The organism is Alteraurantiacibacter aquimixticola (genome assembly GCF_004965515.1).
In the GTDB taxonomy this organism is placed as follows: domain Bacteria; phylum Pseudomonadota; class Alphaproteobacteria; order Sphingomonadales; family Sphingomonadaceae; genus Alteraurantiacibacter; species Alteraurantiacibacter aquimixticola.
The window spans coordinates 115,344-172,267 of sequence record NZ_SSHH01000001.1 but is presented as its reverse complement, the minus strand read 5'-3'; the positions used below and the strand labels follow the sequence as shown (position 1 = coordinate 172,267).

Below are 56,924 nucleotides of genomic sequence, written 5' to 3'. Positions count from 1 at the left end.
GTCATTGAAACGGATCGAGATACGTGCCTTCGCCTTGCCCGGGATCACGTTATGCGCACGATTGGGCACATCGAACTCGGTGATCTCGAGATTGCTCGGCTGGAACCAGTCTGTCCCCTCGTCAAGCACCAGCGCATCAAGCTCGGCGAGGATGGCGACCATCTTGGGCATCGGATTGTCCGCCAGATGCGGATAGGCGACGTGCCCCTGCGTCCCCGCGACCTCCAGCCAGATATTGACCGAACCGCGCCGGCCGATCTTCATCATGTCGCCCAGCCGGTTCACGCTGGTAGGCTCGCCCACGAGGATCAGATCGGGAATCTCATTCCGCTCACGCATCAGGTCGATCAGCGCGCGCGTGCCGTGAAGCGCCGGGCCTTCCTCGTCACCGGTGATGATGAGGCTGACCGTGCCCGCCTCGGCCGGAATCGCCGCCAGCGCGGCAATGAAACAGGCCACCGCCCCCTTCATGTCCACCGCGCCGCGGCCATACAGCAACTCGCCGCGCACTTCGGGACCAAACGGTTCGCTCGCCCAGCCCTCGCCCGGCGGCACGACGTCGACATGGCCGGCAAAGGCGAAATGCTTCGATCCTTCGGGGCCACGGCGGATGGCGAACATGTTCTCCACCGCCTCCTCGTCGCTGCCTTCCGGGCCGTCGCCGCGCGCAAAGCGCTGGCAATCGAAGCCCAGCGGTTCGAGCATGGCGGCAAGGCAATCGAAGACCTCGCCCCTTGCGGGCGTCACGCTTTCGCAGGCGATCAGGCGTTTGGTCAGATCGACCGGGTCAGACATGTGCAATCCTTTGTTCCGGGAAGCGGGCATATGGACTATGCGCACAGGTGACAAGCAGGAGCCCGACGCCATGCCCAAGCTCGATCTCGACGCCATCGATGCAGTCAATCGCACAGGCTATCCGCCGCCGCACGACAAGGCGGTGGAAGGACGCTGGCAGCGCCGCTTCGCCACCGCGAGCGGATTGACGAGACTGGGCGCCAATCACGTCGTGCTGAAGCCGGGGGCATGGACCTCGCAGCGCCACTGGCACGATCACGCCGATGAGCTGGTAGTGATGCTGGAAGGCGAGGCCGTGCTGGTCGAGGATGAGGGCGAAACCGTGCTGGGACCGGGCGATATCGCGGTGTTTCCCGGCGGCGTGCCCAATGGCCACGTGATCCAGAACCGTTCGGATAGCGACTGCGTGCTACTGGCCGTCAGCGCCGGTCACGAGGAGGATAGCGGGGAATATTCCGATATCGACATGCGCTTCGGCCCGGAGGGTTTCACGCATAAGGACGGCACGCCTTACTGACGGTGGTGCGGCTCACCCGGCCGTGGCCACCTCGAATTGCGAGATGGTCCATTCCTCGGCCTCGGCCGCCTCGACCCATTCCTGGATCCAGGCATGTTCCCACAGGGCCTGCATATAGGTCTCCGCAAAGCCCGGCACGCCGATGCCATAGGTGATGAAGCGGCTGACGATGGGCGCATAGAAGATGTCCGCCGCGCCGAATGTACCGAACAGATAAGGCCCCCCCTTGCCGAAACGCGCGCGCGCTTCGGCCCACAGGCCGAGAATGCGCACGATATCGCCCTTCGTCTCTTCCGACAGCTCGACCCCGATGCGCGCGCGGATATTCATCGGGCACTCGCGCCTAAGCGACAGGTAGGAGCTGTGCATTTCGGCGACCATGGAGCGGGCCATCGCCCGGGCACCGTCACCCTTCGGCCAGAAACGGTCGCGGCCGACCTTGTCCGCCAGATATTCCATGATGGCGAGACTGTCCCACACCACCACGTCGCCGTCCCATAGTACCGGGACCTTGCCGGCGGAGGGCTGGAAATGGCCCTCGTCCCGCCGTTTCGCCTCCCAGTCCTCGCCATAGAGCGGAACGGTAAGTTCCTCGAATTGCAGGCCGGATTGCCTGGCCGCCAGCCAGCCGCGCAGCGACCAGCTGGAATAGTTCTTGTTACCGATGATCAGCTTCATGGAAGGTCCCTGTATCCTCCCTCGCGCCCCTAACCATTCATGCTCGCACTGTCGAGGCTGAACAATATGACGCCACGAGGAACCTCACTGTCCCAAAACGGGGTTAAGAGGTTTCTTACGAAATCGCCGCTGTCAGGGGTTTGTTTACCATCGTGTGTCTAGAGTTTGGACAGATGGCCCGTGCTGGGCTGGAAAAAAGGTGAACGGGTCAACTGATGTCGGCGACCAAGGAACGGATCAGCGCGATGGAGCGCATCCGTCACGCCAGCTGGGCGGGGCTGATCGCGCTCGTCCTGACGTTCCTGACCATCATCGAACCGATCGACCAGATGACCTGGGTGACGCAGTCGCGCCTCGCCAGCTTCCCGGCTTCCGGAGACATCGTCTATGTCGGTTCGGCCGAGGACCTGACCGATCCGGATTCTCCCGAACGCCGCGAGCGACTGGCCACAACGCTGGACAGGCTGCGCGCATCCGGCACCGAACGTGTTTATCTCGACATGGTGTTCGACCGCCCGTCCACTCCGGATGCCGACAGCGCACTCAACACCGCCCTGCGCGCCTATGACGGCCAAGCCTACCTCGTGCAGAGCATTACTACCGGCCTCAACGGCGTGGACGAAATGGAACGCAGCTTTCCCACTGTGGGAGAGCGGGTCGAAGTCGTCGGCAGCAAGCGCTGGCGGAACTTTCTCGGTTATACCTGGACGTCTCCATATGTGGTGAGCTTCCGCGACCAGGCGCTGCCTAGCCTGCCTGCATCGATTGCCGGGCAATCCGCCAAACCAGGTGAAGAATTCCGCATCAATTACGGCTTCGACCTCGCATCGATCCCGACTCATCGGTACCAGGACCTGCAGCCGGTCTCCGGCCCTCTGGGCACGGTCCAGCAGCCGGATGCCGATGTTGATGGCAAGGTGGTGGTGATCGGCAACCTCAAACGCGCCGACACCAACGCCTCCAATATCCCCGGCCATATCGAAGTGCCCGCATCGATGGTCGACATCTATGCGGCCGAGACTCTGAAGGCCGGCCTTACCGATACTATCGGGTCCTACACCGTGCTGCTGACGGTGCTCTTCGCGCTCTACCTCCTCAGCCAGTCGAACCGCCGCATGCTGCGCCGGGCGTGTTATGCTGGCATCGCAATCGGCCTTTGCGTGGCGGTCTATGTCACGGCCCTGATGGGCGTGAAGATCGAGATTGCGGGCGCCCTGTTCCTGCTGCTGATCTATGCCGCGATGCGGGTGCGCGCCAACTGGCGCACCAGCTATCGCCTGGAAGATCCCGACACCGGCCTGCCGACATTCGCCGCACTGGAGAACAGCAAGGACGTGGCCGAGACGGTACCGGCGATCATCGTGGCGAAGATTCACCGCTTCGAAGAAGTCCGCAAGACGCTCCCCTCCGACCTGCACAGCGAATATATGCTGAGGATCATCGGACGTCTGCGAGCGGCGAAGGAAGATGCGAGAATCTTCCTGGGGCCGGGCCACCTGATCGCCTGGACCTTACCGGAAAAAGAGCCGGCAATCATTCGCGAACACCTGGAGGGCCTGCGGGCCCTGTTCTCGTCTCCGCTGCTGGTGGACGACAACCAGGTCGATGTCGGCATCACTTTCGGCGTCGACATCACGCCCAGCCCCAATGTGGTACGCCGGCTGGCAGGCGCGGTGGAAGCGGCGGAGGGGACAACCGAAACCTATGAGCCGATCGAGATTGCCGAACTGGCGAGCGACGAGGACCTGATCTGGAACATCTCGCTGCAGGCGCGCATCGACGCGGCGCTTTCCAATGGCGAGATCTACCTGATCTACCAGCCCAAGATCCTGGTCGCGACAGGAGAGATGGTGGGAGTGGAGGCGCTTGTGCGCTGGCGCGACCCGATAAAGGGGCTGATCCCGCCCGACCACTTCATCCGCCAGTGCGAAAATGCCGGCCGCATGAGCCAGTTGACGCGGCACGTATTGCGCGATGCCTGCCAGGCCGGAATTGCCTTCGAGGAAGAGGGGCTTCCGCTGTCTGTAGCAGTCAATGTGTCGGCAACGCTGGTGCATGAACGCGATATCGTGAACATGGTGCGCGAGGTCCTGCAGGACACGGGCTTCGACCCGCACCGGCTCACGCTGGAGATTACCGAAACCTACCGCATCTCCAATTACGAACGCGCGGCCGAAATCCTCAACGACCTTGCCGCGCTGGGCCCCAAGATATCGATGGACGATTTTGGCGTTGGGGCGGCCAGCCTTGAAGCCTTGCAGCGCCTGCCCTTCACCGAACTGAAGATCGACCGCGCGTTTACTTCCGCGATCAAGGACAATCCCAAGTCGGCGGCGATCGTTCGCAATGTGCTCAACCTTGGAAAAGACTTGCGAGTCATCGTGGTGGCCGAAGGGGTCGAGGACGAGGCAACATTAACCATCTTGCGCGATTCGGGCTGCCTCGTAGCGCAGGGATTCGCCATTTCGCGCCCTATTCCCTTCAAAGAAATCTTGGTATTTCAATCAGTTGACAAAAAACAATCCCTAACCAACATGGTTTAAACTTTACAAACAAAAATGGTTAATGCAGTTTGCGTGTGTCCAAACAAGGAGACACACAATGCGTCGCACAATTTGGGATTGGCTCTTCGGCGGTCGTCACGGCTGAGAGTCTCAAGAAACGAGATAGAGAAAGGGCGCCCTCACGGCGCCCTTTTTTCTTTCAGGCTTCGGAATGCGTGACCGCGAGGAATTCTCGCGAATCTACAAACACTTAACTGCGAATATCGGCCAGAACGGCGGCGCGCAGTTCGGCGATCCCCATGCCCTTTTCCGATGAGGTGACGTGAAGCTGCGGATGTGCGGCGGGATGCTTGCGCGCTTCCTCAGCCACCTTGGCCTTTACCTTCTCCAGCTCGCTCGCCTTGACCTTGTCCGCCTTGGTCAGCACCAGGCGATAGCCGACTGCCGCCTCGTCGAGCATGGTCATCATCTCGCGGTCGACTTCCTTCAGGCCATGGCGGCTATCGATCAGGACCAGCGTGCGCTTGAGCGGCACGCGCCCGCGCAGATAGGTGCGCACCAGCTTCTTCCAGTTGTCGACCACTTTCAGCGGCGCCTTGGCAAAACCGTAGCCTGGCATGTCGACAAAGCGGAACTGCGTGGGATCGCCCACCTCGAAGAAGTTCAGTTCCTGCGTACGCCCCGGTGTCACCGATGTGCGCGCGATCGACTTGCGGCCCGTCAGCGCATTGATCAGCGAGCTCTTGCCGACATTCGAGCGGCCGGCGAAGGCCACTTCGGGATAATCGCCATCGGGCAGGAATTTGAGCTGCGGCGCGGAGAGGAGGAACTCCACCCGGCCGGAGAACAGGCGCGATGCCTCTTCGGCCAGCTGTTCCTCTTCTTCGGTCACATTCGCCTCCGGTCTATGCCTTGTCCCGCTCAGCCGCGCGCGCCTTGTCGGCGGCATCCTTCTCCGCCTGCGCTTTAAGCTGCGGATGGCGGGAGTAGAGATATTTCTGCTGCGCCAGCGTGAGCAGGTTGGAGGTGATCCAGTAGAGCAGCAGGCCTGCGGCAAAAGGTGCCATCACGAACATCAGCACCCAGGGCATGATCATGAAGATCTGCTGCTGCATCGGATCCATTGCTGCAGGGTTCAGCTTGAACTGCAGCCACATGGTGAAGCCCAGCAGAACCGCCAGGATGCCGATGCCGAGGAAGCCCGGCGGATCGAAAGGCAGCAAGCCGAACAGGTTGAGGATCTTCGCCGGATCGGGCGCCGAAAGGTCATGGATCCAGCCATAGAAGGGCTGGTGGCGCATCTCGATCGCCAGCAGCAGCGTCTTGTAGAGGGCGAAGAAGATCGGGATCTGCAGGAAGATCGGCAGGCAGCCCGCCAGCGGATTGACCTTCTCCTCCTTGTAGAGCTTGGCCATTTCCTGCTGCAGCTGCGCCTTGTCGTCCTTGTAGCGTTCCTGCAGCGCCTTCATCTTCGGCTGCACCGCGCGCATCTGCGCCATGGAAGCGAACTGCTTCTGCGCGATGGGGAACATCAGCAGGCGGATGATCACGGTCAGGCAGATGATGGCGAGGCCGAAATTGCCGACCAGGTCGAACAGGAAGATCAGCACCTGCCACATCGGCCATGCTATGAAGCGGAACCAGCCCCAGTCGATGGCGAGGCCGAACTGTTCGATACCGGCATCCTGGTAGGAATCCAGCACCGCGCTTTCCTTGGCACCTGCGAAAAGCTGCGTCGTGCGTTCGAGCGTCTGGCCGGAGCCGACGGTGGCGGTGTCGTAGAGCAGGACGGCGGCATATTTGTCGGCGCCGGCTTCGGTGAAGGAGGCCTGCGTTTCGGCGCCCGCATCAGGGATCAGCGCGCTCATCCAGTAGATGTCGGTAAAACCCACCCAGCCCGGACGACCGGTTAGACGCACCTGGCCGTTCGGTTCCTCGGCCACTTCATCGTAGTCCCAGTCGAAATTCACCGAGCCGTCGATCGAGGCGATCGGCCCCGAATGGACGTTCCAGGTCGAGCGGTCGGCCGTCTCGCTGGTGCGGTTGATCAGCGCACGCGGGCGCACGGCAATCGTGCCTTCGCCATTATTGGTCACCGCCTGGCGGACGGTCAGCATGTAATGCTCGTCCACCGCATAGGTGAGCGCGAAGACCTGCCCCTCGCCATTGTCCCAGCTGAGCGTGACGGGGGTATCCTGCGTCAGCATCTCTCCATCGGCAGTCCAGACGGTCTGCGCCGTGGGCGTGGTCACGCCCTCGCCCAGCCAGTCGAAGCGGGCGAAGTGCTGCAAATCGGTGCCGAGCGGGGCCATGAACTGCACCGGGCCGCTGTCGGGCGCGATCGTCTCGCGATGGGTCTTGAACTCAATGTCATCGACACGCGCACCGAGGAGATTGATCGAGCCCTCGATTTCCGGCGCATCGATGCGGACGCGATCGGCGCTCGCCAGCTCAGTCGCCAGGTCGCGCTCGATCTCCACGGCCTGCGTCGGGCTGTCGGCGGCGATCTGCTCGGGCGTGGCATTCTCGCTCGTCACCACCGCCTCGGGCTGCGGGAAGAAGCGCGACATGACGAGGTCCCAGCCCAGGAGCAGGGCCAGGCTCAGCACGACGGCGAGGATGAGGTTACGCTGGTTGTCCAAGATAATTTCCCGTCCGGTAATTCCTGCCCGATGCGCCTCTACGGCACCGGGTCATATCCGTGTCCCCCCCAAGGGTGGCAGCGCAATAGCCGCTTCAATGCCAGCCATCCACCCTTGATTGCACCATGTTTATTCAGCGCATCGATAGCATATTCGCTGCAGCTGGGCTGGTAGCGGCAGGTGGGCGGCAGGATACGGCTGGGGCCGAGCTGCCATCCGCGCGCGATGAGGATCAGGACGCGCTTCACTTGCGCGGCTTTCGTTGCGGGCGGGGCCGGTCGCCCTTGCCTTCGGATGCCGCCTTGAGCGCATGGGAGAGCTCGCCCCGCATGCGGTGATAATCGCGCGTGATCCCGCCGGAGCGGCCGATCAGCACGTGATCGGTATCGGCCATGCCTTCTTCGGGCAAAGCATCGCGCAGCAGCTCGCGAAAACGGCGCTTCATGCGATTCCTGACCACGGCATTGCCGACCTTCTTGGTCACCGTGATCCCGAAGCGCTTGCCCTGTCCGCGGTTCGGCCGCGTCAGCAGCACGAAACCGGGCCGCGCATTGCGCAATCCCTTGTTGGCGGCGAGGAAATCGGCCCGCTTGGTGAGGACGGTGATTGTCACGAGGGGGTAGATAGGAAGCGAATCGCCAGCCGCCGAATCTTTTGTTTTCCGCACGCCAATCCGGGCGCGCGTCCTCGGTGCAATTCCCTTCCCCTTCGCCAAGCTCAGGGTACGGGGCACCTGCGGGCGGGCGTTCGCCCTTGCGGTCCTGCGGACCGAACCAGCGCCTACCTGCGATGCGGGACACGAAAACGGGCTGCTAAAGCAGCCCGCAAGCGCGAACGCGCGTCGGCCGGTTAGGCCGGAAGCCAAGCGCGCGGATGCGCGCGCCCGGCGTTTGAAGGTCTACAAATTACGCGCAGAGGTTCTTGCGGCCGCGACGACGGCGGGAACGCAGGACCTTGCGGCCACCGGGGGTCGCCTTGCGGGCGAAGAAGCCGTGGCGGCGGGCACGCACAAGGTTGCTCGGCTGGAAAGTGCGCTTCATGGGTCTGTCCTCGAATTCATAAACAAATAGGGCCGCCAGCACGGGCGGCCGTCACATGGGCGCGCAACTAGTTGAGCGTTTCGACGAAGTCAAGATAGGCAAGGCGCGGTTTGTCGCCCCCGCCATCCGTATTTGCGCCTTTTTCGGCCGGTGTATCGATCCAGCCGCGCATTTCGGCACCCGTCAGCCATAGCGCCGATTCGAACGGCACCGAATTGGTCATGGCATAGAAGCGCGCGGCGTCCTCTGCGCTCATACCCATTTCGCGGTAATAGTCGAGGTACTTCCGGTGCTCCGGCGAGGATGCGGCGTAATCCCATGCGCCCATACCGCGTTCATCGAGCCAGGCATGGACGGCGAACTCCGCCCCATCGTCGATCCGGCGCGTCTCGCCGGCCAGGAACAGCTCGACCGCCCCCGAACGCACCGAGCCGCCTTCCGGCACCACTGTCGCCAGCCCGCGTTCGCGGATCATCCGGCCCAGGCGCAAATTCGCGCGGTCGTCATGCGTGCCCGGGCATTCGATAAAGGCGATGGTGGCGATGGCCGGATAATCGGCCAGCATCAGGTCGAATTCGGCGGGCGTGTAGCTGGTGGTGATCCCCACGAGCGCGGCACGGGTCGCATCCATAACGCGGAAGGGGCCGTAGGCGGCGATCGCCTGCTGTTCGGCCTCGGCCATTTGCGGGGAGACGAAACGCGAGGCGGAGGTCTCCACCCATTCGACGACCACTTCCTCATAGACATAGGTCTCAGCCGCGGCGGGCGCAGCAAGGCCCGCGGCAAGAACGGCGGTGAGGATGGCGGCGATGCGCATACCGCCAGCACTGCGCGGCGGCTCCTGACTGATCGTTAAAAAATTCGGTTTTCGAGCAATTTACCACGTGTTCGCTCGACACGGGCCACATGCGCGTTATCACGTAGGCAAAAGGGAAATCTCACTTGGTCGCATTGGTTCAAACGGTCGCGTATCTGGGGCTCGAGGCACGTCCCGTGGAAGTGCAGTGCCAGGTCGCCCCCGGCCTCCCGCGTTTCGGTATCGTCGGCCTTGCTGACAAGGCGGTGGGCGAAAGCAAGGAGCGGGTGCAATCCGCGCTCGCCAGCATGGGCCTTGCGCTGCCGCCCAAGCGGATCACCATCAATCTCTCGCCCGCGGACTTGCCCAAGGAAGGCTCGCACTACGACCTGCCGATCGCGCTGGCGCTGCTCGCCGCCATGGGCGTGACCGATGCCGAACAGCTTGCCGACTTCGTGGCAGTGGGAGAGCTGGCGCTCGACGGCCGAATCGTCCCCTCGCCCGGCGTGCTGCTGGCGGCGCTGCATGCGAGCGAGGAGGAGAAGGGCCTCATTTGCCCCGCCGTGCAGGGGAGCGAGGCGCGCTGGGCATCGGATGTGCCACTGATTGCCGCGCCCGACCTCGTCAGCCTGCTCAATCACCTGAAAGGCACCAGTCGCCTGCCCGATCCGCAGCCGGGCGAAGTGGACGAGCCCGACCACGGCCCCGACCTGAAGCAAGTGAAGGGGCAGGAGACCGCCAAGCGTGCGCTTGAGATCGCCGCCGCCGGCGGCCACAATTTGCTGATGATCGGCCCGCCGGGCGCGGGCAAGAGCCTGCTGGCGAGCTGCCTGCCCGGCATCCTGCCGCCATTGAGCCCGTCCGAAGCGCTCGAATCCTCCATGGTCGCAAGCGTTGCAGGCTTGCTCGAGGGCGGGAAGATCAACCGCACGCGCCCGTTCCGCGCGCCGCATCATTCGGCCAGCATGGCGGCGCTTACCGGCGGCGGGCTGCGCGTGAAGCCTGGCGAGGTGAGCCTGGCACATCTCGGCGTCCTGTTCCTCGACGAACTGCCCGAATTCCAGCGCGCCGTGCTCGATTCGCTGCGCCAGCCGCTGGAGACGGGCAAGGTCGATGTCGCGCGCGCCAATGCGCATGTCGCCTACCCGGCAAATGTCCAGTTGGTGGCGGCGATGAACCCGTGCCGCTGCGGGCACCTGGGCGATGCGGCGCTCGCCTGCAGCCGCGCGCCGCGTTGTGCTGCCGATTACCAGTCCAAGGTTTCCGGCCCGCTGCTCGACCGGATCGACCTGCATGTGGAGGTCGACCCCGTCTCCGCTGCCGACATGGCCCTGCCCCCGCCCGCCGAGGGCAGCGCGGAAGTCTCCGCCCGCGTGGCCGAGGCGCGCGCCAAGCAGACCGCGCGCGGCATCCGCTCCAATGCGGAGCTGGAAGGTGACGCGCTGGAGGAATACGCCATGCCAGACGATGCCGGGCGGCAGCTGCTGATGCAGGCGGCAGAGGCGATGCGCCTGTCCGCCCGCAGCTATACACGCATCCTGCGCGTCGCGCGGACCATTGCAGATCTGGCCGACGCACCCGATGTAGGGCGTATCCATGTCGCAGAAGCACTCAGCTACCGAAGACAGGCCCCGCGTGCCTGACGATCAGCCGATGAGGACGGTGTCCGTCCCGCGTGCCGGGCAACGCATGGGCCTGCCGCGCAGCGTGCACCTGGCGGGCGGGTTGCTGGTGGCAATCTGCTGGATCGCATGGCTGCTCGCCCCGGGTGGAGACATGCGCGAATGGGGCATTTCCGCCGCCGCGCTGTCGGAAGGTCGCTACGATACGATCTTCCTCCACATGTTTGCCCATGCCGGCCTGTTCCATATCGGCATGAACAGCCTGGTGCTGCTCGCCTTTGCCGGGCCGATCGTCTGGGTGATGGGGCGCGGGCAGATCCTTGGCGGGTCGCTGCGCTTCCTGCTGTTCTATTTCCTCTCCGGCTTGGCCGGCGCGCTGCTTTACGTAGCGATCAATCCGAATGGCGTGATCCCGGCCGTGGGTGCATCGGGCGCGATCTCGGGTATGATCGGCTTCGTCTCGCGCATGCGGCCGGGCGGCCGCCTGCTCCCCGTCTTCAGCCGCGAGCTAGGCGCGCGCGTATGGAGCTTCGTGAAGGCGAACCTGATCCTGATTGCCCTCTTCGCGATCCCCTTCTTCCTCGGCGGCACGGGCATATTGATAGCCTGGGAGGGGCATCTGGGCGGCTTCCTGTTCGGCCTTTTCGCCGCCGGAGCCTTCATGCCGCGCAGCCATGGCTAAGCTTGTCTTCCGCCGCGCGCAGCGGCCCGGCGACGATGATGCGCTGTGGGCGATTCTCGAGCCGGTGGTGCGTGAAGGCACAACCTATCCGGTCGATCCTGGTGCCAGCCGCGAAGAGGTTTTCTTCTACTGGTTCGCGCCGGACAAACGGGTGTGGGTGGCCGAGGATGCGGACGGAATCATCGGCACCTATTACCTGAAACCCAATTCCACCGGCCCTGCCGCGCATGTCGCCAATGCCGGATACATGGTGCTGCCCGCCGCGCGCGGGCGCGGGATTGCGCGGGCGATGGCAGAGCACAGCTTCGCGCAGGCCAAGCTGGAAGGATTCCGGGCGATGCAGTTCAACCTCGTGATCGCCACCAATGCGGCAGCGCTGCACCTGTGGCGTTCGGTCGGAATGGAGGAGATCGGCCGTTTGCCGCAGGCCTTCCGCCTGCCCTCCGGCGACTATGTCGATGCGCTGGTGATGTACCGCCTGCTCTAGCTCAGCAGCAGTCGGGCTTTCCCTTTTCGCCACGCTTCTTCCACGCGAGGTCATGCCAGCCTAGCTCGCGCCCGTCGGCGGCGCGGATGGCGATGGGGGCAATCGGCTCACCCTTCTCCGCATCGACGAGTTCCAGCTCCGGATTGACGTTCTGGCCGTATTTCTCTCCCCACTGGCGCAGCGCCAGCATCGCGGGGAGCAGGTCGTAACCTTTTTCGGTCAGGCGGTATTCCACCTTGCGCCGGTCATGTTCGCAGGGTTTGCGCTCCATCACGCCATTTTCGACGAGGCGGGCGAGCCGGTTGGAGAGTATGTTGCGGGCGATGCCGAGCTGGCTGGAGAAATCTTCGAAATGGACATAGCCGTTAAAGGCCGCGCGCAGGATCAGGAACGACCAGCGCTCTCCCATCACTTCCAGCGCCTGCGGCAGGCCGCAAGTTGCCGGATTGTCAAAAGTCTCTCTCAACTCACCCATGTGTCACATCCGTCATTGTGGCTGTCCTACAACCATTCGTCGCAAAGCCAAAAACATTCGCAGGAAACAGGTTGCAAATGACAACTTGTAAATCTAGGTAGCGATTCGCAACCAGTTTTTCAATGCAACTGATGAATGAGGAAGACCCATGACGTTGAGCAAGATTGCATTGCCGCTCACCGCCGCTGCCGCCGTATTTTCGCTGGGTGCGCCCGCAGCGCTGGCGCAGGGCGGTTCCGCCGGCTTCACTGCCGAACTGGCAGAACCTGCCGCCGATAACCGCGTGATCGCGGGCGGCGTGCTGTGGAGCTGCTCGGGCACCAGCTGCACCGCGCCGATAAACGGCAAGCGCCCGCTGCGCGTCTGCCATGATTTGAAGCGCGAAGTGGGCGCGATCACCAGTTTTGCCGTGGGAGGTGAGGCGCTCGACGCCGAGCGCCTTGAACGCTGCAACCGCTGACAAGACGGATTTCACCGCTCTCCAATCCCATCCGAGAGGTGAAAACTTGAGGCCCCGGCTCCCCCCGCCGGGGCCTTTTTCTATGCGGTGAGCAGTCCGTGGCGGATCAGATCGGCTTCCAGCCTTGCCGCATCGGTGAAGACATGACCGTGCCAGCCGCGTGCGGTGGCGGCGGCGATGTTTTCCGCCTTGTCGTCGATAAAGAACAGCTGATTCACAGGCAGGCCGAAGCGCTCCTCCGCAATCGCATAGATCGCCGGATCGGGCTTGGCGCATTTCTCATGGCCGGAGACGACGATATCGCGAAACCCGTCGAACACCGGCTGCGCGGCGCGGAATTCGTCCCAGAAATCGGCGCCGAAATTGGACAGTCCGAACAGCGGCACGTCCTGCCGCTTCAACCGCGCGACAAGGTCGTGCGTTCCGGAGACAGGACCGGGAATCGTATCGGCAAAGCGCGTGGCATAGGCATCGATCAGATGCGCATGGTCGGGAAACTCGCGCTTGCGCTCAGGCACCATCTCGGAGAGCGGCCGACCTTCATCCTGCTGGTGGTGCCAGCTTTCGGATACGACATGGGTGAGGAACCAGTCCAGCTCCTCCTGATCCTCGATCAGTTGGCCGAACAGGTGGCGCAAGTCCCATTGGATCAGGACGCGCCCAATATCGAAGACGACGGCTTTTGGCTGGAGCTCAGACATGCAAAAAGCCCCCGTGGTGGCGGGGGCTTTGCGAAAGACCTGCGCCCGGCATAGCCAGCGGCGCGGCCGGCATCATCAGCCCTGGCGGGCCTTGAAGCGACGGTTGGTCTTGTTGATCACATAGGTGCGCCCGCGGCGGCGAATCACGCGGCAATCGCGATGGCGGTTCTTCAGCGACTTGAGGCTGTTGCGGATCTTCATGGTTCTATTCCTGAAAAATATTCGGCACCGGAGAACGCCCCGATGCCGGAATTTCGAAGGCGCAGGTATGGGGGTGCGGCCCGAAAGTCAAGCGCCGGAGGGCTAACGCCCGCGCAATTCGGCCAGTTTCCGCTCCCAGGCAAGCGCATGGGCGACGATTTCGTCCAGATCGGCATGGTTCGGCTGCCAGGGCAGCGTCTTCTTGATGCGCGAAGGGTCCGAAATAAGCGAATCGGGATCGCCCGCCCGGCGCGGACCCATCACCCGCTCGATCTTCATGTTCGTCACCCGGTCCACCGCATCAAGAACCTCGAGCACGGAGAAGCCACGGCCATAGCCGCAATTCATCGTCATCGAGCGTTCGGGTTCCGCCACCAGTGCATCCAGTGCCAGCACATGAGCATCGGCGAGGTCGCTGACATGGATATAGTCGCGCACGCCGGTGCCATCGGGCGTGTCGTAATCGGTGCCGAAGACCGAGACATTGTCGCGCTTGCCCAGCGCCGCTTCTACCGCAACCTTGATGAGATGCGTTGCCCCGGCAGTCGACTGCCCGCTGCGGCATTGCGGATCGGCGCCCGCCACGTTGAAATAACGCAGCGCGCAATAGTTGAAGTCATGCGCGGCGGCGGTATCGGCCAGCATCTGCTCGGTCATCAGCTTCGACCAGCCATAGGGATTGATCGGCTGCTTCGGGCTGTCCTCCGCCACCGGCGAGACTTCGGGCACGCCATAGGTCGCCGCCGTGCTGGAAAAGATCATGTGGCGCACGCCCGCACCCACCAGTGCTTCCATCAGCGCGCGGCTCTTGGCGGTGTTGTTGTGGTAATATTTGAGCGGGTTCTCGACGCTTTCAGGGACGATGATCGAACCGGCGAAATGCATCACCGCGCCGATCCCCTGCTCTCCCACGATCCGCGCCACCAGTTCGGCATCGGCAATATCGCCCTCGTAGAAGGCAACGCCATCGGGTATGGCAAAGCGAAAGCCGGTGGTGAGATTGTCGATCACGGCCACAGGCGTACCGCGATCGCGCAGCGCGAGGACCGCATGGCTGCCAATATAGCCGGCGCCGCCGGTAACGAGGACGGGGAGGGACTGGCTCATGTCTTGGGCCGATAGCACATTATGATAAAACAGAAATCAACCTTCGTGCATGCCGAAGCGGCAACTTCCCGTCCTGTTATGCATTGGGACAGTATGAGAGGATTTCGTCATCTTGCCATCGCAGCGCTGGCCGTCACCGGCCTCGCCGCCTGCGCCACCCCTGCCTGGGTCTCTCCTGTGGAAGTGACGCGCTTTACTGGTGCCACTCCGGCAGAACTGGTACAGGGCACCATCGCCATCCAGCCTGCCACCGGCCTCGATCCGCAATCAATCGAATTCGGCCTTTACCGCACCGAGCTGGCAGAGGAGCTTACGGCGCTGGGCTATAGCGTAGTGGACGGCGCATCGCGCCAGCTCGCCGTGCTCGACATCACCGAAAGCGTCAGCCAGCCCGACCGGCGCGGCGGCCCCGTTAGCGTGGGTGGCGGGGCGAGCACGGGTAGCTATGGCTCGGGCGTGGGACTTGGCGTGGGCATCGACTTGTCGGGCCGCCCGGCAGAGGAGATTGCACGCACCGTCGCCGTCTATATCCGTCCGGCGGAAGGCGGCGGGAACCTGTGGGAAGGGCGCGCCAGCTTCACCGCCACCGCCAATAGCGACTATGCCGACCCGGCGCTCGCCGCCGCCCGCGCGATCGAGGCCCTGTTCACGGGCTTCCCCGGACGGTCCGGCGAGACTATCGAGGTGGAATGACCGACATCCAGATCAACGCCGCTTTCGACAGCGGCAATATCGCCGTCACCTCCATCGAGGGCACACGCGCAACGCTGACCATCCCCAAGGACAAGGACAGCGACTTCTACCAGTGGTTCCATTTCCGCGTCTCCGGCTGCGAGGGGCGTGAACTTGAACTGCGCATTACAGGCCTGGAGGCGAGCGCCTACCCTCAAGGCTGGCCGGGCTATCGCGCCTGCGTGTCCGAGGATCGCGCTTTCTGGGGCCGCGCCGATACCTCCTATGACAAGAGCGAGGATGGCGGCACGCTGACGATCCGCCATGCGCCGGTGGGCGATCTTTGCTGGTTCGCCTATTTCGCACCCTACAGCCATGAGCGGCATTGCGACCTGGTGGCGGAGGCTGCGCTGGCCGAGGGCGTCACGCACCGCACGCTCGGTCACTCACTCGATGGCAGGACGATCGACTGCCTGATCCTGGGCGATGGCGGCACGCATGTCTGGCTCTATGCCCGCCAGCATCCGGGCGAGAGCATGGCCGAATGGTGGATGGAAGGCGCGCTGGAAATGCTCTGCGACGAGGCCGATCCCATCGCGCGCAAGCTGCGCCAGCTATGCCGCTTCCACATCGTGCCCAATTGCAATCCGGACGGCAGTTTCCGCGGCCATTTGCGCACCAATGCGGCGGGGGTGAACCTCAACCGCGAATGGCACGAGCCGACCGCCGAGCGCTCACCCGAAGTGCTCGCCATCCGCAATGCGATGGATGAAAGCGGCGTCGACTTCGCGATGGACGTGCATGGGGACGAGGCGATCCCGGCCAATTTCCTCGCCGGCTTCGAAGGCATCCCCTCATGGAAGGACAAGCAGGGCGCGGGCTACAAGCGCTATCGTGACCTGTTGACGCGCCGTACGCCCGACTTCCAGACCTTGATGGGCTATCCGGAAGCAGGCGCGGGCAAGGCGAACCTTTCGATGAGCACCAACCAGGTGGCCGAGCGCTTCGCCGCGGTGGCGATGACGCTGGAAATGCCCTTCAAGGACCACGAGCCCATGCCCGATGCGGCACAGGGGTGGAGCCCCGAACGCTGCAAGCTGCTCGCGCGCGATTGCCTCGGTGCGCTGTTCGAATGGCTGGAGGACTGACGCGGCGCCAGCCCTCCGCGCTTCCGCCTATTCTGCTTCTTCGGCTTCTTCGGCTTCAGCCTCGGCACGCGTGCCGGTGACGGGGATATTCCCGAAATCCGATGCCACTTGCGCCGTCAGCGCGTCGCCTTCGACGCTGCCCGTGTAGCTCAGGTCCATCGGGCCCTGCGGCGTGGTCATGCTGCGCTTGAAGGAGAAGCTGTTGCCATCGACCACTACGTCGCTGATCGTACTTTCCATCGGCGGCGGAGGGGCTGCACCGGCACCGCCGGCGGGCGCCTGGTCCACCATGGTGACGGTGTAGCCATCTTCTGCCTCGGCGACAGTGAGCACGGCCGCAAAGGTGCCGAAATCGGTCACCGCTTCGGTATTCCACGCGCCCAGCACCGGCGTTTCCTGCGCGGCAGCCGGAGTGGCGGCCAGCGCCCCGCCAAATGCGAGCGCTGCGAATAGAGCCTTGTTCATCGGGCTTTGTCCTTTCCCATCCTGTCCCGCCGGCGATGCTATGCCTGCTGCCCGTACACGGCAAGCGCGAAACGGAAGGAAGGGGACCGAGGTCAATCGTAGCGGAAGGCTTCAGGCAGCAAATGGCTCAGCGTCCAGCTATGCGATTCGCCATCAGCCAGGCCGATCACTTGCGGGTCACTGCCGTCGCTGCCCGCCAACTCGGCCAGCACTTGCCGGCAGCGCCCGCATGGCGTGATCGTATCGGCGTGGGGCGTGAAGACCGCCACCGCTTTCAGCGCGCCGCGCCGCCCCTCGCTCATCGCTTTCGCGACCGCCACGGTTTCCGCGCAGAGCGAGAGGCCGTAGCTCGCATTCTCGACATTGGCGCCGGTCACCACCGAACCATCGGCGAACAGCAGCGCCGCGCCGACATGGAAGTTCGAATAGGGGGCATAGGCCTGCTCCGCCGCCGCGCGTGCCTTCTCCAGCAGATCGTCCATCGCTGTCCTCACGGTTGCGCGACCACCCAGCGCAGCGGCTGGTCGGTCACTTCAGTCCATAGCTGCGGGTTGGCGGTCCACAGCGTCCACGGCCGCCCGGCATAGTCGGGCTCCAGCCAGCCCTGTTCAAGCCAAAGATTGCGCTCGATCCGGCTGGCAATAGCATAGCGATCTTCAAAGCGGGAGGACAGCAGCAGGATGGCCCGCTGGCCGGTATGGCTCTCCACCTGGTTGAGGAAGGTGGTGAGCTCGCTTTCCACCGCCGCCTCGCTCACCGGCGTGGCGCAATCCTCCGCCAGCGCGTCGAGCGCAATGACGGGCGGCAGCATGGCCGCATCGCGCGGCACGATGGTGACGAAATTGGCCGCCTGCCGCTCCGCCGGGATGCACGGATCATAAGCATGGACCGCGCCATAGGGCAGCGGAGCCTCCTCCAGCGCGCGCAGATTGGCGCTGAGCCGCGCATCGCGCCCGCTCTCGCCCGCGCTCGCCTCGATATAGGCAAAGTTGGCGCCGATCGCGGCCAGCGTGCGGAAGTCCACCTCGCCATCGCGAGCACCGACCAGCACGCCTTGTGTGGGAAATTCCTCGCGCGAGGGGACCCAGTGCTGGGCTTCCCACCAGAGCCACGCGATAGCAACCGCCAGCAACAGCAGGACGGCGGCGACAATACGCCAGCGCCAGGGAAATGCCCGCTTCCTGCCCATGATGCGTGATGCGACCTCGTAAAGTGTTCAGGCCTTGATATGCAGCACGCAGATCAAGGTGAAAAGCCGCCTTGCGGTGTCGAAATCGGTGACGATCTTGCCCTCGAGCATATTGAGGAGATGCCGCGTGCCACGATCGTGGATTGCGCGGCGGGCCATGTCGAGCGTCTCGATCTCCGCCGCGGTCGCCTTGCGCAAGGCCTTGTAATAGCTATCGCAAATGGCGAAATATTCGCGGATCACCCGGCGCAGGCGGCCCATGCCGAGGCCGATTGTTCCGGCGTCCTCACCTGCATTGTCGCGAATGCCCACGGCCAGCATGCTGTCCACCACCGACAGGCGCAGCTCCCACGGTCCGTGATGGCCATTGGCGACAGCGCGCAGCGGGCGGAACTCGTTTTCCTCGACAAGGTCACGCAGCGCCACTTCGCGCTCGCTCTCGATATCGGCATTGCGCGCAATGATCGTCGCTTCGTCGAGCGCGATAGTAGCAATCCGGTCATCGGGCGAGGTGGTCAGCATCATGCCCGCTTTTTCGCAGAGGAATTGCCATGCTGCAATTGCGAAATCGGCGCGTCCGAGCAATCATCCCCGCTATCCACAGGGCTAGAGCGCAGACACCGCCTTGCGATGTAGCGCTTCCAAGAGCATTACGCCCACGATGTCCGATGAAGACCTGCTGATCCGTTCCGGTACCGCGGCCACTGCAGCCGAGGCCAAGACCCGCGCCCTGCCCGCCAACCTTGAGGCGGAGGCAGCGTTCCTGGGCGCCGTACTGATCGACAATCGCGTGCTGGAGGAGCTGACGGTTCCCCTGCGCGGCGACCATTTCCATGCCCCGCTGCATCAGCGCATCTTCGACCGCATCCAGACGCTGACGGAACGGCAGATGGTGGTGACTCCGGTCACGCTGAAACCCTATTTCGAAGCGGATGAGGCGCTGAAGGAGCTGGGCGGTACCGCCTATCTCGCGCAGCTGACCGCCGACGGTCAGGGCCTGCTCGCCCCGCGCGAACTGGCGCAGCAGATCTACGACCTCGCCCTCTTGCGCGAACTGATCAGCGTGGGCCGCGACCTGGTGGACAGCGCGCTCGACACCTCCGAAGAGGTTGAGCCGATGCGCCAGATCGAACAGGCCGAGGCGCGGCTGTTCGAAGTGGCCGAAGGCGCGACTACGGGCAATGAGGCGGAGAGCTTCGGCGCCGCCAGCCGCGAGGCGATTGCGCTGATCGAAATCGCGCTCAATTCGGGCGGCCATGTGTCGGGCAAGACCACGGGGCTCGAATCGGTCAATTCGAAATGCGGCGGGTTGCACGATTCCGACCTCATCATCCTCGCTGGCCGCCCCGGCATGGGCAAGTCGTCGCTGGCGATGAACATCGCCTATAATTGCGCCGCCCGCCTGAAGCGCGATCGCAAGGACAATATCGAAAAGTCGGTCGGTGCCGGCGTCGCCGTGTTCAGCCTGGAAATGAGCAAGGACCAGCTGGCCACGCGTATCCTGGCCGAACAGGCGGGCATTTCCTCCGAGAAACTGCGCATGGGCAAGATCAGCCATGAGGAATTCGCCGAGCTTTCGCGCGCCAGCCAGCGCCTCAACGACCTGCCGCTGTTCATCGACGATACGCCCGCCCTCTCCATCGGCGCGCTGCGCACCCGCGCGCGGCGGCTGAAGCGGCGGCACGATATCGGCCTGGTCGTGGTCGACTACCTCCAGCTGCTGCAAGGTTCGGGCCGCGCGCAGGACAATCGCGTGAACGAAATTTCTGAGATCAGCCGCGGGTTGAAGACGCTCGCGAAGGAACTGAACGTCCCCGTCATCGCGCTCTCGCAGCTGAGCCGTGCGGTAGAGCAGCGCGACGACAAGCGCCCGATGCTTTCCGACCTGCGCGAATCCGGCTCGATCGAGCAGGACGCCGACATGGTGTGGTTCATTTTCCGCGAGGACTATTACGTCAACAATCGCGAACCCAAGGTGCCGCATGCCGCCGACGATCCGAAGGTCGCCGAAGCACATGCGGCCTGGGTGGCGGAGATGGAGCGCGTGCACGGCCTCGCCGAACTGATCGTCGCCAAGCAGCGCCACGGTTCGACCGGCAAGGTGCGGCTGAAATTCGAAGCCAAGATCACCCGCTTCTCCGACCTCGAGGAAGGCGAATATCCGGATGACGCTTTCGAGTGAGCCCTAAAGGCCGAGATTCAGCTTCCGGCTCACGGAATAGTCGAGCACCGAGACCAGGAACCAGCTGATCGTCCAGCGCAACCGGTTGAACCAGGTCGCATTCTGGCGATGCACCTCGCGCGTGATCTCCTGCGATGCGGGCAGGTGCTGTGCGATGAAGCCGCGCATCGTGTCTGCCAAATGCCGGTCCTCCACCCGCAGCACGATCTCGAGATTGAGGTAGAGGCTGCGCATGTCGAAATTGGCGCTGCCGAGATAGACCGCATCGTCCAGCACGATCAGCTTGGTGTGCAGGCGGCAGGGCTGGAATTCCCAGATCCGCGCGCCCGCCTTCAGCAAATTGCCATAGAGCAGGCGGCTTGCCCCGATCGTGGCGCCATTGTCGGTCTTGCCCGCCATCACCAGCCGCGTCTGCCCTTTCCGGGCGATCTGGCGAATACGGCTGCGCAGGCGTCGCGAGGGCGAGAAATAGGCCATCATCACATCCAGCCTGGTGCCGTACATCAGGTCCCGGCTGATAATATGCGCCCAGCTGGACAGGCCCTTGGTCGGCCCGCCGATCAGCAGCTGCACCGGGCCGTTGCCGCCGTTCCAGTCGCGCACGCTCCTGCGGATGGCGCGGAATTGCGAATGGGCATCGTCCGCCCAGGCTTCCAGCCGGTCGAACCATTCCTCGATACGTTCGACCACCGGGCCGGAGACGGTGATCGCCAGGTCGTTCCAGCCATTGCGCTCGGGCGGTTCGAAATAGGAATCCTCGATGTTGAAGCCGCCAAGCATGGCAGTCTCCCCATCGGCGACGACGATCTTCTGGTGGTTGCGGATGAGGTAGCGGCGCGACCATTTGGCGAGGAAGAGGTAGAACTTGCCCCCCGCTTCCATGAGCGGGGCGAAGAAGTCCCCGTCGGCCTCCGCCCCGAAGCCATCGACGATCACCGTCACCTCTACCCCGCGCCGCGCCGCATCGGCGAGCGCATCGCGGACCACCCGCCCCGAATCGTCGCGCGCGAAGATGTAGAAGGCGAGCTTCAGGCTGCCGCGCGCTTCGCCTATGAGCTGCAGCAGACGGTCCAGCCGGTCCGGCCCTGCCGGATAGAAGCCGAGCTGCAGGCCCTGCGCCTCGCAATGGAAAGGCGCCGGGTCGCGATAAATCAGGGTTTTCTCTCCATTGCCGGAACTCTCGTCCATGGCCCCTTCTAGCACCGCTTTCGCGGTGGAAAACCTTGACGAAACGCGCCCTGGCGCCTAGGTGGCACACTTTCCGCATAAGCTGCACAGAAATTGGAGTGCCCCATGGCGCGCGTTACCGTCGAAGATTGCGTCGACAAGGTCCCGAACCGTTTCGATCTCGTCCTGCTGGCTGCCCAGCGCGCGCGGGAGATTTCCGGCGGCTCCGAACTCACCATCGATCGCGACCGGGACAAGAACCCCGTTGTCGCCCTGCGCGAAATCGCCGAACAGACGGTGAAGCCCAAGCAGCTGCAGGAATCGCTCACGCAGTCGCTGCAGAACTTCCTGCCCGATGAAGAGGATGAGGCGGACGAAATCGGTTCGCTGAGCCAGTCGGCCGAAGCCATGCGCCTGTCGGCCTCTGCGCCGACCCGCTCGACTTCGATCGGTGCCGATTACGACGGCTGATCTTCGCAGGTCTTCGAATACCCAAAAGGGCCGCACCGTGCTGGTGCGGCCCTTTTCGTTTGTGCGCTCCGCACCGGCCAAGCTGTTCCGATCAGGGATGTCCAAAATGTGACAACTTGCGGTTCCCCGCCGCGCACGGCACCATCGTTTACGCATTGAACACGGGGCAGGAGTTTCGGCGCGGACCATGGCGGTCATTGCAGTCTACAGCGTGAAAGGCGGGGTGGGGAAGACCACCATCGCGGCCAATCTCGCGTGGTTCTCTGCCACGGTGTCCTGCCGCAAGACCTTGCTGTGGGACCTCGATGCAGCCGGCGGCGCGGGCTTCCTCTATGGCGTCGATCCGCGCAAGAAGGCGAGTGCCGGAACCATTTTCTCCAAGGATGCCGACCCGGAAGAGCTGATCCGCCAGACCGATTACGACCGGCTGGAGCTGCTGCCCGCCGACAAGTCGCTGCGCGATCTCGACGGCGTGCTGACGCGGATCGGCAAGAAGAAGCGGCTGGCCAAGCTCGCCGAGACATTGGGCAAGCGCTACGACCGGATCATCCTCGATTGCCCGCCAGTGCTGAACGAGGTCAGCGCCCAGGTGTTGCGCGCGGCCACTGTGGTGATCGTGCCGCTCCCCCCCTCGCCGCTCTCGACCCGCGCCTTCGACATGGTCGCCGCCGAGATCCGCGCCCACACCAAGACGCATCCGCCGATCCTGCCGGTGCTCTCTATGCTCGACATGCGGCGCAACCTGCACCGCAAGGCGCGCGAGGAGAACAAGAACTGGCCCGCCATCCCGCAAGCCAGCGCAGTGGAGCAATGCGCGGTGCTGCATCGCCCCGTCGCCGATTTCGCGCCCACCAGCCCCGCCGCGCGCAGCTTCGGCCAGCTATGGACCGCGATCGAACGCAAGCTCGCGCAAAGGGGCTGACGGGGCAGGCGCGGCGCGATATCATGCGCGCCATGGTTGGGGCATGAGCGATATCGTCGAAGGCTTGGGCACCGCGGTCGAGGGCGGCCTGTTCTCGCGCGTCCTCGATCCGGAATCGGGCGCGAAAGAGCGGCACGAGGGCGATCCGGAGAACTGCCTCAATTGCGGCACGAGGCTCGAAGGCGCTTACTGCCACGCTTGCGGCCAGAGCGGGCATGTCCACCGTACCATCGGCGCCTTCATGCACGACCTTGTTCACGGGGCGCTGCATTTCGAAGGCAAGATGTGGCGCACACTGCCGATGCTGGCGTTCAAGCCGGGAGCGCTAACCCGGCGCTATATAGAGGGTGAACGCGCACGCTTCGTCTCGCCCATGGCGCTGTTCCTGTTCAGCGTCTTCCTGATGTTCGCCGTGTTCCAGATGGTGGGCCTCACCACTCCTACGGACGTTGGCGGACCAAATGTCGACGAGGTGATCGATCAAGTCGATGCACAGACCGTCTCCGAACGTGATTCCGTGCGCGAAGCGCTGGAGGCCATGGCGCCGGACGATCCCGAACGCGCGACGACACAGCAAAGGCTTGATGAGCTCGAGGTGACGTTAGACAGGATCGAAAACGTGCAAGCCCTTAACTTGTCGGAGAACTCAGGCATTCACACGGGAGTTGACTGGCTCGACAATACGCTGGTCAAGAAGTGGTCGGAGAACCCTGGCCTCATGCTCTACAAGCTGCAGGCCAATGCCTACAAGTTCAGCTGGCTGCTGATCCCGATCTCGATCCCCTTCGTGTGGCTCCTGTTCTTCTGGCGTCGGCGTTTCAAGGCCTATGACCACGCGATTTTCGTCACCTATTCGCTCAGCTTCATGACGCTGCTGTTTGTTGCTGCATCGGTGCTCAGCGCCTCGGGCATGTCAAGGACGGCTGTTTTTACCACCATCGCCACGCTCGCCCCGCTTCATCTCTACAAGCACCTGCGCCATTCCTACGAGCTGTCGCGCTTTTCCGCCCTGTGGCGCTTCCTCGCGCTTTCCTCCTTCATCTGGATCGTGATCGCGCTGTTCGTGCAGGCGCTGCTTCTGATCGGAGCGTTTTAGGAAATGCGAATTAGCCCAGCCGCTGCGGCCTCATGTCTGGCAATACTTTGCGGCTGCGCGACCCCGGTCGGGCAGCGGGGCGAAGTTCACGAACCGACCCCCGGCTATGCTTGCGAGGTCAGTGTTCGGGGCGCCGGATCGGCGAAGGCGCTATTGCGCGAAGACGGGTCGACCTTCAGCAGTCGGCTGGATTGGCGCTGGCGTGGCGGGCGGGAAACAGGTTTGGGCTTGTGGGTCACGCACTCCACCGGGCCCATCGTCAACCCGAATTCCTTCCTGACCGCCGTCATCAGCAGTGGCGTCATGAGAAGCCGGTCGGCGAGACGTCCCCGATTCAGACTGGCTTTGACCAACCAGCCAGGCGAGGACTACCTCAACTTCCATTATGCCATTGCACGCAGCGAGGTACAGGAGCGGATGGCTGGTCTGTCCTTGTGGATCGCGTGGTCGGATCTGGCCGCCCACGCCCGGTCGTCTGAGCAGCTCTACCTTATTTCCTTCGACGAGCGCGAGCACACCGTGGAATCCAGACCGTTTCCGCGCGACGTTATCTTGCAGGCAGAGACAGACATTGCGACACTCAACCGGAGATTGGCAGACACCGTGAGGCATTTTCGCGAGAGGTGCAGCCCGTCTGACGATATAGATCCTCCGCCGCCTGTCATCATCTGACAATCCGTCGGAGCGCCCACACTCCCTCGAACACGGCCGACTATCTAGCCTTTGGTGGCCAAGCTACGCACCCTGCGGAGCCTCGCCCGAACCGCCGAAGCGCTTGCCGGCCTTGGGGATAGAGGAGCCGTGCACCGGCTGCACCGCCACCGGGCCCGTAGGTTCGTCCGGACGGTCGAGCTTGCCGGTATCGAGCAGTTCCTTGATGTCGTCACCGGTCAGCGTCTCATATTCGAGCATCGCCTGCGCCAGCAGATGGAGCTGGTCCTCATGCTTGGTGAGGAGGTCGGTCGCGCGCTTGTGTGCGCCTTCGACCAGACCCTTGATCTCGGCATCGATCAGCTTGTTGGTCTCGGCCCCGGCAAAGGTCCGGGTGGTCTGCCCCATGCCAAGATAGCCTTCCTGGCTCTGCTCGTACTGCAGCGGGCCGAGCTTTTCGGACATTCCCCACTTGGTGACCATGTTGCGGGCAAGGTCGGTGGCGTACTGGATGTCCGACGAAGCGCCACTCGACACCTTGTCATGGCCAAAGATGATCTCTTCCGCCACGCGGCCGCCCATGGAGACCGAGAGGTTCGCGTGCATCTTGTCGCGGTGGTAGGAGTAGTTGTCCCGTTCCGGCAGGCGCATCACCATGCCCAGCGCGCGGCCACGCGGGATGATGGTGGCCTTGTGGATCGGATCCGAGGCTTCCTCGTGGATCGAGACGATCGCATGGCCGGCCTCGTGATAGGCGGTCATCTTCTTCTCGTCCTCGGTCATCACCATGGACTTGCGCTCAGCGCCCATCATGACCTTGTCCTTGGCGTCCTCGAATTCCTGCATGGCGACAAGGCGCTTGTTGCGCCGCGCTGCCAGCAGCGCCGCCTCGTTGACGAGGTTGGCGAGGTCCGCACCACTGAAGCCGGGCGTGCCGCGCGCAATGGTGCGCGGGTTCACGTCGGGCGCCAGCGGCACCTTCTTCATGTGGACGGCGAGGATCTTCTCGCGCCCGTCGATATCGGGGATCGGCACCACCACCTGGCGATCGAAGCGGCCCGGGCGCAGCAATGCGGGGTCGAGCACGTCGGGGCGGTTGGTGGCGGCGATGATGATGATGCCTTCATTGGCCTCGAAGCCGTCCATCTCCACCAGCAGCTGGTTCAGCGTCTGTTCGCGCTCGTCATTCGAATTGCCGATGCCGTTGCCGCGATGGCGGCCCACGGCGTCGATTTCGTCGATGAAGACGATGCAAGGCGCATTCTTCTTGGCCTGTTCGAACATGTCGCGCACACGGGATGCGCCGACGCCGACGAACATCTCGACAAAGTCGGAACCGGAGATGGTGAAGAAGGGCACGCGCGCTTCACCCGCAATCGCGCGGGCAAGCAGCGTCTTGCCGGTACCGGGCGAGCCGACCAGCAGCGCGCCCTTGGGAATCTGGCCGCCCAGCTTGGAGAAGCGCGACGGGTCCTTCAGGAATTCGACGATTTCCTGCAGCTCCTCGCGCGCCTCATCGATGCCGGCCACGTCGTCGAAGGTGACGCGGCCCTGTTTTTCGGTCAGCAGCTTGGCCTTGGACTTGCCGAAGCCCATCGCGCCCGAACCGCCGCCCTTCTGCACCTGCCTGAGGGCGAAGAAGGCGATGCCGAGGATGAGCAGGAAAGGCAGCGTCTGGACGAGGATGTAGACGAGCATGTTCGTCTGTTCGGGCTGCGCACCCGAATAGTCGACGCTGTTGTCTTCCAGCAGCTGGGTAAGCGTCACGTCGTTCTCGACCGGGATAGTGCTGAAGGCATTGCCGTTTTCGAGCACACCGACGATGCGATCGGGCGCGATCGTCACTTGCTCCACGCTGCCTTCGGCAACCTTCTCGCGGAATTCGGAATAGTTGATCTGCGTGCCGGGCGTATCGCCCGTATTGCCGAACATCGACACCATCAGCAGCAGGGCCATGAAGATGCCGCCCCAGACCAGCAGGCTCTTCACCCAGGGATTGGGGTTATTTTCCGGTTCGCGATTCTCGCTCATGCGCAACAGATCCTTTCGTGGAACCAATGTAGGATCGCCCGGCTGAATGGCAAGCTAATGGCCGGGCTTTCGTCATCGGAAGCGAAGTTGACAAAAGTGACAGTGCGAAAGCTTGGCGGAACCGGGCGCAAAGCCGCAGGAAAGCCGGGGTTTTCGCACGAGCTGGACAAGTTGACACTTGCACGGGACGAAAGCGCGGATCTTTGGCCGTTTCTCATCACCCTGCCATGCGCCTGGGAAGGCACGTAGGAAAGCTATTCGCGGCTGCGTGCCAGGATCAGCCTGTCCGACAAGTCCGCGCCCTGCTGGCCGGTGACCTGGAACAGCGCTTCGAAAGCGCCGTCATCCGCCGTGTCTTCCAGCTCGGGAGGCAGCACGCCGCCCGCGACGATCGGGCCGATACCGCGCAGGCCCGTCACCCGCTCGCTCGCCACCACCGTCACGAGCGCACCGCCCGGCGCGTTGTATCGGGCAAGATAGGCATAGTCGCGATAGAAGGCGGGCGAGGCGAGGCGGCGCGCCTCGTCGCTCATCCACACCTCGCCGCTCTCGCGATCGATGATCTCGTCATAGCTGTCACCGATACGCAGCGTGCTGCCCGCGAAGGTCACTTCCTCCAGCAACCCCATGCCGGAAAGGAGGCCGAGATAGACCACGTCATGCGTGTTGAGCATGTCGGAGGTGAGTTCGGAGGCGGCGATCACCTCCACCGGCTTGTCCGTTGCGGCGAGCAGGGGCGCGACCGATTGGAGCGCATAGGCGGTCTGGAAAGGAAGGTAGTTGAGGCCGACATCCTCGGCATTGCCGTAACGCTCCGGATCGGCCTCCTGCAGCCGCAACAGGTCCTCGGGCGAGTTGACGCGGAAATCTCGGATCAGGCGGCCATCTTCGGGAAAGACGGGGTCGATCTCGCCGAACAGGTAATAGTCGCCCATCACCAGCAGAACCGGGCGCTCGGACCGCTCCAGCGGGTCCCAGATGGCATTGCCGCCATCGCCGCGCCCACCCCACCAGCTGCCGCCTGCAAAAACCAGCGCGGCCAGAAGCAACAGTGCGGCCAACAGCAACGCAAACTGACGGCGCGGCAGGACTACAGCGCCTTTCGCAGGATGCTCGGTCGCGGAAGGCGCTTCATGCTGCAACAGGCGCAGCGCATAGATGCCGGAAGGGATTTCCACTTGCGCCTGTCCCTCCACCGGCGGGTTCGCCAGATAGTGATCGTCCAGCTTCTTGCGCAGGCGATGGATATAGACGCGCACCGTCGCGTCATCGGAATCGGTTTCCGCCTGGCCGAATACCGCGGCGGAAATCTCCGCCTGCGTTGCGGGTTCGGCCAGCGGTCCGCGTTCGGCAAGATAATCGAACAATTCGCGCAACCGGCCGGATTGGCCGACAACGCCCTCGGCGCGCAGCCTTTGCACCTCTGCCGCATAGGCGGCGTTACTACTCTCTTCGCCGGTCATCCCGATTGTATCCATCTGTCGCAAATCGGCCTGTAACGTCCTTGTAACGGGCCGATTACCGTAAATTACGTAGCTCGTCGCACGCGCATTAGGCAGATCGGCTTCAACATCAATTGTCAAGTCAGGTTACAGCGTGCCCAATAGCCACTCCTTGCGTTTTCCCATCCCTCCCCGTGCCGGCCTCCTGTCCGGTGCGGCAGCCCTCGCCTGCGCCCTCACTCCCAACCCTGCATGGGCGCAGGTCGAGGGCCCGGAGGGCGACGATCCGCATGCCGAAGCCGGGCACGAGCATGAAGAGCGCGAGAATATCGGGGTGGTGCGCGACCAGACGACCGGCGACATCATCTATGTCTATGGCCGCGGTGAACGGCGCATCGGCGAAGCCATCGCCGCCAGCGAAGGCGGCGTTGCCGGGGCGGATATCGAACTTCGTCCCCTGTTGCGTCCCGGTGAGATTCTCGAAGCAACCCCCGGCCTGATCGCCACGCAGCATTCGGGCGGCGGCAAGGCCAACCAGTTCTTCCTGCGCGGCTTCAACCTCGACCATGGCACGGACTATGCCGTCTATATCGACGACATGCCGGTCAATTTCCGCACGCACGGCCATGGCCAGGGCTATCTCGACGTCAACGGGTTGATCCCCGAAAGCGTCGAGCGCGTGGATTACCGGAAGGGTCCCTATCGTGCCGACACTGGCGATTTCAGCTTTGTCGGATCCAGCTTCATCACAACCAAGGACCGGCTGCAGCCCTTCGCCACCGCCGAAGCCGGCTCCTACGGCTATCGCCGCTTCGTGGCGGGTGGCTCCACCCGCGTCGGCAGCGGCGATTTGCTCGCCATCGGGCAGGTGAAGCTCAATGACGGGCCGTGGGAGCTGGCGGAGGATTTCGAGGGCTATTCGGGCTTCCTCAAATATTCGACGCCGATCGGCGATGCCGATTTCCAGGTCTCGCTGAACGTCTTCGATGCCAGCTGGAATCCGACCGAGCAGCTGCCCGAACGCGTGATCGACACCGATCTGTGCGAGGATCGCTTCTGCGCGCTCGACACCACGCTGACCGGCTATACCAAGCGGCAGGTACTGACCGCCAATTACGAGAGCGATAACTGGCGCATCACCGGCTATGCCCAGCATTACGACTGGAGCCTGCTGTCAAACTTCACCTATTTCCTCGAGGATCCGGTCAATGGCGACCAGCTGCGCCAGTTCGAGGAACGCTGGACCTTCGGCGGCCGCGTCGAGCGCTTCGAGCAGCTGACCGACCGCATTTCGCTGCGGGTCGGGGCAGAGGCGCGCCATGACGATATCGGTCCCGTCGGCCTCGACGAGACGATCGATGGTGAGCTTGAGTTCAACTACAACAGTTTCGACGTCACCGAAAAGTCGCTCGGCCTTTATGCGGAGGTGATTGTCGAGCCGGTCGAGCGGCTGTTCGTCACCGCCGGCCTGCGCGGCGACTGGTACGGTTTCGAGACCAGCGCGATTGACGGCGTGGACGTGTGGTCGGGCGATGTCAGCGACGAGACTTTAGCGCCCAAGATCGGCGTGAACTACGAAGTGACGGATGGCATCGCCCTCTATGCCAATTACGGCGAGGGGTTCCATTCCAACGACGCGCGCGGCGTGACCAATCCCGCCGATCCGGCGCCCGGCCTGGTCGAAGGCGATTTCGAGGAGCTGGGCTTTCGCTTCGAACGCGGCGGGCTGATCTTCACCGGCGTCTATTTCTGGTCGAGCATCGACAGCGAGCTGATCTATGTCGGCGACAGCGGCGCGGTGGAGCCCTCCGACCCCGGCAAGCGTCGCGGCTACGAACTGACCGCCTTCTGGAAGCCCAATAACTGGCTGGCAGTGGACGGCGTATGGACCGGCACGCGCAGCCGCTTCGATGGCCTGCCCGAAGGCGAGAACTACGTGCCGGGCGCGCTGGAGAATTCGGGCGAGCTGGGCCTGTCCGCAGCCTTTCCCGAATGGAATGCCGCCGCTCGCATCCGCTATCTCGGCCCGCATGCGCTGATCGAGGATAACTCGCAGCGCGGCGCGTCCACCCTTCTCGTCAATGCACGCCTCGCCTGGACCCCGCAGGATTTCTGGGGTCTGGAAGTCTATGGCGAGGTGCTCAACCTGTTCGACAGCGAAGCGGACGATATTGACTATTTCTACGCCACCCGCTTCCCCGGCGAGCCAGCCGAGGGGATCGAGGGGCGCAATAGCCGCATCGTCGAACCGCGGCAGGTGAGGGTCGGCGTGACCAAGCGGTTCTGATTCGCTCTTGAGCTTGCGGGACGGGGCGCAATCGCGTGTGCGCCCCGCCATGGGAAGACCCGGCTGCCGCATGGCGCAGCCGGGTCTTTCTGCTTTTCCATCAATGAGATATCGCCAAATAAGTCAAGCAACCCAATCATCATGTCAATGTTGCTTGACAAAATCAGCCTCGTGTCTAGCTTCCTTTACATAAATTCAAGGGAGCTTGATATGACTATCCCCCAAACGGCAAGCGAGGGACGCGGCCCGCTACTCTACATCGTTCTGTTCGTCCTGAGCGCCGCAATCGTCAGCGCGCTGCGCCTGACCGATGCGATCAATCCGGGCACGGCCTATCTGCTGTTCATCGCCTCCATGGGCTTCATGGCGCTTTCCGTCAGGGCCATGGTTCGCAAGGGTTCGCCCAGCCGCGCCAGCAAGGCGATCCGCCGCTACAGCAAGGGCATGCTCGCAACGAGCCTCGGTTACGTGCTGGGGCTGGGCGCGGCGATCACGCTGGACCAGCGCTTTGACATTGCCGGGCCGCTGGCCTTCGTCATCGCCCTGCTGCCCGTGATCCCGATCTTCGGCATGATCTATGTCATGGGCCGCTACCTGGTGGAGGAGCAGGACGAATATTTGCGCCACCGCGCAACGATCGCCTCGCTGGTGGGCCTCGCCTGCGTGCTCGGCTTTGGCTCCTTCTGGGGCTTCCTCGAAGGGTTCGAACTGGTCCCTCATGCTCCGGGCTGGTGGGCGGTGCCAGTCTGGGCCGTGGGCATGGGGCTGGCACAGGCATGGATGAGCTTTACCGATCGCGCCGAACCGGAAGCGGACGGCGACGCATGAAGAACCGCCTCAAAGTCCTGCGAGCAGAGCGCAATTGGAGCCAGCAGGACCTGGCCGATGCACTGGGCGTGAGCAGGCAAAGCGTCAACGCGATCGAGACGGGGAAATACGATCCCTCGCTCCCGCTCGCCTTCACATTCTCCGACGTGTTCGGAATGCCGATTGAAGAGATCTTCCTGCGTGCCAAAGATTAGTGCTGACGCGCGGGACTGACTGAAAGGACAAGACGATGTTTGAACGTGCCAATTGCGGCGCATGGCTTCGTGCGCCCATCATCCTGCTGCTTGCGCTGGCCCTGTTGCTCGGCCTGCCCTTCCCTTCCACCGTCCTTGCGCAAGAGGTGGAGTATGACCGCTTCAGCGTGGAGATTGTCGGTGAAGGCCCGGACGTGATCCTGATCCCCGGCCTTGCCACTCCGCGCGATGTCTGGGCGCCGCAGGTCGAGCAATTGCAGGACCGCTATCGCCTCCATTTGCTGCAGGTCCGCGGCTTTGGCGAGCCTGCCGGGGCCAATTCCGAAGGGCCGATCCTCGATGACCTCGTCGACGAACTGGCGGAATACATCGCGGCGGAAGGGCTGGAGCACCCCGCGCTGGTCGGCCATTCGCTGGGCGGGCTCATCTCGCTGATACTGGCGGCCGAGCATCCCGCACTCCCCGGCAAATTGCTGATCGTCGATGCGCTGCCCTGGTATGCCGCCGTCTTCGCGCCGGGGCAGGAAATCGCGATGGCGCAGGTCGAGCCGCAGGCGGCGATGATGCGCGCGCAATTGCTTGCCGCTGCCGATGCGGAACCGGATCCGCAGGCGATTGCCGCCAATACCGCAAACCAGTCGCTATCCGAGGAAGGCCGCGCGAAAGTGGCCGCATGGTCCGCCGCTGCCGACCAGCGCGTGACCGCGCAGCTCATCTATGAAGACCTCACCACCGATATGCGCGAACGGATCGCCGAGATCACCGCGCCGGTGACGGTGCTGGTGCCCTTCGCCGATCCCTATCCGACCGAACCGATCGCGCGCGAATTCTATGCGGGCGAGTATGCCGCGCTGGAGGGCGTGAGGATCACCCCCATCGGTCCCTCGCGACACTTCATCATGCTCGATGTGCCGGAGGCTTTTGCCGAGGTTCTTGAGGAAGTGCTGGCGGAGTAAGGCCCCTTCCTCCCTGTGCCATCGACACAGGGAGGAAGTTTCGCCCTACTCCTCGAAGCCCGTCAGCACGAAGCGCTGGACGCGGCGGCCAGTATTGACCTCGGTGGTGTAGACATTGCCCTGGCTGTCCACATCCACGCTGTGCAGCCAGATGAATTGGCCGGGATAGCGCCCGTTCTTGCCGAAATGGCCGAGGATCTCATGCGTCTCGCGCAGCAGTATCCACACGCGGCCGTTCATCATGTCGGCAACATAGACATAGGTGCCGTCCGGGCTGAAGGCGACATCGCTGGCGGTGCGCGTGCCGCCCGTTTCCAGCGCGATCACCACGTCTTCGAGGAACTCCACCCCACCATCGGTTTCGCGGAAGACCTGCAGGCGGTTGTTGCGCCGGTCGCAGACATAGATCGTGTCTTCCGGCCCGCGCACCACGCAATGGACGATGTCGCCAAAGGCCGTGCTTTCCGGGTTCGGCCCGCCATCGCCGGTGCTGGCCGCCTGGCTCTGGTCGAAATTCCCCTCACGCGTTCCGCCATCAGGGTCGGCGCCATAGGCACCCCACAGGTGCTGGAAGCCGAGGTTCTCCAGCCCGAATTCGGCAATGCGCTTGTTGATATAGCCATCGGCCACCAGCACGCTGTCGCCATTCACGCTGATATCGGCAGGATTGCCGAGGAACTCCTCGCTCATATTGCCATCGGTTTGCTGGCGCGTGCCGATCTGGCGGAGATATTCGCCATCGGCGGTGAATTGCAGCACCACATGGTCGCCATTGCCATTGCCGCCGATCCAGACATTCATGTTCTCATCGACATAGAGGCCGTGGACATTGGCGGGCCATTGCTCGTCGCCCGTCTCGGTGGCGTCGGGGCCCTGGCCCTCCACCACGCCGTCCCCCGGCGCGAGGTCGGTGCCGCCCCAGCTGCGCAAGAGATTCCCCTCCTGGTCGAACTGCAGCACATGCGGCGGGGCGGCGCAGCAGGCGGAGCTTATCCCGCTATCGAGACCGGTATCGGTAAAACCCAATGAATTGGGGCGGGTGAGCACCCAGATATTGTCGTCCCGGTCCACGGCGAGGCCCGGCGACTGGCCCAGGATCATGTCCTCCGGCAGGCGCGGCCAGCTGGCATCGGCCTCGAAAGTCGGGACCGGTACCGCATCGCTCAGCCGCTCGCTTTCGACCGGCACCAGCACATCGGCCGTGGCGGGCGTGGCCGCCAGCAGGCCAAGTGTGGCCGCCCCGGCGGCCAGCGGGGTCCTTCGCATCTTCGTGTCTCCCATTGTGATCCTCTCTTTGTGTTATCCTTGCACTTCGCCGATGACTTCCGGCAGCGCCGCAGCATAGCGGGCGACATCCTCCAGTCTGCCGCAGCTGACGCGCGAGAACTGGGTCCATGGACCATAGGCGCCGCGGATCATGACTCCGCGGTTTGCCATTGCAGCCTGCACCGCATCGGCATCCTCCACCACGACATAGACGAAGTTGGTCTGGCTTGGCAGCGCAGTCAGGCCCGAGCGCGCAATTGCGTCGTAGATCATCTCGCGCCCTTCGGTCACGCGCTCCTTGCTGAAGGCGAGAAAGCCCGTGTCGTTATAGCTGGCGATCGCGCCTGCCAGCCCGGCGACATTGCCGCCGAAGCTCATCTGGTGGCTGCGGATCAACGCAGCGTTTTCCTCGCTGGTGATGGCATAGCCAACGCGCATGCCCGCCATGCCGTAGATCTTGGAGAAGGTGCGGCAGACGATAACGTCCTGCCCGGCCTTGACCAGCTCGAGGACGGAATTGCCCTCCGGATCGTCGGTCAGTTCATTATACGCTTCGTCCACCAGCAAGGTCGCCGTGGGCGTGACTTGCGCGGCCAGCCGCCGAAGGGCCGCGCCATCCACCAGCATGCCGGTGGGATTGTTGGGATTGCAGATCTGCACAAGCGACACGTTCTCGCCGAACGCCGCCTCGATCCCGGCAATGTCGACCTGCATTTCGGAGTCCAGCGGGACACGGATCACGTCCACGCCCTGGCGCTCACCGTAACGCACGGTCGCGTCCCAGAAGAGGCCGGGACACAGTATCGCGCCCTTCGCGCCCCAGGCGAGCGATATGGCGGAGAGGATCTCGGTCGATCCCGCGCCCACGACGACTTGCGAAGGCGAGACGCCATTGCGCTCGGCGATCATCTCGCCCAGCCGGGCCAGGCCGCGGTCCGCATAGTAGCAGCCATTGGACGATGCCTCTGCAATCGCCTGCAGCGCGGAAGGCGCGGGGCCATAGGGGTTTTCGTTGCGCGAAAGCAGCGCTTGGCCCTCCGGCGGACCGAACAGGGCGGCGGGAGACGGCGTGGATTGCGCGCTCGCGCGGGTGGCAAGGGTGGCGGCAAGTCCGGCCGCAGCCGCACTCCCGGCAAGGAAAGTCCTGCGCGCAATATCCATGTTTCGTCTCCTTCTTACTGGTTGGCGATCCCTATTGGTTGGCAATCATGGTCACCCCGACCACGATCAGGTAAATTCCGAAAACCAGCCGCAACACGCGCGGGCTGAGCTTGTGTGCCGCCGCTACGCCCAGAGGTGCGAACAGCACCGATGTGGCGACAATGCCGATCGCGGCGGGCCAATTGACATAGCCGAACGATCCGGCGGGCAGGCCGGGCTCTGCAAAGCCGATGATGATGAAGCCGATCGTGCCGGGAAGCGCGATGATCGCGCCCATGCCGCTCGCCGTGCCGATAGCGCGGTGGATGGGCGTGCCGCACAATGTCATCACCATGGTGGTGATCGTGCCGCCGCCAATGCCGAGCAGGCTGGAAAGCAGGCCCAGGCCGCCCGCCAGGCTCACCTTGGCCGCGCCGCCAGGCATCGCCTCCAGCAGCTGCCGGTCATGAATGCGCGGCGCGAGGAAATGCAGCGCGAAAGCCAGCACGCCCACGCCGAAGATCAGCGCCAGCGTGCCACTCGACACAAAGTCGGCAATCGCCGCGCCCAGCACAGTGCCGCCCACGACCCATGGCGCCCAGCTCTTGAGCACTTCGAAATCGACCGAATTGCGCAACGCATGGCTTTTGACCGAACGGAGCGAAGTGAAGATGATCGTCGCCAGCGACGTGCCGATGGCGATATGGGTGATCTGGTCCGGCTGCGCACCCATCATCGGCAGGATAAGCACCAGAGCGGGAACGACCACGAAGCCGCCGCCAATGCCGAACAACCCGCCGGCAAAACCGGCCCCCGCCCCTGCTGCGAGGAGCGCGGCTATCGGTAGCAGCAGGGAACTGTCGCCTGTCACGGACACTTGTTCTACGCTGCAATGCAGCAAAATCGAGTCGTTTTGTGCATTGCTGGCTATTTTGCGACACTCGATTACAAATGACGGCATGGACCAAGGGCTCACCCACGCAGCACAAGAGGGGGCATGACCAACCCATCAATCCTGTTCACACCGGTGACTTTGAACGCCACCGCTTTCCGCAATCGCTGGGTCATGCCGGCGATGCAGCGCGGCATGTGCGAGGGCGGCGCGCCTTCGGCAGACCTGGCCGCCTATTACCGCCGCCGGACCGAAGGCGGCACCGCGCTGATCATCGGGGAGAGCGCGGCGATCGACCACCCCTCCGCCACCGTCCAGCCGACCAGCGCGCATATCAATGCCTCGACGCGCGACGCCTGGGCGCATTGCGTGAAGGAAGTGCTCGCGGCGGGCGGCGAGATGATGCTGCAGCTGTGGCACGAGGGCGCAATGCGCACCGATGGGAAGGCGCTGAGCGCATCTGGCCTCGCCCATCCGGGCAAGGAAAGCGGCCGCGCCGCGACCTTGGACGAGCTGGCTCAGATCCGCGACGGCTTCGTCCGCTCAGCGAAGATCGCGCAGGGCATCGGCGCTTGCGGGGTCGAGGTGCATGCAGCGCATGGCTATTTCCTCGACCAGTTCCTGTGGCACGGCTCCAATATACGCGAGGATGGCTATGGCGGCCCGCTGATCGCCCATCGCGCGCGCTTCCCGGCGGAGATCGTCGCCGCCATCCGCGCCGAATGCGGGCCCGATTTCCTGATCTCGCTGCGCTTCTCGCAATGGAAGGAAGTGGACTACGCGGCGCGCGTCGCGCCCACTCCGGAAGAGCTGGCGGAAATGGCGACGATCTTCCGCGATGCTGGCGTCGACGTGCTCCACGCCTCCACCCGCCGCTTCTGGGAAGCCGAATGGGATGGCGATGAGCGCAACCTTGCCGGATGGACCAAGGCGGGCGGCGGCCTGCCGGTGATCACCGTCGGTTCAGTCGGTCTCGATACAGATGTGATGGACGTCTTCATGGAAGAGGTCGATCCAGGCCCGCGCGTGGCGGTTGCGTTAGAGGACTTGGCGACGAGAATGGAAGCAGGTGAATTCGACATGGTGGCGGTAGGCCGCGCGCTGATCGGCGATCCCGATTTCGTGAAGAAGGTGGAGGCGGGCGATTACGACGCCATCCGCACCTTCAGGCGCGACGATCTCGGCAAGCTCGAATGGGACCTGTCCATCGTCGAAGAGGCGCATGCCGGGGCGGGTGCGGCATGATCCTCCCCACCCGCACGGTCGATAAGGTCTGGGGCCGCGAGCTTTTGCCCGCGCCGTTCACCTCCATTCCCGACACGAAGATCGGCGAGATCTGGTTCGAGCCGCCGCCCGAGCTGCCCGAACTGCTGGTGAAGTACATTTTCACCTCGGAGAAACTCTCGATCCAGTGCCACCCGTCGGACGACCAAGCCGAGGCTTCGGGCAAGGGCCGGCAGGGCAAGGAGGAATGCTGGCTGGTGGTCGATGCCGAGCCGGGCGCGACGCTCGGCATCGGCTTCCATGAACCTGTCGATGCCGACACGATGCGCGCGGCCGCGCTGGACGGGTCGATCGAGGACATGCTGGTCTGGCACGAAGTGGGGCCAGGCGATTTCTTCTACATCCCCGCCAATACCGTTCACGCGATCGGGCCGGGCGTCTCTATCATCGAGATCCAGCAGAATTCGGACATCACCTATCGCCTCTACGACTATGGCCGTCCGCGCGAGCTGCACCTTGAGCAAGGCATGGCGGTGGCAAAGGGCGAGTATTATCCCGACGAACTGCACCGGATACTCGCAGCGAACGGGCACCAGTCGCTGGTCGACGGGCCCTTCTTCCGGCTCGACCTGGTGGACGGTATCCCGGACGAAAAGCTGCTCTACAGCTATTCCGGCAGGCTGCTGGTCATCCCGATGAAGGGCGAGGTGCTGGTGGCGGGCGAAGTGGTGCGCCCCGGCCAGTGCGCGCTTGCGCCCGACCTGGCGAGCACCACCTTCGCACCCGATGGAAAGGCGCTGGTGACGGCGCCCCTCTAGGAGAGTTCATCCTCCCTGTGCCGAAGGCATGGGGAGGATGATTTCTACACCACCCCGAAAGCCAGCATCGCGTCGGCGACCTTCTTGAAGCCGGCGATATTAGCGCCCTTCACATAGTCGACATAGCCGCCGTCCTGCTTGCCATATTCCACGCATTTGCCGTGGATGCCTTCCATCAGCTCGGTCAGCATTTCGCCCAGCCGCTCATGGTTCCAGCTGATGCGTTCGGAGTTCTGGCTCATCTCGAGGCCTGAGACCGCGACGCCGCCAGCATTGGCCGCCTTGCCGGGGCCGTACATGATCTTGGCATCGTGGAAGACCTTCACGCCTTCCAGCGTGGTGGGCATGTTGGCGCCTTCGGAGACGGCCTTCACGCCGTTCGCCACCAGCTCCTTCGCCTCTTCCTCGTTCAGCTCGTTCTGCGTCGCGCAGGGTAGCGCCAGGTCGCACGGAACGTCCCACGGGCGCTTGCCTTCGTGGAAAGTGGCATTGGTGAAATGGTCGGCATATTCCGAGATGCGGCCCCGGCGCACATTCTTGAGTTGCTTCACCCAGTCGATCCTTTCCTGATCGATACCGTCGGGGTCATGGATGAAGCCGCCGCTGTCGGAGAGGGTCAGCACCTTGCCGCCCAGCTGGACGATCTTCTCCGCCGCATGGGTGGCGACATTGCCCGAGCCGGAAATCACCGCCGTGTGGCCTTCCACGTCCATGCCCTGGTGCTTGAGCATGTTCTGCATGAAATAGACCGCGCCATAGCCCGTCGCCTCGGGCCGCATCTGCGATCCGCCATATTCGGTGGCCTTGCCCGTCAGCACGCCTTCCCAGCGATTGGTGATCCGCTTGTACTGGCCGAACATGTAGCCGATCTCGCGCGCTCCCACGCCGATATCGCCCGCCGGTACGTCCGTATCGGGGCCGATATGGCGATAGAGTTCGGTCATGAAGGCCTGGCAGAAGCGCATCACTTCGCTGTCCGACTTGCCGCGCGGATTGAAGTTCGCGCCGCCCTTGCCGCCGCCCATCGGCAGGCCCGTCAGCGAGTTCTTGAAGGTCTGCTCGAAAGCGAGGAACTTCAGCACGCTTTCGGTGACGCTGGGATGGAAGCGGATGCCGCCCTTGTAAGGACCGATGGCATTGTTGTTCTGCACCCGCCAGCCGCGCTGCACGCGGATGCAGTGATTGTCATCCTCCCAGCAGACGCGGAAGCTGACCACCCGGTCCGGCTCGGCAATCCGGCGCAGGATCTGCGCCTCGTGATATTCCTCCTTGTCCCCGATGAAATCGAAGATGTCCTGCGCCACTTCCTGCACCGCCTGGACGAATTCGGGCTGCCCCGGATTGCGCTTCTTCACACCCTCCATGAATGTCGGAAAATCGACGTGATCGGATACGGCCATTGTTCTTCCCCCCAAGATTGGGAACGCCTGGGCAAGGCCGACCATTCGGGCCCTGCGCGACTCGTCCCCATTTGATCCGGGCGGGACAAGACCATGTCCGCGCCGCGAAATAAAGGCCGGGCTCTCTTCCGCTGGCTGGTACTGCGTGCGCAAAGCCGAGCAATCAGGCTGACAAGCGCGCTCCAGGTTTGCTATGGGCATGCCGGGGGTGAGCGCGGGGGCGCTGGCCGTTGGCGGCAAAGGGCGATAAGGGGTCGTCCTGCAACCAGTCGTTTTGGCGGCCGGAGGCAAACTTGGGGGGACAGGAATGAGCAATCGCAAGCGGCGAGCCGGCTGGACGCGGAGCCTTGCGCACGCGCGCCGCGCATTGCCTGCTCTCGCGCTCGCCACGCTTGCCTGCGCCGCCTTGCTCGCCGGCCTGCCGCGTGAAGGCAGCGCCAACGCGCAGGGCTCCTATTCCTATACCGGCGTCGCCTCCTGCGCGGGATCGACCTGCCACGGCCGCAGCGAAGGCAATGGCGCGGTGGTGCGTCAGGACGAGATCGCCACATGGCAGAACCCCTCCGCCGTCAGCGGCGCGCATAGCCGCGCCTATACGGTGCTGGCCGGAACGCGCGGGAAGCAGATCGCGCAGTCGCTGGGCTGGCAGGATGCGACAAGCCGTTCCGAATGCCTCGGCTGCCATGCTACTTTCGTGCCCGTCTCCGAGCAGGGGCCGCGCTTTCACACCAGCGACGGCGTCGGCTGCGAGAGCTGCCACGGCGCGGCGGCAGGCTGGCTCGCCACGCATTACAAGGTGGGAGGAACGCATCCGGCGAATGTGAGTAATGGCCTCGTCCCGCTGGAACAGCCGCAGGTGCGCGCCAAGGTGTGCCTCGATTGCCATTACGGCAGCGCCGATCAGGGCCAGTTCGTCACCCATGCGATGATGGCGGCGGGCCATCCGCGCATCTCCTTTGAGCTCGACCTGTTCAGCGCCTTCCAGCAGCATCATGACGAGGATAGCGATTACGCCCAGCGCAAGGGCGCGACCGACAATGTCCAGCTATGGGCGGTGGGTCAGGCCGAAGCGGTGGCGCGGGCGACGGACCTGTTCTCAAGGCCCGACCTCGCCACCGAAGGCGTCTTCCCCGAATTCTACTTCTACGATTGCCACAGCTGCCACCGCCCGATCAGTGACGGACCGGATCGGCGGCTGACCTTCGAGACCAATCCGGGCCGGCCCATTCCCTTCGGCCAGCCGCCCTTCAATGATGAGAACATCATCATGCTCGATGCCGTCTCGCAAGCGCTCGCCCCCGCGCGTGCCGAGGCATTCCGCGCCGCGAGCCGCAATTTCCACGATGCGATGGATGAAGGCCGCCCGCAGGCGCAAGCCGCCGCCATGGCGCTGCGCAGCGAGGCGGCGCGCCTGTCCGATGCGCTGGCGGCGCGCTCCTATGGCGGGAACGATGCCTTCGAGGTGATCTCCATCATCGGCGGGCGGGCGATCAATCCGCGCTTTACCGACTATGCCGGATCGGCGCAGGCGGTGATGGCGGTGGACACACTGCTCAACGCGCTGGTGACGCGCGGCCGCATCACCGTGGGCGCAGCGGCGAGCATCCGCGCGGATATCAACCGCGCCTATGCAGCGGTTCGCAGCCCGGAGAGCTATGACCCCGGCGCTTTCCGCTCCGCTTTGGGCAATGCCGTGGGCGCGATCGGGCGGCTGAGTTGATGACGATGCGAAAAGCGACAGCCCTGCTGGCGAGCGCCGCGCTGGTCCTGTCTGGCTGCGGCGGCAGTTCAGGCGGAGGTGGCGGCGGCACTCCCACACCCACACCTGCCCCGGCCCCAGCACCAGCCCCGGCGCCCGCTCCCAGCGGCGGCCTGTTCACTCCGCCCGCGCTGGCAGCGCTCACCGTGGCGGAAGTCGAGCGGATTATCGCGCAGGCTGCCGGTGAAGCGAGTGCGCGCGGCCTGCCCTCGATCATCGCGGTGACAGACCGCGTGGGCAATGTGCTCGGAGTGTTCGAGATGACCGGCGCGCCCGCCACCATGACCGTCAGCCGCCAGCGGATCGGCGGCCTCGCCCCCAGCGGCGGCGAAGAGGGCTTGCAAGGCGCGGTCGTGCCCGCGGTAACCGGCGCCATCGCCAAGGCGATCACCGGGGCATACCTGTCCAGTGGCGGCAATGCCTTCTCGACCCGCACCGCCAGCCAGATCGTGCAGCAGCATTTCCCGCCCGGTCCGACTACCGCAGGACTGGAGAGCGGGCCGTTGTTCGGTGTGCAGTTCAGCCAGCTGCCCTGCTCCGACCTATCCAGCCGCTTCCTGCCCGGAGGAGGCCCCGGCGCGCTGATCGGCCCCAAGCGTTCGCCACTGGGCCTTGCCGCCGATCCCGGCGGCCTGCCGATCTACAAGAACGGCGTGGTCGTTGGCGGCATCGGCGTGATGGGCGATGGCGATTACGGCTTCGATCCCAATAGCATCGACACCGATCTCGACGATGAGGAGGCGATCGCGCTGGCGGGGACACAGGGCTTCACCCCGCCGACCGATATTCGCGCCGACCGTATCTTCGTGGACGGGACCGCGCTGCGCTTCAGCGATGCGACCGCAAGCCAGCTCTCGGCCCTGCAGACCAATTTCGCCGCCGCGCCCGGCGCGCTGATCCCGGTCACCGGCTATTCCAACGGCACGATCATCGCGGGCACGCCCTATGGCAGCGAGGCTTCGGGCGTGCGCGCGGCGACGGCGGGCGAGTTTTCCAACCCGGACGCCTTCGTCCTGACCGACGGCAGCGGCAATCCGCGCTTCCCGATCCGCGCGGGCACCGATGGTGCCAGCGTCAGCCAGCCGCTGACGGCTGGCGAGGTGCGCGCCATATTGGAGGAAGCCTTCGCCGTCCTCTCCCGCGCCCGCGCGCAAATCCGCCGCCCGCTCGATTCCCGGATGCAGGCGACGATCAGCATTGTCGATACACATGGCCGGGTGCTGGGCATCGTTCGTTCTCCCGACGGGCCGCTATTCGGCACCGATGTGAGCCTGCAAAAGGCGCGCACCGCCGCCTTCTTCTCCAACCCCGTGGCAGGCCAGCAATTGCTGGCGGCGGGCGGCGATCCGGCGAGCTATGTCCAGCGCGTGCGCGATTTTCTCGGCGATCCCAATGCGCTGACGGGCACATTCGCTTTTGCCGATCGCTCCGGCGGCAATCTCTCGCGCCCCTACTTCCCCGATGGCGAGGTAGGCCAGCCGCCCGGGCCGCTTTCGGTGACCTCGACGGGCCTGTTCAGCCCCTTCGCCGTGGGGCTGCAGACAGACCTCGTCGCGGGCAATATCGTCCAGCATGTGCAATTCGTCGCCGGGGCTTCGGGCAGCGACACGCCGGTCGGCTGCACCGGCATCCCGGCCGCGCCCGGCGGGCAGAAGCGGGTCGCCAACGGTATCCAGATCTTCCCCGGCTCGGTCCCCATCTATCGCGGCGGAGAGCTTGTTGGTGGCATCGGCGTCTCGGGTGACGGTATCGACCAGGACGACATGGTCAGCTTCCTCGGCCTCCACAATGGAGGCCAGCGCGTGGGCGGTATCGGCAATGCCGCACCCGCCATCCGCGCCGACAGGATCGAGGTGAATGTCGGCGGGCGCTCGGTTCGCCTGCGCTATATCAATTGTCCCTTCGCGCCCTTCCTCGACACGTCAGACCAGAATGTGTGCCAGGGCCTGTGAGCAGCTCTCTGCTCCTCCTGCCTTTGCTGGCCCAGGTTGCCGCCGCGCAGCAGCAGGACCCTGCGCCCGAAGAGGAAGTGCAGCAGGTCGAGGAGGCGGAGGAGAGCGCCCCGCAATATGAAGGCGTCGCGCCCGAAAGCGGGCTCGGCACGCTGGTAGAGCCGCCCGCGCCCACGCCGGTCGAGCCCGATATCATCGAAGGCCGCACCCGCCCCGGCTATGTCGCGCCGCTGCCCGATGCGGTGACGCAGGACAATCCCGGCGCGGTGCGTGCTCCTCCGCCGCAAGCCTTCCCGGTCGACCAGGTGCCGATCCCCGACCGCTGGCGCCTGATCCAGAACCTGGGGCTGGTGATCGAGGATCCGCTCGATCCCTACAACCAGAACACCTACAAGGGCGACCGCCCGATCTGCACCAATAGCGACGAGGATCGCGAACGCCGCGCCCGCGCTCGCGAGGAGGCGGAGGCTGCCGGGGTCGAGGCGCCCTATGGCAGTGCGCGCTGCTTCACGCCGCGCTTCCTCGGCCTTGAAGGCAATGACTGGTTCTTCATCGTCAACGCCATCAGCGACACGGTGCTGGAGCCGCGCACTTTCCCCATTCCCGTGGGCGTGCAGACGACCGAGGACCCGGACCGGCTGGATGTCTTCGGCAATGACTATTCCGCCGTCTTTTCGCAGACCTTCATCGCCGGTTTCGCGCTGCTGAAGGGCTCCACCGCCTACAAGCCGCCGGACGTCGAATACCGCGTGACGCTGGCCTTCAACGTGAACCATGTCGACGTGCCCGAACGCCGCGTGCTCCATGTCGAACCGACGAAGCCGAGCCACCGCACCGACCATTTCCTGGGCGTGCAGGAGGCCTTCTTCGACTACCACATCCGCAACACTTCGAAGCGCTATGACTTCGACAGTTTCCGCATCGGCATCCAGCCCATGCAGGCGGATTTCCGCGGCTTCCTGTTCAATGACAACCAGCTGGGCTTCCGCCTGTTCGGGACGCGCGACAACAACCGTTTCCAGTACAACCTCGGCGCTTTCTGGCGGCTGGAGAAGGATACCAATTCGGGCCTCAACGCGGTGCTGCAGCGCCCGCGCGACGATTTCGTCTTCCTCGCCAATGTCTATCGCCAGGACTTCCTGATCCCGGCGCTGACCAGCCAGTTCACCGTCGTCTACAACCGCAATCGCGAAGGCGACGAGGTGCAGATCGACGATAACGGCTTCCCGGTGCGCCCGGCCCTGCTCGGCACGCTGCGCGGGCGCGATTACGACGTGGTCTATCTGGGATATAACGCCGACGGGCGGATCGGGCGGATCAACCTGACCGCCAGCGCCTATTGGGCCTTGGGCGAGGATCGCAACAGCTTCTTCACCGACCGCGAGGCGGATATCAACGCGCAATTCGGCGCGATCGAGCTGTCCTATGACCGCGACTGGGCGCGCTTCCGCCTGTCGGGCGCATGGGCGAGCGGCGATGGCGATCCTTTCGACGATACCGAAAGCGGCTTCGACGCGATTTTCGAAAACCCCGTCTTCGCCGGTGCGGACACCTCCTACTGGATCCGCCAGACCATTCCCTTTGCCGGCGGCGGGCGCGCGATCAGCGTCAATGGCCGCAACGGCATCCTCAATTCGCTGCGCAGTTCCAAGGAACAGGGGCAGTCCAATTTCAACAATCCCGGCCTGATCCTTGCCGGCGTGGGCGCCGATTTCGACCTGACGCCGGAACTGCGCGTTTCGGCCAATGCCAACCATTTGTGGTTCGAGGATACGGCTACGCTGGAGACCCTTCGCGTCGAAGGATCGATCCCGCAGGAGATCGGCTACGACCTCTCCGCCTCCGCCATCTGGCGTCCGCTGGCGACGCAGAACATCGTCGCCCGCCTGTCCGGCGCCGCGCTGGTGTCGGGTGACGGCTTTCGCGACCTGTTCGACAATCTGGACGGCAATACGACCTATTACTCGGTCCTCGCCAATGTGACGGTGAGCTACTGATGATGCTCAAACGCCACCTTGCCCTTGCCGCCAGCCTGGCCTTCGCCGCCGCCGCGATGGTGGTCGGCCCGCAGACGCAGGCCGCGGGCGAGAGCGAGACGCCGGTGGAGCGCGACTACTCGCTGGTGCGCGCCGCGCCCGCGCCGCAGAACCAGTCTCTGGCGGAGATGATGGCGAAGTCCGACGGCTGCCTCTCCTGCCATGTCGAAACCGACGCGCCGACCATGCATTTGAGCGATGCGGTGCGGATCGGCTGCGTCGATTGCCATGGCGGGAATGCCGAAGTGCGCGGCAATCCGGAACTCAGCTTCAGCCATCCGGACTATGTCGCCGCGCGCTATGCGGCGCATGTGCTGCCGACGCTGCCCGAAAGCTGGCATTTCCCGAGTTCGGCGAACCCCGAGCGCTCCTACTCGCTGCTCAACCGCGAGAGCCCCGAATTCGTCCGCTTCGTGAACCCGTCCGATTACCGCGTCGCGCGCGAGGCTTGCGGGGCGTGCCATCTCGACCTGGTGGAGGCCAACGAGCGCTCGCTGATGGCGTCGGGCGCGATGCTGTGGGGCGGCGCGGCCTATAATAACGGCATCCTGCCCTACAAGAATTACGTGCTGGGAGAGGCCTATACGCGCGATGGCGTGGCGGCGCAGGTGCTCAGCCCCGGCGCGCCTCCGGGCACGGTGAGCGAGGCGCAGGCCGCACGCGGCGCCTTGGGCACACTCTATCCGCTGCCGACCTGGCAGGTGGTGCCGCCGGGCGACGTGTTCCGCGTGTTCGAACGCGGCGGGCGCAATATCGCCAGCCAGTTCCCGGAGATCGGCATCCCCAACCCCACCGGCCTGATCCAGCGTCTTGAGGAGCCCGGGCGGCCCGATTTGCGCCAGTCCAACCGCGGCCCCGCCACCGGCCTGCGCGCCGCGATCCCGGTCCTCAACATTCACAAGACGCGCCTCAACGATCCCTTCACCTGGTTCATGGGCACGAACGACCAGCCGGGCGATTATCGCCATTCGGGCTGCGCCTCCTGCCACGTGGTCTATGCAAACGACCGCGAGCCGCGCCATTCGCTGATCTACTCGCAATTCGGCCGCGACGGACAGACGGTCACCCGCGATCCGACGATCAACCGGCAGATGCAGGAGGATCATGGAGACGGACATGATGACGGGCATGGCGCGTTGATCCAGCCGGACCATGGCGACCACGCCGACGATCACGCAGAGGATCACGGCGAAAACGGGGGCGGCACATTCGATCCCAACCGCGAGCAGGGCCACCCGCTGCAGCACGTCTTCACCCGCGCCATCCCGACCAGCCAGTGCATGAACTGCCACATGCACCAGCCGAACATCTTCCTGAATTCCTTCCTCGGCTACACCATGTGGGATTACGAATCCGACGCACCCTTCATGTGGCCCGGCCCGGAAAACCGCACCCCGCGCCCCGAAGGCATGAGCGACGAGGATTACGCGGCCACCTACCTCACGCAGCAATATCCCACGGCGGAGGAAGTGCGCGCGGTGCTGGACCGCAATCCCGAAGGCGCCGCCCCGCGCGGGCTGTGGGCCGATGTCGATTTCCTGCGCGAAGTCTATTCGCTCAACCCGGAGCTGAAAGACACGCAGTTCGGCGACTATCACGGCCATGGCTGGAACTTCCGCGCGATCTTCAAGCGCGACCGCGAGGGAAATCTCCTCGACGCCGACGGAAATATCCTCGACCCCGACGATCCGGAAATCTGGCGACGCGAGGGCGAAGGCGAATTCGTCGAGCCCGGCACCAATCCCGGCAAGGCTGTGCACATGATGAGCATCCATGCCGAGGTCGGCATGCAATGCGCCGATTGCCACTTCTCGCAGGACGCGCATGGCAACGGCCTGATCTATGGCGAAGTCGCCAATGCGATCGAGATCGGCTGCAAGGATTGCCACGGCACGGCGGACGAATATCCGACCTTGCGCACCTCCGGCCCCGCCGCCCCGCCCGACGGGCACAACCTTGCCGTTATCCGCAACCCGGACGGCCGCCGCCGCTTCGAATGGGTGGATGAAGAAGGTGGACGCCGCAAGCTGATCCAGCGCAGCATCGTCGATCCCGAGCTTGAATGGGAAGTCAGTCTCGTCAGGGATAGCGTCGATCCCGCCAGCCCCAACTTCAACGGCAAGTCGGCCCGCGCCAAGCTGATGAGCCGCGATGGCGCGGAAACGGGCAACTTTGAGTTTGGCCCCGGAATCGCTCCGGAAAACCGCGCGCATGGCGATGACGACATGGCCTGCTTCACCTGCCACCTCAGCTGGACCACCAGCTGCGGCGGCTGCCACCTGCCGATCGAGGCGAACTGGCAGAGCGAGGTGCATCGTTATGACGGGGAGACCACGCGCAACTTCGCCACCTACAATCCGCAGGTGGCGCGCGACCAGATGTTCCAGCTGGGCGTACACCAGACCACCAAGGGCAACGAGGTCGCGCCCGTCCGCTCCTCCAGCGCGCTGGTGCTCTCCTCCACGAATATCAATCGGGAGCGGATCTATATCCAGCAGCCGCCGATCAGCTCGGCGGGCTTTTCCAGCCAGGCCTTCGCGCCGCATTTCCCGCATACGGTTCGGCTGACCGAGACCAAAACCTGCTCGGACTGCCACCTCTCCGAAGCAGAGGACAACAACGCGATCATGGCGCAGCTGCTGCTGCTCGGCACCAATTACGTGAACTTCGTGGGGATGAACGCATGGACGGGTCTGGAGGCTGGTTTCCAGGCCACCCGCGTCACCGAATGGGACGAGCCGCAGGCGGTGCTCGGCTCCTACCTCCATCGCTATGCCTATCCCGATTATTGGCGCATGCATGTGGAGGACAATGATCGCGAGCTGAAGGACTGGACCCGCGGCGAGGTCTTCGATGGCGACGTGTCGGGCGAGACCAAGGCGCTGGAGCAATTCGCCAATGTCGTGGAAGGCACGCCCGATGCCGTGCGCTGCCTGCAGATGCGCGGCGAATACATGTTCGTGGCGGAAGGCAAGGGCGGCTTCCGCGTCTATGACATTGCCAGCATCGCCAACAAAGGCTTCTCGGAGCGGATCATCACCGCGCCCTTCTCGCCCCTCGGCCATGACGCCCATGTCGGCAGCGAGAATGCCACCTGCATGGCGCTGCCCACCAACCAGGCGATCGCGCCCACGCGCAACACCGCCGAAATGCGCGAAATGAACCAGGAGCAGGCCTTCCTGCCGATCTACCACTATGCGGTGGTCACCGACGCGGAGGAGGGCCTGCTCCTCGTCAATGTCGACACCTTCGCCGATGGCGAGCTGCGCAATAACGATATCGACCGGCTGACCTTCACCGATGGCAGCGATGCGTGGAACCCGGACAATGTACTCGCCGGTGCGCGCCACATCACGCTGGCGGGCGAGGTGGCCTATATCACCGCCGATGTGGGCCTGGTGGTGGTGGACCTCTCCAATCCCGAAAGCCCGCAAGTCTCCGCCGTGCGCGAGATGGCTGATGCCCGCGCCTCAGCGATCCAGTTCCGCTACCTTTGGGTCAGCGATGCCGAGGGGCTGAAGCTGTTCGACGTCACCAAACTGCGCAACCCCGTTCTGCGCCCAGAGGGGACGGTGCCGATGCAGGACGCCCGCCGCATCTATGTCGCCCGCACCTATGCCTATGTCGCGGGCAAGCAGGAGGGGCTGGTGATCGTGGACGTGACCCGCCCGCTCGCGCCGCAAGTCTACGCCCGCGAGACCTTGGGCGGCACCATGACCGATGTGGAGGACGTGGTGGTCGGCTCCACCAATGCCTCGCTCTTCGCCTATGTCGCGGACGGGGTGAACGGGGTGAAAGTGCTCCAGCTGACCAGCCCGGACAGCCAGCGCAATTTCTACGGCTTCAGCCCTGCGCCGATGCCCGAGCTGATCGCCTGGGCGAAAACGCCCTCGCCCGCCTTATCCATGTCCAAGGGCCTCGACCGCGATCGCGCCGTGGACGAAACGGGCGGCCAGATCGCCATTTTCGGCCGCCTCGGCTCCCGGCCCTTCACCCGCGCCGAGATGGACGAGCTGTTTCTCACCGATGCCGGAGTGCCATGGCGGGTGAGCGACGCGGTGGACATGGCGGCGTGGGTACCGGGTCGGGGGCCAGTCCTGGCAGGGCGGTGAGCAAGTAGCTTGACGGGCACTAGCGGCCCGATTGGTGGCATTCCCGATACGGCGAACGCGCTTTCCACAGCCAGACGCACGGTCGCAGTTCGATGTTTGACATTCGTCGCCGCTCCCAACTAGACCGTCCCCGTCGAGCGCTTTATGGCGTCCAAAAATTTTCAGGCGTCTTCAATGGATTAGAAATCCGGATTGGATTCTTCATAGAAATTCGGCACCTGTTATCCTGGATCCGAGAGTAACCTCCATCCAGCATTAAACGTTACCGCCCCCAGCTTTAGAAATGCGGACCAGAAGGAGAAGGAATTACATGACGCTCCATAGTGATATTTCCGATGAAAGCCGTGAATCTCTGGCAAAAGCATATAATGAAATTTATCAGGACGCTATTGATCGTGAAGCTGGACGCAAATTCGAGCGCATGTCCGAACGATACAAGGATGGTATGTGGGAGAGAATTCTTCTCAGGCTTCGCCTTTTTTCCCGGCCAGTTACTGGCGGCACATTCCTCGATTACGGATGCAAGTTCGGTCACTTGACCCCGATCTTGATGGAGCGCGGCGCGAAGAACGTCATCAGCGTTGATGTGGACGATGAATATTTGAGCGATGGAGCCAAGTTCATTGGCGAGAAGTACAATAGCACCTACTTTAAATCTGATGATTGCTATCTGGACATCGAATCGAATTCCGTTGATTTTATTCTTGTTAATGAGGTTATCAGCCATATCAACCCCAGCCTTGTAGAGAATTTTTATTCCGAGTGCTCTCGCGTATTGAAAGAAGGAGGGGAAATAGTCATTTCAGACGGGAATAACTACTCCCACCTGAAGACGCGGATGGACCTTATTGACTGGTACTCTTTGTGGGATGGTGGCCATTCCAAAGAGTTCGGGGAATCGAACTACGAGAAAAAGCGCTTCGTCACCCTTCGTCGGGCCTTCAAGGAACGTAAACTGGACCAGGAGAAGCTGGAGTATTACGCCCACAATACGGCTGGCCTCCATGGGGACCGTTTGATCGAAACCGTCCGGCGTGCGCTGGATGAAGGTGTTTTCATCGAACGCCCGCATCGTCCCGGCATCCCTCCGATCCACCCCAATTACGGCGTTGCCATGGAACGGGCGTTTTATCCGCTGCAGGTTGAAATGTCTCTGCGCACCTATGGTCTGGATACGGTGCAGTTGATCGGCGCGGGCGCTCCCCGTCCGATCGCGGGGGAGCATGAACGCGGGAAGACGAAGAACTTTGTCATTCGCGGCGTGAAACTTCCCGAGAGCATCGAAGCCCTCCAGGAATATGCGAAGACGGATACCACAAAGGTAGACGAATAGGCCTATTACGGCATCTTCCGGGCGAAGTGCTGGGAGGAGGCCGTACGGCTAACCCTACCCCTTCTCCCGCTCCATATCGCGGATCATCGGCTGGAGGTGCGGGCCGTAGAAGGCGAGCACCTCCCAGTCGCTGACGGTCTCGTAGTGCGAGACGAGCCGTTCGCCGTCCCAATGGTGCAGCGCATAGCGCGGCGGTTCGGTGGTGATGAGCGGGCGGCCGTCGGGCTTGTCCGGTGAGATCGGGCGCATGTCCATCGCCACCAGCGGCGCGACCGAGGGCGTGACGCTCAAGGGAATACCGCAGAAGTCGGTGACGATCTGGCGGTGGAGATGCCCGCAATGGATCGCCTGCACCTGGCTCATCCCCTCGAGCGCGGCGGCCAGGTTGAGTATCCATTGCTCGTCCGCGCGCGGGTCCATCCATTTGATGCCGGAGACGACCGGCGGGTGGTGCATGAAGATCACCGTGGGCGTATCCCGATGCGCTTCCAGCTGCGCGCGCAGCCAGTCGCGGCGCCCGGTGCAGAAGGCCCCGCCATGGCGGCCCGGTTCCAGCGTATCGAGCTGCACAACCAGCAGTCCCTGATGCTCGACGGCGGAATGGATGAAGCCATCCTCGCCGCGCAGCGTATCGGGAAAGGCCGCCAGCAGCCCTTCACGGCAGTCATGATTGCCCACCATCATGTGCACCGGGAAGGGGCATTCGGCCAGCAGCTCGGCCGTCTTGCGGAAGCTCTCCTCATCGCCGCGATCGGTGATGTCGCCCGAACAGATCAGCATGTCGGGCGTGTTGGGCTGTTTCAGCAGCCGATCGAGCGTGGCGCGGAAGCGCTGGCCGTTCAGTTCCTCTGGCCGCGCCTCCGGCTCGAAGCCGATATGGATATCGGTCAGCTGCGCGATGATCATGGCTTGATCCTTGCGCCGGACAGGCCCGCAATGCGTGGCGGAGCAGCGGCGGCCCCTTCGCGCGGGTGATAGGAATGGCACATGGCGCAGCTTGAAGGGACTTCGGCGCTGAGCGCAGCCTCGCCCTCATGGCAATCGCGGCAGGAGGCGAGATCGGGCAGCAACAGGTCGCTCGCCGCGTTGGACGTATCCGCCGCGTGGCAGGTCGCGCAGTCCTCCTGCGTGTGCGCATCATGGTCGAACCAGCCATTCATCATGAAGCGCGCGTGCTGCCTGACCGGCGCGACCGAGAGCACGCCCGTGGCGGCATCGCCGGGAAGGTGGCACTCGCCGCACAGCCCATCGCTATCCATCGCGCTGGCGCGCAGGACCGAAGGGGCGACGCGGCTGAAATTGCCGTAATAGATGCCGCCTTCGGCATAGTCGCCCGGTCGTCGCCTGCCGGTCATTACCGGGCGGCGCGGGCTGCGATCGGCGGCGAGCAGGTCCGCCTCCACCTGCGCCACGTCGCCATGGCGCAGCGTGCGGAAGGTCGATCCGACGCGGTCATAGACGAGGCTGTGGCAGGTCTCGCAATTGGTCTCCATGTCCACCGGCAGGAAGCGCACGCCATCGGCGGTGGGCGTATGGCAGCTGGCGCATTCGAGCCCGTCGCCATAGCCGGCATCCGCGCCCAGCCGCCGCGCCATCTGCGTCACGCCGCTGGTGGGATCGAGGTGGATATCGTGCGGGAAGCGCAGCCCGTTCCAGTCCTTCGGATGCGAGGCAAGCGAGAGGCGGCGTCGTTCGCTCGCGCCCTGTTCGGCCAGCACCGCCACCTTGAACTCCGGATGCGCCTCGCCGAAATCGGCTGCATTGCCCAGCGTCGTGTAGGACAGCCGCGAATCCAGCGTGTCGTGACAATCGGCGCAGAATTGCTGCCTAGTCGGCTCCATCCGCCCCGCGCCTTCATGCTCGGTATGGCAGTCGGTGCAAGCGCCGGGGCCGGGCTTGTTGAAGGCATGGGCGACGCTCCACAGCAGCGCCTCGCCGCCCTCGGCCTGCGGCCGGCCGGTGGACATGCGATCCGCCAGCGCGTGGTCGGCAATGCCCTCGTGACAGGTCAGGCATGTCTGGTCGCGCACCGCCACGAAAGGCTCGACATGGCAGGCCTCGCAATTGTTCTCGAGGCCATGGTGGACCGAGGAGAGCGCGCCGGTGCTCCAGCTCGCATCCATCAGCACCACGCCTTCGCCGGTCAGCTGCGGTTCCACCTGCTCACGCGTGAGGTGGGAAAAGATCGGGATGGCGAGGAAGGCGAGGAGGATGACGATGGAGCCGGCCCAGGCCATGGTCCTTTTGCCCGGCAGCGCGCTGGCAAGGGTGAAGCCGCGCAGGCGCTCCTTGCCGCCGCCCTCATCCTCCGCCCGCTGGCGGGTGGTGATGACGGTCGCACCATCCTCACCGGTCGAGAAGTCGAGGCGGTAGGAGCCGACACCGATCTCCGCCCCCTTGGCCGGATCGATCGCACCCGACTGGACGTTGCGCCCGTCGAGCGTGAAACCGAGCGATCCCAAGGCTTCGGCGCGCAGGGTCCCTCCCGGCGCGGGAGTAAGGCGGATATGTTGCTGCTCCACCGCCAGGTCCGGCAGGTGGATGGCATTGGCGGCGTCGCGGCCGATGACGATGCTCTCGGCGGCAAGCTCGCGCTCGCGCACGATCTCTCGACCGGCGGCGGTGACATCGATACTGCGTAGGCGAAACTGCATGCGTCCCCTCACCAATAATAGAAGACGCTGACGATATGCGCGGTCAGCGCGGCGATGAGCGCGATGGTGACCGGCACATGGATATAGAGCCACACTTCCAGCATGGCGCGAATGCGCATGTGGCGGCGGATCTGGTCGAGCTGCGCCTTGCGCTTGCGAAGCAGGGAGAGGACCTTGCCCGAGGCCGCATCGCCATCGAGATGCGCCATCGCGTCAAGCGCCTCGACCGTGCGGCAATCGGGATAGCGGCCGGTCAGGCGCGCGCCGATGCCGCCCGCAAAGGGATCCTGCTCCAGCGCGCCGATCACCAGGTCGCTCTCGGCCCGGCCCAAAGGCTGCGCGGCATTTTCCAGCTGGCGGTCGATCGCATCGAGCGCGTCGAGCATCTGCCCCTTGGTCATCTCGCGCCGGTTGTTGGACAGCTGCGCGGGCAGCGTCGCATAGACCGCGATGCCGTATATCCCCGACAGGATCACCAGCATCATCAGCGCATAGGCGAGCGTATGGACGTTCCAGCCGAACTGGAAGCCGGTGTGCAGCGTGGCGATGACGATGAGCGAAAGGCCGAGATAGACGTGGGCCGAGGTCCAGGCCTTCAGCGACCACTTGCCCTCGGTCATCTTGCGCTTGCGGATGCCGAGCAATGCCAGCCAGACGATCAGCAGCGCGCCGATCGTGCCGAGCGTATAGCCGTACCAGCTGCCGCCATTATGGCGCGGAGTGACGTCGACCAGCGCATAGGAGAGGATCGCCACCAGGCTGGCGAGCAGTGCGATCTTGAGCCAGCGCATGCGCTTATGCGCGAGGAAACCCTCGTGATCGCTCTGCCGCTCGCGGCGCGGGCTTTCGTCTTCGGCGACAGTCGCCATCAGTCGAGCCCCCCTTCCCTTGTCACCGAGAGGAACTTCTCCGGCGCGACGCGGATCGCGGCACCTGTGGGACAGGCGCGCACGCAGGCAGGACCGCCATCAATGCCGAGGCACATGTCGCATTTGATCGCGAGCTTGGCCTGACCCTCGCCCGAATGCTCCTTGCGCCAGCTATAGCTCGCCTCGCCCGGTCCCGGCCCCTTGCCGAACAGCAGCCAGCTGAGCAGGCCGGGCTTTTCGGGCGGCACCGCATCCATGCGGATCACGCCATAGGGGCAGTTGCGCTGGCAATTGCCGCAGCCGATGCAAGTGTCGTCGATGAAGACCTCGCCATCGGGGCCGCGCTTGATCGCATTGGGCGGGCAATCGGCCATGCAATGCGGATGCTCGCAATGGCGGCATGACGTCGGCACGTGGAGGTGGGCGTAGGTCCGTCCAGCCTCGCGGTCGAGGCGGCTTAGACCCTCGTGACTATCGGCACAGGCCTTCTCGCAATTGTCGCAGCCGACGCAGAGCGTCTCGTCAATAAGCAACACGTCGGTCGCCTCGCCAATGCCGTTATCGACGAGGAATTGCGCGGTTTCCGAATACATGTCCGCCGCCGAGCCGAAGCTGTCCTTGCGCGCTTCGACGAAAGCGGTGACTTCGCGGCGGCCGGCCATTTCCTCCAGCGCCTTTTCGCGCAGGCGGGGCTTGGCATCGAGCAGTGCGTTGAACGCCTCGCCCGGGAAGCGCACGACCTCGCTCTTGATCGCGGCCTTCACCGTGGCGGTGCGCTTCGATCCGTCGATCACCGCCATTTCGCCGAAATAGGATCCGGCGGGGAGGTAGGAGAGGAAGACCGGCTTGCCGCCAATATCCTTCTCCACGATCATCGACCCGCGGCGGATGACGTAGATGTCCCTGTCCTCCGCCCCTTCCTCGATCACCTTCTGGCCCGCGCGCACGTCCACCACTTCGGCCTGCTGGACCAGCGCGGCGACATCCTCGCGCGTCAGGCCCGATCCGAACATCTGCAGCAATTGCCGCTCGATGCTGATCTGGTTCACCACCCTGCCGGCGCTGGGCACGGTGGCGATGAGTTTCAGCGCGGCATTGCGCGACAATTCGACCACCACCAGCGGCTCGGCCGCGCGGATCGTCGCGCCGCGGCGGCGTCCGGAAATGAGGCCGACCTCGCCGAAGATCGAGCCTTCCTCGATAGGCACTGTGACCGAAGGATCGTTCGGATTGACCTCCACCGCGACCGAGCCCTGCGCGATGGCGAACATGGAGGAACCCGGCTCATTGCGGATGAACACCGCCTCACCCGGCGCGAAAGCCTCCACGGTGGAATCGAGCAGCAGCTCGCGCAATTGCAGCGGCGAAAGCTCGCGGAAGATGGCGACATTGCTGCCGATCACGTCCAGCCAGTGTTCGACCGGATACCGGTCCGGAAGCTTGGCGAACTTCTCTTCAAGAATCGGCTGGTCGGCGGGCTTGAGATCGGTGTTCCCATTGAGGAACTCGATCACGTCATAGCCCTGGTTCATGCAGTGCTTGATGAGCGGATATCCCGCCAGCGCGCCGATTACATGCACGCCGTTCTTGGTCGTCTCGAAAGTCGGGGTCAGCTGCGGGAAGGCGTCGCGCTCCTCGCTGGCGAACTGCACGCCGATCGCCTCGACGAAATCGCGCGGCGGCTTGGAGCCGGTGCGCGCGATGATGCGGTCACAGCGGATCACTTCCTCACCATCGCGCGTATCGAGCACCAGCTCTCCCGGGCGCACTTCCTGCGGGGAGGTTTCGCGGCGCACCGAGATGCGGCCATCGGCTTCCGCTTCCTCCAGCAGCTTGACGTTGGCGCCCTTGGCGCGGGCAAAGCTGTTGCGGCGATTGAGGATGGTGACGGTATTGCGCTGTGCCGGATCGGCGGCGAGGCCGAGCGCATTCTCGATCCCCGCATCGCCCGAACCGATCACGGTGATATGCTCGTCGAAATATTCGCCCGGATCGTCCAGCTGGTACTGGATATGCGGCATCTCCGCACCGGGAATGCGCAAGAGGTTGGGATTGCCCTGCGTGCCGATGGCCAGCACGACGTTCTCGGCGTGGATCGGCGCGCCACCCTTCACCTCGATCACATAGGCTCCCTTGTCGCCGGTGATCGCGGTTACTTCCGCATTGTAGCGGACATTGACCTTACCCTCGGCGATCTGCCGGTCCCAGATGCCGAGGATTTCCTCGCGGCTGCCGGCATCGAAATCGAGGTCCGATCGCAGGACAAGGTTGGATGGTGTCGCCATCACATGCTTGCCCTTCTGGTATTTGAAGATCGTGTCGGAGAGGTGGTCGGTCTTTTCGATGAGCACATGGCTCATCCCCAGATGCGCGGCATGCGCCGCGGCACTGAGACCCGCAGGCCCAGAACCGACGATCGCAACTTGCACACGGTCTTGACCTGATGTCATTCCCGTCCCCCCTGCAAATTCTTATGCCGCAAAGAAGGCGCATTGAAAACCGTTGAGGACGGTGCTTTTTTAGCAAGTATCGAGGGTGGGGGTGATCTTGGACAACAGCACGACAAGTGGTTTTCCGAAAGGGGCGATCATCGCATTGATTGCGGTGGCTATTCTGGCTGCAGCGCTGACATGGCGGCTGGTCGGTACGGCGAGTGAGGGCGCCGATGCGGCGCCTGTCTCCACTGTCGAAGAAGCCGCACCGCAAAGCTTCGAGGAGATGCGCGAACTGGCCGAGCAGGCGGGCGGCGATCCGGTGCCGTGGCAGCGGCTCGGCTTCGCCCATTTCAGCGCCAACATGTATCCCGAAGCGGCCGAAGCCTATGAAGAGGCGGTGGAGCGCGCGCCCGACAGCGCCGATCTGTGGTCCGCCCTTGGCGAAGCACGCATCTATGCCGATGAGAGCGATCCCATGCCGCCCGCCGCGCTGGAAGCGTTCCGCCGCTCGGTCGCGCTCGATCCCGGCAATCCGCGCGCTCGCTATTTCCTCGCCGTGCAGAGAGACCTTTCGGGCGACAATGACGGCGCGATCGCGGACTGGTTGGCGCTGCTCGCCGATACGC

52 protein-coding genes (2 of these 52 cut by a window edge) are annotated in these 56,924 nt (G+C 64.1%); 25 read left to right on the top strand and 27 right to left on the bottom strand.

What is annotated here, in order from left to right:
• Nucleotides 1-795, bottom strand: partial view of a succinyl-diaminopimelate desuccinylase gene (dapE, locus tag E5222_RS00695; protein WP_136691574.1) — the 5' portion only. 342 nt of this gene lie to the left of the window's left edge; only the first 795 of its 1,137 coding nucleotides appear in the window; its start codon is at nucleotides 793-795; its stop codon lies beyond the left edge, outside the window.
• A 70-nt stretch (nucleotides 796-865) separates the two neighbouring features.
• Here dapE and E5222_RS00690 point away from each other — a divergent pair, with 70 nt between their 5' ends.
• Nucleotides 866-1,312 carry a cupin domain-containing protein gene (locus E5222_RS00690; RefSeq protein WP_136692859.1) on the top strand — a complete coding sequence of 149 codons (447 nt, stop codon included), beginning with the start codon at nucleotides 866-868 and terminating at the stop codon, nucleotides 1,310-1,312.
• A gap of 12 nt (nucleotides 1,313-1,324) precedes the next feature.
• Here the strand turns inward: E5222_RS00690 and E5222_RS00685 are convergent, their stop codons facing one another.
• Nucleotides 1,325-1,990 (bottom strand): glutathione S-transferase family protein, encoded by a 666-nt coding sequence (locus E5222_RS00685; RefSeq protein ID WP_136691572.1) that lies wholly within the window; start codon nucleotides 1,988-1,990, stop codon nucleotides 1,325-1,327.
• Nucleotides 1,991-2,205: 215 nt separating this feature from the next.
• Between E5222_RS00685 and E5222_RS00680 the strand changes: the two genes are divergently transcribed.
• A complete protein-coding gene (locus E5222_RS00680) occupies nucleotides 2,206-4,533 on the top strand; it encodes an EAL domain-containing protein (protein WP_136691570.1) in 2,328 nt (775 codons plus the stop codon).
• A 211-nt stretch (nucleotides 4,534-4,744) separates the two neighbouring features.
• Here the strand turns inward: E5222_RS00680 and yihA are convergent, their stop codons facing one another.
• The 6 genes from yihA to E5222_RS00650 all read right to left on the bottom strand — a co-directional run bounded on the left by yihA (nucleotide 4,745) and on the right by E5222_RS00650 (nucleotide 8,993).
• Nucleotides 4,745-5,386 (bottom strand): ribosome biogenesis GTP-binding protein YihA/YsxC, encoded by a 642-nt coding sequence (gene yihA / locus E5222_RS00675; RefSeq protein WP_136691568.1) that lies wholly within the window; start codon nucleotides 5,384-5,386, stop codon nucleotides 4,745-4,747.
• 13 nt (nucleotides 5,387-5,399) lie between these two features.
• On the bottom strand, nucleotides 5,400-7,136 hold the full coding sequence (gene yidC, locus E5222_RS00670) for a membrane protein insertase YidC (RefSeq protein ID WP_136691566.1): 1,737 nt from the start codon (nucleotides 7,134-7,136) through the stop codon (nucleotides 5,400-5,402).
• A 38-nt stretch (nucleotides 7,137-7,174) separates the two neighbouring features.
• On the bottom strand, nucleotides 7,175-7,384 hold the full coding sequence (gene yidD / locus E5222_RS00665; protein ID WP_136691564.1) for a membrane protein insertion efficiency factor YidD: 210 nt from the start codon (nucleotides 7,382-7,384) through the stop codon (nucleotides 7,175-7,177).
• Complete coding sequence (rnpA, locus tag E5222_RS00660) at nucleotides 7,381-7,749, bottom strand: ribonuclease P protein component (protein ID WP_246021488.1); 369 nt, start codon at nucleotides 7,747-7,749, stop codon at nucleotides 7,381-7,383. The genes yidD and rnpA overlap by 4 nt, the downstream gene beginning before the upstream one ends.
• 292 nt (nucleotides 7,750-8,041) lie before the next feature.
• Nucleotides 8,042-8,176: a 50S ribosomal protein L34 gene (gene rpmH, locus E5222_RS00655; RefSeq protein WP_136691562.1), complete on the bottom strand. Its 135-nt coding sequence runs from the start codon at nucleotides 8,174-8,176 to the stop codon at nucleotides 8,042-8,044.
• Between the two features lie 67 nt (nucleotides 8,177-8,243).
• The gene (locus tag E5222_RS00650; protein WP_136691560.1) at nucleotides 8,244-8,993 is read right to left on the bottom strand and encodes an alpha/beta hydrolase; all 750 of its coding nucleotides are present in this window, start codon (nucleotides 8,991-8,993) and stop codon (nucleotides 8,244-8,246) included.
• Between the two features lie 125 nt (nucleotides 8,994-9,118).
• On the opposite strand from E5222_RS00650, the gene E5222_RS00645 reads away from it, so the two are divergent.
• From E5222_RS00645 to E5222_RS00635, 3 genes are read left to right on the top strand one after another with little or no spacing between them, the layout of a single operon-like run.
• Entirely contained in the window at nucleotides 9,119-10,615 is a 1,497-nt protein-coding gene (locus E5222_RS00645) for a YifB family Mg chelatase-like AAA ATPase (protein ID WP_136691558.1), read from the top strand.
• Nucleotides 10,569-11,276, top strand: coding sequence for a rhomboid family intramembrane serine protease (locus E5222_RS00640; protein WP_136691556.1), 708 nt, complete (start codon nucleotides 10,569-10,571; stop codon nucleotides 11,274-11,276). Before E5222_RS00645 ends, E5222_RS00640 begins: the two co-directional genes overlap by 47 nt.
• On the top strand, nucleotides 11,269-11,763 hold the full coding sequence (locus E5222_RS00635) for a GNAT family N-acetyltransferase (RefSeq protein WP_136691554.1): 495 nt from the start codon (nucleotides 11,269-11,271) through the stop codon (nucleotides 11,761-11,763). Before E5222_RS00640 ends, E5222_RS00635 begins: the two co-directional genes overlap by 8 nt.
• Before the next feature lies 1 nt (nucleotide 11,764).
• Here the strand turns inward: E5222_RS00635 and E5222_RS00630 are convergent, their stop codons facing one another.
• A complete protein-coding gene (locus E5222_RS00630) occupies nucleotides 11,765-12,238 on the bottom strand; it encodes a winged helix-turn-helix transcriptional regulator (protein ID WP_136691552.1) in 474 nt (157 codons plus the stop codon).
• 148 nt (nucleotides 12,239-12,386) lie between these two features.
• Here E5222_RS00630 and E5222_RS00625 point away from each other — a divergent pair, with 148 nt between their 5' ends.
• Nucleotides 12,387-12,698, top strand: coding sequence for a CC_3452 family protein (locus tag E5222_RS00625; protein WP_136691550.1), 312 nt, complete (start codon nucleotides 12,387-12,389; stop codon nucleotides 12,696-12,698).
• A gap of 80 nt (nucleotides 12,699-12,778) precedes the next feature.
• Here E5222_RS00625 and E5222_RS00620 read toward each other — a convergent pair whose 3' ends face one another.
• The 3 genes from E5222_RS00620 to galE form a co-directional block, all read right to left on the bottom strand.
• Nucleotides 12,779-13,399, bottom strand: a complete 621-nt coding sequence (locus E5222_RS00620) for an HAD family hydrolase (RefSeq protein ID WP_136691549.1) — start codon at nucleotides 13,397-13,399, stop codon at nucleotides 12,779-12,781.
• Nucleotides 13,400-13,474: 75 nt separating this feature from the next.
• A complete protein-coding gene (gene ykgO, locus E5222_RS00615) occupies nucleotides 13,475-13,600 on the bottom strand; it encodes a type B 50S ribosomal protein L36 (protein ID WP_007165381.1) in 126 nt (41 codons plus the stop codon).
• A gap of 102 nt (nucleotides 13,601-13,702) precedes the next feature.
• Nucleotides 13,703-14,707 (bottom strand): UDP-glucose 4-epimerase GalE, encoded by a 1,005-nt coding sequence (gene galE, locus E5222_RS00610; protein ID WP_136691547.1) that lies wholly within the window; start codon nucleotides 14,705-14,707, stop codon nucleotides 13,703-13,705.
• Nucleotides 14,708-14,800: 93 nt separating this feature from the next.
• Between galE and E5222_RS00605 the strand changes: the two genes are divergently transcribed.
• Nucleotides 14,801-15,400 (top strand): LPS-assembly lipoprotein LptE, encoded by a 600-nt coding sequence (locus tag E5222_RS00605; RefSeq protein ID WP_136691545.1) that lies wholly within the window; start codon nucleotides 14,801-14,803, stop codon nucleotides 15,398-15,400.
• Nucleotides 15,397-16,527 (top strand): M14 family metallopeptidase, encoded by a 1,131-nt coding sequence (locus E5222_RS00600; protein WP_136691543.1) that lies wholly within the window; start codon nucleotides 15,397-15,399, stop codon nucleotides 16,525-16,527. Before E5222_RS00605 ends, E5222_RS00600 begins: the two co-directional genes overlap by 4 nt.
• A 27-nt stretch (nucleotides 16,528-16,554) precedes the next feature.
• Here the strand turns inward: E5222_RS00600 and E5222_RS00595 are convergent, their stop codons facing one another.
• The 4 genes from E5222_RS00595 to E5222_RS00580 all read right to left on the bottom strand — a co-directional run bounded on the left by E5222_RS00595 (nucleotide 16,555) and on the right by E5222_RS00580 (nucleotide 18,706).
• Nucleotides 16,555-16,992 (bottom strand): hypothetical protein, encoded by a 438-nt coding sequence (locus E5222_RS00595; RefSeq protein WP_136691541.1) that lies wholly within the window; start codon nucleotides 16,990-16,992, stop codon nucleotides 16,555-16,557.
• A gap of 92 nt (nucleotides 16,993-17,084) precedes the next feature.
• The gene (locus E5222_RS00590; RefSeq protein ID WP_136691539.1) at nucleotides 17,085-17,474 is read right to left on the bottom strand and encodes a cytidine deaminase; all 390 of its coding nucleotides are present in this window, start codon (nucleotides 17,472-17,474) and stop codon (nucleotides 17,085-17,087) included.
• 8 nt (nucleotides 17,475-17,482) lie between these two features.
• On the bottom strand, nucleotides 17,483-18,181 hold the full coding sequence (locus tag E5222_RS00585) for a glycoside hydrolase family 25 protein (protein ID WP_136691537.1): 699 nt from the start codon (nucleotides 18,179-18,181) through the stop codon (nucleotides 17,483-17,485).
• 27 nt (nucleotides 18,182-18,208) lie between these two features.
• Nucleotides 18,209-18,706, bottom strand: a complete 498-nt coding sequence (locus E5222_RS00580) for a UPF0262 family protein (RefSeq protein ID WP_136691536.1) — start codon at nucleotides 18,704-18,706, stop codon at nucleotides 18,209-18,211.
• Nucleotides 18,707-18,842: 136 nt separating this feature from the next.
• On the opposite strand from E5222_RS00580, the gene E5222_RS00575 reads away from it, so the two are divergent.
• Nucleotides 18,843-20,363, top strand: coding sequence for a replicative DNA helicase (locus tag E5222_RS00575; protein ID WP_136691535.1), 1,521 nt, complete (start codon nucleotides 18,843-18,845; stop codon nucleotides 20,361-20,363).
• 3 nt (nucleotides 20,364-20,366) lie between these two features.
• Here E5222_RS00575 and E5222_RS00570 read toward each other — a convergent pair whose 3' ends face one another.
• Entirely contained in the window at nucleotides 20,367-21,551 is a 1,185-nt protein-coding gene (locus tag E5222_RS00570) for a phospholipase D-like domain-containing protein (protein WP_136691534.1), read from the bottom strand.
• Between the two features lie 105 nt (nucleotides 21,552-21,656).
• Here E5222_RS00570 and rpoZ point away from each other — a divergent pair, with 105 nt between their 5' ends.
• From rpoZ to E5222_RS00550, 4 genes are all read left to right on the top strand, one after another.
• On the top strand, nucleotides 21,657-22,001 hold the full coding sequence (gene rpoZ / locus E5222_RS00565) for a DNA-directed RNA polymerase subunit omega (RefSeq protein ID WP_136691533.1): 345 nt from the start codon (nucleotides 21,657-21,659) through the stop codon (nucleotides 21,999-22,001).
• A 187-nt stretch (nucleotides 22,002-22,188) separates the two neighbouring features.
• Entirely contained in the window at nucleotides 22,189-22,923 is a 735-nt protein-coding gene (locus E5222_RS00560) for a ParA family protein (protein WP_136691532.1), read from the top strand.
• Nucleotides 22,924-22,966: 43 nt separating this feature from the next.
• Nucleotides 22,967-24,019, top strand: a complete 1,053-nt coding sequence (locus E5222_RS00555; protein WP_136691531.1) for a DUF3667 domain-containing protein — start codon at nucleotides 22,967-22,969, stop codon at nucleotides 24,017-24,019.
• Between the two features lie 345 nt (nucleotides 24,020-24,364).
• A complete protein-coding gene (locus E5222_RS00550; RefSeq protein WP_211196066.1) occupies nucleotides 24,365-24,691 on the top strand; it encodes a hypothetical protein in 327 nt (108 codons plus the stop codon).
• A gap of 63 nt (nucleotides 24,692-24,754) precedes the next feature.
• Here the strand turns inward: E5222_RS00550 and ftsH are convergent, their stop codons facing one another.
• Entirely contained in the window at nucleotides 24,755-26,701 is a 1,947-nt protein-coding gene (ftsH, locus tag E5222_RS00545; RefSeq protein WP_136691529.1) for an ATP-dependent zinc metalloprotease FtsH, read from the bottom strand.
• 254 nt (nucleotides 26,702-26,955) lie between these two features.
• Complete coding sequence (locus E5222_RS00540; RefSeq protein ID WP_211196065.1) at nucleotides 26,956-28,164, bottom strand: helix-turn-helix domain-containing protein; 1,209 nt, start codon at nucleotides 28,162-28,164, stop codon at nucleotides 26,956-26,958.
• Between the two features lie 151 nt (nucleotides 28,165-28,315).
• On the opposite strand from E5222_RS00540, the gene E5222_RS00535 reads away from it, so the two are divergent.
• From E5222_RS00535 to E5222_RS00520, 4 genes are all read left to right on the top strand, one after another.
• Nucleotides 28,316-30,430, top strand: a complete 2,115-nt coding sequence (locus tag E5222_RS00535) for a TonB-dependent receptor (RefSeq protein ID WP_136691527.1) — start codon at nucleotides 28,316-28,318, stop codon at nucleotides 30,428-30,430.
• A 210-nt stretch (nucleotides 30,431-30,640) separates the two neighbouring features.
• On the top strand, nucleotides 30,641-31,258 hold the full coding sequence (locus E5222_RS00530; RefSeq protein ID WP_136691526.1) for a hypothetical protein: 618 nt from the start codon (nucleotides 30,641-30,643) through the stop codon (nucleotides 31,256-31,258).
• Complete coding sequence (locus E5222_RS00525; RefSeq protein ID WP_136691525.1) at nucleotides 31,255-31,452, top strand: helix-turn-helix transcriptional regulator; 198 nt, start codon at nucleotides 31,255-31,257, stop codon at nucleotides 31,450-31,452. Before E5222_RS00530 ends, E5222_RS00525 begins: the two co-directional genes overlap by 4 nt.
• Nucleotides 31,453-31,487: 35 nt before the next feature.
• Nucleotides 31,488-32,408, top strand: coding sequence for an alpha/beta fold hydrolase (locus E5222_RS00520; RefSeq protein ID WP_136691524.1), 921 nt, complete (start codon nucleotides 31,488-31,490; stop codon nucleotides 32,406-32,408).
• A 45-nt stretch (nucleotides 32,409-32,453) separates the two neighbouring features.
• Here the strand turns inward: E5222_RS00520 and E5222_RS00515 are convergent, their stop codons facing one another.
• The 3 genes from E5222_RS00515 to E5222_RS00505 are packed head-to-tail and all read right to left on the bottom strand — an operon-like array spanning nucleotide 32,454 to nucleotide 35,685.
• Nucleotides 32,454-33,674: an NHL repeat-containing protein gene (locus E5222_RS00515; RefSeq protein WP_136691523.1), complete on the bottom strand. Its 1,221-nt coding sequence runs from the start codon at nucleotides 33,672-33,674 to the stop codon at nucleotides 32,454-32,456.
• A gap of 33 nt (nucleotides 33,675-33,707) precedes the next feature.
• A complete protein-coding gene (locus tag E5222_RS00510; protein ID WP_136691522.1) occupies nucleotides 33,708-34,835 on the bottom strand; it encodes a pyridoxal phosphate-dependent aminotransferase in 1,128 nt (375 codons plus the stop codon).
• A gap of 31 nt (nucleotides 34,836-34,866) precedes the next feature.
• Entirely contained in the window at nucleotides 34,867-35,685 is an 819-nt protein-coding gene (locus E5222_RS00505; RefSeq protein WP_136691521.1) for a sulfite exporter TauE/SafE family protein, read from the bottom strand.
• Nucleotides 35,686-35,811: 126 nt separating this feature from the next.
• On the opposite strand from E5222_RS00505, the gene E5222_RS00500 reads away from it, so the two are divergent.
• Both E5222_RS00500 and E5222_RS00495 read left to right on the top strand, forming a co-directional pair.
• A complete protein-coding gene (locus E5222_RS00500; RefSeq protein WP_136691520.1) occupies nucleotides 35,812-36,951 on the top strand; it encodes an oxidoreductase in 1,140 nt (379 codons plus the stop codon).
• On the top strand, nucleotides 36,948-37,748 hold the full coding sequence (locus E5222_RS00495) for a class I mannose-6-phosphate isomerase (RefSeq protein WP_136691519.1): 801 nt from the start codon (nucleotides 36,948-36,950) through the stop codon (nucleotides 37,746-37,748). The genes E5222_RS00500 and E5222_RS00495 overlap by 4 nt, the downstream gene beginning before the upstream one ends.
• 44 nt (nucleotides 37,749-37,792) lie before the next feature.
• Here the strand turns inward: E5222_RS00495 and gdhA are convergent, their stop codons facing one another.
• On the bottom strand, nucleotides 37,793-39,148 hold the full coding sequence (gene gdhA, locus E5222_RS00490) for an NADP-specific glutamate dehydrogenase (RefSeq protein ID WP_136691518.1): 1,356 nt from the start codon (nucleotides 39,146-39,148) through the stop codon (nucleotides 37,793-37,795).
• A 307-nt stretch (nucleotides 39,149-39,455) separates the two neighbouring features.
• On the opposite strand from gdhA, the gene E5222_RS00485 reads away from it, so the two are divergent.
• The 5 genes from E5222_RS00485 (at nucleotide 39,456) to E5222_RS00465 (ending at nucleotide 50,340) form a co-directional block, all read left to right on the top strand.
• Entirely contained in the window at nucleotides 39,456-40,868 is a 1,413-nt protein-coding gene (locus tag E5222_RS00485) for a multiheme c-type cytochrome (RefSeq protein WP_136691517.1), read from the top strand.
• A complete protein-coding gene (locus tag E5222_RS00480) occupies nucleotides 40,868-42,859 on the top strand; it encodes a heme-binding protein (protein ID WP_136691516.1) in 1,992 nt (663 codons plus the stop codon). The genes E5222_RS00485 and E5222_RS00480 overlap by 1 nt, the downstream gene beginning before the upstream one ends.
• 152 nt (nucleotides 42,860-43,011) lie before the next feature.
• On the top strand, nucleotides 43,012-44,856 hold the full coding sequence (locus tag E5222_RS00475) for a hypothetical protein (RefSeq protein ID WP_246021560.1): 1,845 nt from the start codon (nucleotides 43,012-43,014) through the stop codon (nucleotides 44,854-44,856).
• A gap of 2 nt (nucleotides 44,857-44,858) precedes the next feature.
• A complete protein-coding gene (locus E5222_RS00470) occupies nucleotides 44,859-49,007 on the top strand; it encodes an LVIVD repeat-containing protein (protein ID WP_425456236.1) in 4,149 nt (1,382 codons plus the stop codon).
• Between the two features lie 310 nt (nucleotides 49,008-49,317).
• The gene (locus E5222_RS00465; RefSeq protein WP_169053432.1) at nucleotides 49,318-50,340 is read left to right on the top strand and encodes a class I SAM-dependent methyltransferase; all 1,023 of its coding nucleotides are present in this window, start codon (nucleotides 49,318-49,320) and stop codon (nucleotides 50,338-50,340) included.
• A gap of 54 nt (nucleotides 50,341-50,394) precedes the next feature.
• Here the strand turns inward: E5222_RS00465 and E5222_RS00460 are convergent, their stop codons facing one another.
• Genes E5222_RS00460 through E5222_RS00445 form a run of 4 tightly spaced genes read right to left on the bottom strand, consistent with a single transcriptional unit; the run spans nucleotide 50,395 to nucleotide 56,313 of the window.
• The gene (locus E5222_RS00460) at nucleotides 50,395-51,246 is read right to left on the bottom strand and encodes a phosphodiesterase (RefSeq protein ID WP_136691513.1); all 852 of its coding nucleotides are present in this window, start codon (nucleotides 51,244-51,246) and stop codon (nucleotides 50,395-50,397) included.
• Nucleotides 51,243-52,994, bottom strand: a complete 1,752-nt coding sequence (locus tag E5222_RS00455; protein ID WP_136691512.1) for a cytochrome c3 family protein — start codon at nucleotides 52,992-52,994, stop codon at nucleotides 51,243-51,245. Before E5222_RS00455 ends, E5222_RS00460 begins: the two co-directional genes overlap by 4 nt.
• A gap of 8 nt (nucleotides 52,995-53,002) precedes the next feature.
• Entirely contained in the window at nucleotides 53,003-53,863 is an 861-nt protein-coding gene (locus E5222_RS00450; RefSeq protein ID WP_136691511.1) for a hypothetical protein, read from the bottom strand.
• Entirely contained in the window at nucleotides 53,863-56,313 is a 2,451-nt protein-coding gene (locus E5222_RS00445; protein ID WP_136691510.1) for an NAD(P)-binding domain-containing protein, read from the bottom strand. Before E5222_RS00445 ends, E5222_RS00450 begins: the two co-directional genes overlap by 1 nt.
• Nucleotides 56,314-56,467: 154 nt before the next feature.
• On the opposite strand from E5222_RS00445, the gene E5222_RS00440 reads away from it, so the two are divergent.
• On the top strand, nucleotides 56,468-56,924 hold the 5' portion of the coding sequence (locus tag E5222_RS00440) for a tetratricopeptide repeat protein (protein ID WP_136691509.1). 404 nt of this gene lie beyond the right edge of the window; the window shows 457 of its 861 coding nt (coding positions 1-457); it begins with the start codon at nucleotides 56,468-56,470; its stop codon lies beyond the right edge, outside the window.

Bases quoted from the DNA above. Each gene is read 5' to 3' on its own strand.
- E5222_RS00680 (WP_136691570.1), top strand. From the start codon at position 2,206: ATGTCGGCGACCAAGGAACGGATCAGCGCGATGGAGCGCATCCGTCAC.
- E5222_RS00685 (WP_136691572.1), bottom strand. From the start codon at position 1,990: ATGAAGCTGATCATCGGTAACAAGAACTATTCCAGCTGGTCGCTGCGC.
- rpoZ (WP_136691533.1), top strand. From the start codon at position 21,657: ATGGCGCGCGTTACCGTCGAAGATTGCGTCGACAAGGTCCCGAACCGT.
- E5222_RS00650 (WP_136691560.1), bottom strand. From the start codon at position 8,993: ATGCGCATCGCCGCCATCCTCACCGCCGTTCTTGCCGCGGGCCTTGCT.
- E5222_RS00445 (WP_136691510.1), bottom strand. From the start codon at position 56,313: ATGACATCAGGTCAAGACCGTGTGCAAGTTGCGATCGTCGGTTCTGGG.
- E5222_RS00500 (WP_136691520.1), top strand. From the start codon at position 35,812: ATGACCAACCCATCAATCCTGTTCACACCGGTGACTTTGAACGCCACC.
- E5222_RS00575 (WP_136691535.1), top strand. From the start codon at position 18,843: ATGTCCGATGAAGACCTGCTGATCCGTTCCGGTACCGCGGCCACTGCA.
- E5222_RS00515 (WP_136691523.1), bottom strand. From the start codon at position 33,674: ATGCGAAGGACCCCGCTGGCCGCCGGGGCGGCCACACTTGGCCTGCTG.
- E5222_RS00620 (WP_136691549.1), bottom strand. From the start codon at position 13,399: ATGTCTGAGCTCCAGCCAAAAGCCGTCGTCTTCGATATTGGGCGCGTC.
- gdhA (WP_136691518.1), bottom strand. From the start codon at position 39,148: ATGGCCGTATCCGATCACGTCGATTTTCCGACATTCATGGAGGGTGTG.
- E5222_RS00640 (WP_136691556.1), top strand. From the start codon at position 10,569: ATGTCGCAGAAGCACTCAGCTACCGAAGACAGGCCCCGCGTGCCTGAC.
- E5222_RS00580 (WP_136691536.1), bottom strand. From the start codon at position 18,706: ATGATGCTGACCACCTCGCCCGATGACCGGATTGCTACTATCGCGCTC.
- E5222_RS00530 (WP_136691526.1), top strand. From the start codon at position 30,641: ATGACTATCCCCCAAACGGCAAGCGAGGGACGCGGCCCGCTACTCTAC.
- E5222_RS00525 (WP_136691525.1), top strand. From the start codon at position 31,255: ATGAAGAACCGCCTCAAAGTCCTGCGAGCAGAGCGCAATTGGAGCCAG.
- ftsH (WP_136691529.1), bottom strand. From the start codon at position 26,701: ATGAGCGAGAATCGCGAACCGGAAAATAACCCCAATCCCTGGGTGAAG.
- galE (WP_136691547.1), bottom strand. From the start codon at position 14,707: ATGAGCCAGTCCCTCCCCGTCCTCGTTACCGGCGGCGCCGGCTATATT.
- E5222_RS00560 (WP_136691532.1), top strand. From the start codon at position 22,189: ATGGCGGTCATTGCAGTCTACAGCGTGAAAGGCGGGGTGGGGAAGACC.
- E5222_RS00555 (WP_136691531.1), top strand. From the start codon at position 22,967: ATGAGCGATATCGTCGAAGGCTTGGGCACCGCGGTCGAGGGCGGCCTG.
- E5222_RS00485 (WP_136691517.1), top strand. From the start codon at position 39,456: ATGAGCAATCGCAAGCGGCGAGCCGGCTGGACGCGGAGCCTTGCGCAC.
- E5222_RS00600 (WP_136691543.1), top strand. From the start codon at position 15,397: ATGACCGACATCCAGATCAACGCCGCTTTCGACAGCGGCAATATCGCC.
- E5222_RS00510 (WP_136691522.1), bottom strand. From the start codon at position 34,835: ATGGATATTGCGCGCAGGACTTTCCTTGCCGGGAGTGCGGCTGCGGCC.
- E5222_RS00630 (WP_136691552.1), bottom strand. From the start codon at position 12,238: ATGGGTGAGTTGAGAGAGACTTTTGACAATCCGGCAACTTGCGGCCTG.
- E5222_RS00605 (WP_136691545.1), top strand. From the start codon at position 14,801: ATGAGAGGATTTCGTCATCTTGCCATCGCAGCGCTGGCCGTCACCGGC.
- E5222_RS00570 (WP_136691534.1), bottom strand. From the start codon at position 21,551: ATGGACGAGAGTTCCGGCAATGGAGAGAAAACCCTGATTTATCGCGAC.
- E5222_RS00690 (WP_136692859.1), top strand. From the start codon at position 866: ATGCCCAAGCTCGATCTCGACGCCATCGATGCAGTCAATCGCACAGGC.
- E5222_RS00470 (WP_425456236.1), top strand. From the start codon at position 44,859: ATGCTCAAACGCCACCTTGCCCTTGCCGCCAGCCTGGCCTTCGCCGCC.
- E5222_RS00465 (WP_169053432.1), top strand. From the start codon at position 49,318: ATGACGCTCCATAGTGATATTTCCGATGAAAGCCGTGAATCTCTGGCA.
- E5222_RS00625 (WP_136691550.1), top strand. From the start codon at position 12,387: ATGACGTTGAGCAAGATTGCATTGCCGCTCACCGCCGCTGCCGCCGTA.
- E5222_RS00495 (WP_136691519.1), top strand. From the start codon at position 36,948: ATGATCCTCCCCACCCGCACGGTCGATAAGGTCTGGGGCCGCGAGCTT.
- E5222_RS00520 (WP_136691524.1), top strand. From the start codon at position 31,488: ATGTTTGAACGTGCCAATTGCGGCGCATGGCTTCGTGCGCCCATCATC.
- E5222_RS00585 (WP_136691537.1), bottom strand. From the start codon at position 18,181: ATGGGCAGGAAGCGGGCATTTCCCTGGCGCTGGCGTATTGTCGCCGCC.
- E5222_RS00460 (WP_136691513.1), bottom strand. From the start codon at position 51,246: ATGATCATCGCGCAGCTGACCGATATCCATATCGGCTTCGAGCCGGAG.
- E5222_RS00540 (WP_211196065.1), bottom strand. From the start codon at position 28,164: ATGACCGGCGAAGAGAGTAGTAACGCCGCCTATGCGGCAGAGGTGCAA.
- E5222_RS00450 (WP_136691511.1), bottom strand. From the start codon at position 53,863: ATGGCGACTGTCGCCGAAGACGAAAGCCCGCGCCGCGAGCGGCAGAGC.
- E5222_RS00455 (WP_136691512.1), bottom strand. From the start codon at position 52,994: ATGCAGTTTCGCCTACGCAGTATCGATGTCACCGCCGCCGGTCGAGAG.
- E5222_RS00595 (WP_136691541.1), bottom strand. From the start codon at position 16,992: ATGAACAAGGCTCTATTCGCAGCGCTCGCATTTGGCGGGGCGCTGGCC.
- E5222_RS00480 (WP_136691516.1), top strand. From the start codon at position 40,868: ATGACGATGCGAAAAGCGACAGCCCTGCTGGCGAGCGCCGCGCTGGTC.
- E5222_RS00590 (WP_136691539.1), bottom strand. From the start codon at position 17,474: ATGGACGATCTGCTGGAGAAGGCACGCGCGGCGGCGGAGCAGGCCTAT.
- ykgO (WP_007165381.1), bottom strand. From the start codon at position 13,600: ATGAAGATCCGCAACAGCCTCAAGTCGCTGAAGAACCGCCATCGCGAT.
- rpmH (WP_136691562.1), bottom strand. From the start codon at position 8,176: ATGAAGCGCACTTTCCAGCCGAGCAACCTTGTGCGTGCCCGCCGCCAC.
- E5222_RS00635 (WP_136691554.1), top strand. From the start codon at position 11,269: ATGGCTAAGCTTGTCTTCCGCCGCGCGCAGCGGCCCGGCGACGATGAT.